This window comes from Marinobacterium litorale DSM 23545 (assembly GCF_000428985.1).
Classification (GTDB): domain Bacteria; phylum Pseudomonadota; class Gammaproteobacteria; order Pseudomonadales; family Balneatricaceae; genus Marinobacterium_D; species Marinobacterium_D litorale.
The window spans coordinates 56,960-112,980 of sequence record NZ_AUAZ01000008.1; the positions used below are offsets into that span (position 1 = coordinate 56,960).

General features: G+C 57.1%; 58 protein-coding genes and 1 pseudogene (2 of these 59 running past the window's edge). 44 read left to right on the forward strand and 15 right to left on the reverse strand.

Annotated features, from left to right (window positions below):
* A protein-coding gene (locus G403_RS22705) for a transglycosylase SLT domain-containing protein (protein ID WP_051298750.1) crosses the window boundary here: on the reverse strand, positions 1–434 show its 5' portion. Its footprint begins 1,519 nt before the window's first position; only the first 434 of its 1,953 coding nucleotides appear in the window; it begins with the start codon at positions 432–434; the stop codon falls past the left edge of the window.
* A gap of 169 nt (positions 435–603) precedes the next feature.
* Between G403_RS22705 and G403_RS0108605 the strand changes: the two genes are divergently transcribed.
* Positions 604–2,508, forward strand: coding sequence for an ATP-binding cassette domain-containing protein (locus G403_RS0108605; RefSeq protein ID WP_027853629.1), 1,905 nt, complete (start codon positions 604–606; stop codon positions 2,506–2,508).
* Positions 2,509–2,537: 29 nt separating this feature from the next.
* On the opposite strand, the gene G403_RS0108610 is transcribed toward G403_RS0108605, so the two are convergent.
* Positions 2,538–2,993, reverse strand: coding sequence for a universal stress protein (locus G403_RS0108610; RefSeq protein ID WP_027853630.1), 456 nt, complete (start codon positions 2,991–2,993; stop codon positions 2,538–2,540).
* A 77-nt stretch (positions 2,994–3,070) separates the two neighbouring features.
* Between G403_RS0108610 and G403_RS0108615 the strand changes: the two genes are divergently transcribed.
* Positions 3,071–3,574 (forward strand): hypothetical protein, encoded by a 504-nt coding sequence (locus G403_RS0108615; RefSeq protein WP_027853631.1) that lies wholly within the window; start codon positions 3,071–3,073, stop codon positions 3,572–3,574.
* A complete protein-coding gene (locus G403_RS0108620) occupies positions 3,571–3,822 on the forward strand; it encodes a DUF1653 domain-containing protein (RefSeq protein ID WP_027853632.1) in 252 nt (83 codons plus the stop codon). The genes G403_RS0108615 and G403_RS0108620 overlap by 4 nt, the downstream gene beginning before the upstream one ends.
* Here G403_RS0108620 and G403_RS0108625 read toward each other — a convergent pair.
* Positions 3,794–4,507 carry a hypothetical protein gene (locus G403_RS0108625; RefSeq protein WP_027853633.1) on the reverse strand — a complete coding sequence of 238 codons (714 nt, stop codon included), beginning with the start codon at positions 4,505–4,507 and terminating at the stop codon, positions 3,794–3,796. The genes G403_RS0108620 and G403_RS0108625 overlap by 29 nt on opposite strands.
* 218 nt (positions 4,508–4,725) lie before the next feature.
* On the opposite strand from G403_RS0108625, the gene topA reads away from it, so the two are divergent.
* Both topA and G403_RS0108635 read left to right on the forward strand, forming a co-directional pair.
* On the forward strand, positions 4,726–7,362 hold the full coding sequence (gene topA, locus G403_RS0108630; protein ID WP_027853634.1) for a type I DNA topoisomerase: 2,637 nt from the start codon (positions 4,726–4,728) through the stop codon (positions 7,360–7,362).
* Between the two features lie 16 nt (positions 7,363–7,378).
* Entirely contained in the window at positions 7,379–7,903 is a 525-nt protein-coding gene (locus tag G403_RS0108635) for a DUF6586 family protein (RefSeq protein ID WP_027853635.1), read from the forward strand.
* 79 nt (positions 7,904–7,982) lie between these two features.
* Here G403_RS0108635 and G403_RS24450 read toward each other — a convergent pair whose 3' ends face one another.
* Positions 7,983–8,393, reverse strand: a complete 411-nt coding sequence (locus tag G403_RS24450; RefSeq protein ID WP_051298752.1) for a SulA-like leucine-rich domain-containing protein — start codon at positions 8,391–8,393, stop codon at positions 7,983–7,985.
* Between the two features lie 15 nt (positions 8,394–8,408).
* On the reverse strand, positions 8,409–9,023 hold the full coding sequence (lexA, locus tag G403_RS0108645; RefSeq protein ID WP_027853636.1) for a transcriptional repressor LexA: 615 nt from the start codon (positions 9,021–9,023) through the stop codon (positions 8,409–8,411).
* Between the two features lie 124 nt (positions 9,024–9,147).
* On the opposite strand from lexA, the gene dinG reads away from it, so the two are divergent.
* From dinG to G403_RS22725, 8 genes and pseudogenes are all read left to right on the forward strand, one after another.
* Entirely contained in the window at positions 9,148–11,265 is a 2,118-nt protein-coding gene (gene dinG, locus G403_RS0108650) for an ATP-dependent DNA helicase DinG (RefSeq protein WP_027853637.1), read from the forward strand.
* Between the two features lie 29 nt (positions 11,266–11,294).
* Positions 11,295–12,596, forward strand: a pseudogene (rhlB, locus tag G403_RS22715) (ATP-dependent RNA helicase RhlB); the annotation flags it as partial.
* Positions 12,597–13,086: 490 nt separating this feature from the next.
* The gene (locus G403_RS0108660; protein ID WP_027853638.1) at positions 13,087–13,290 is read left to right on the forward strand and encodes a hypothetical protein; all 204 of its coding nucleotides are present in this window, start codon (positions 13,087–13,089) and stop codon (positions 13,288–13,290) included.
* Between the two features lie 27 nt (positions 13,291–13,317).
* On the forward strand, positions 13,318–14,340 hold the full coding sequence (locus G403_RS0108665; RefSeq protein WP_027853639.1) for an NAD(P)H-dependent glycerol-3-phosphate dehydrogenase: 1,023 nt from the start codon (positions 13,318–13,320) through the stop codon (positions 14,338–14,340).
* A gap of 4 nt (positions 14,341–14,344) precedes the next feature.
* Positions 14,345–14,803 carry a SixA phosphatase family protein gene (locus tag G403_RS0108670; RefSeq protein ID WP_027853640.1) on the forward strand — a complete coding sequence of 153 codons (459 nt, stop codon included), beginning with the start codon at positions 14,345–14,347 and terminating at the stop codon, positions 14,801–14,803.
* Positions 14,804–14,900: 97 nt separating this feature from the next.
* Positions 14,901–15,773 (forward strand): alpha/beta fold hydrolase, encoded by an 873-nt coding sequence (locus G403_RS0108675; protein ID WP_051298756.1) that lies wholly within the window; start codon positions 14,901–14,903, stop codon positions 15,771–15,773.
* Positions 15,774–15,790: 17 nt separating this feature from the next.
* The gene (locus G403_RS22720) at positions 15,791–16,648 is read left to right on the forward strand and encodes a DUF4892 domain-containing protein (RefSeq protein ID WP_051298758.1); all 858 of its coding nucleotides are present in this window, start codon (positions 15,791–15,793) and stop codon (positions 16,646–16,648) included.
* Entirely contained in the window at positions 16,648–17,496 is an 849-nt protein-coding gene (locus G403_RS22725) for a patatin-like phospholipase family protein (RefSeq protein WP_036233119.1), read from the forward strand. The genes G403_RS22720 and G403_RS22725 overlap by 1 nt, the downstream gene beginning before the upstream one ends.
* On the opposite strand, the gene folE is transcribed toward G403_RS22725, so the two are convergent.
* Positions 17,482–18,021, reverse strand: a complete 540-nt coding sequence (gene folE / locus G403_RS0108690) for a GTP cyclohydrolase I FolE (protein ID WP_027853642.1) — start codon at positions 18,019–18,021, stop codon at positions 17,482–17,484. The genes G403_RS22725 and folE overlap by 15 nt on opposite strands.
* A 115-nt stretch (positions 18,022–18,136) precedes the next feature.
* Entirely contained in the window at positions 18,137–18,697 is a 561-nt protein-coding gene (locus G403_RS0108695; protein WP_027853643.1) for a Smr/MutS family protein, read from the reverse strand.
* 65 nt (positions 18,698–18,762) lie between these two features.
* Here G403_RS0108695 and prmB point away from each other — a divergent pair, with 65 nt between their 5' ends.
* From prmB to phaR, 7 genes are all read left to right on the forward strand, one after another.
* The gene (gene prmB, locus G403_RS0108700; protein ID WP_027853644.1) at positions 18,763–19,683 is read left to right on the forward strand and encodes a 50S ribosomal protein L3 N(5)-glutamine methyltransferase; all 921 of its coding nucleotides are present in this window, start codon (positions 18,763–18,765) and stop codon (positions 19,681–19,683) included.
* Positions 19,684–19,729: 46 nt separating this feature from the next.
* Positions 19,730–20,818 carry a chorismate synthase gene (aroC, locus tag G403_RS0108705; protein WP_027853645.1) on the forward strand — a complete coding sequence of 363 codons (1,089 nt, stop codon included), beginning with the start codon at positions 19,730–19,732 and terminating at the stop codon, positions 20,816–20,818.
* Positions 20,819–20,846: 28 nt separating this feature from the next.
* Positions 20,847–21,326 (forward strand): adenosylmethionine decarboxylase, encoded by a 480-nt coding sequence (gene speD / locus G403_RS0108710; RefSeq protein WP_051298760.1) that lies wholly within the window; start codon positions 20,847–20,849, stop codon positions 21,324–21,326.
* Positions 21,304–22,161, forward strand: coding sequence for a polyamine aminopropyltransferase (speE, locus tag G403_RS0108715; protein WP_027853647.1), 858 nt, complete (start codon positions 21,304–21,306; stop codon positions 22,159–22,161). The genes speD and speE overlap by 23 nt, the downstream gene beginning before the upstream one ends.
* On the forward strand, positions 22,151–23,338 hold the full coding sequence (locus G403_RS0108720) for an MFS transporter (RefSeq protein WP_051298762.1): 1,188 nt from the start codon (positions 22,151–22,153) through the stop codon (positions 23,336–23,338). The genes speE and G403_RS0108720 overlap by 11 nt, the downstream gene beginning before the upstream one ends.
* A 109-nt stretch (positions 23,339–23,447) precedes the next feature.
* Positions 23,448–23,705, forward strand: a complete 258-nt coding sequence (locus G403_RS0108725) for a DUF6489 family protein (protein WP_027853649.1) — start codon at positions 23,448–23,450, stop codon at positions 23,703–23,705.
* A 42-nt stretch (positions 23,706–23,747) separates the two neighbouring features.
* Positions 23,748–24,257, forward strand: a complete 510-nt coding sequence (gene phaR, locus G403_RS0108730) for a polyhydroxyalkanoate synthesis repressor PhaR (protein WP_027853650.1) — start codon at positions 23,748–23,750, stop codon at positions 24,255–24,257.
* Positions 24,258–24,277: 20 nt separating this feature from the next.
* Here the strand turns inward: phaR and phaC are convergent, their stop codons facing one another.
* From phaC to G403_RS0108745, 3 genes are all read right to left on the reverse strand, one after another.
* A complete protein-coding gene (gene phaC / locus G403_RS0108735) occupies positions 24,278–25,345 on the reverse strand; it encodes a class III poly(R)-hydroxyalkanoic acid synthase subunit PhaC (protein WP_027853651.1) in 1,068 nt (355 codons plus the stop codon).
* On the reverse strand, positions 25,342–26,277 hold the full coding sequence (locus G403_RS0108740) for a poly(R)-hydroxyalkanoic acid synthase subunit PhaE (RefSeq protein WP_169719894.1): 936 nt from the start codon (positions 26,275–26,277) through the stop codon (positions 25,342–25,344). The genes phaC and G403_RS0108740 overlap by 4 nt, the downstream gene beginning before the upstream one ends.
* 64 nt (positions 26,278–26,341) lie before the next feature.
* Positions 26,342–27,229: a LysR family transcriptional regulator gene (locus G403_RS0108745; protein WP_036233123.1), complete on the reverse strand. Its 888-nt coding sequence runs from the start codon at positions 27,227–27,229 to the stop codon at positions 26,342–26,344.
* Between the two features lie 111 nt (positions 27,230–27,340).
* Between G403_RS0108745 and leuC the strand changes: the two genes are divergently transcribed.
* From leuC to G403_RS0108815, 14 genes are all read left to right on the forward strand, one after another.
* Positions 27,341–28,762, forward strand: coding sequence for a 3-isopropylmalate dehydratase large subunit (gene leuC / locus G403_RS0108750; RefSeq protein WP_027853654.1), 1,422 nt, complete (start codon positions 27,341–27,343; stop codon positions 28,760–28,762).
* 14 nt (positions 28,763–28,776) lie between these two features.
* A complete protein-coding gene (gene leuD / locus G403_RS0108755; RefSeq protein ID WP_027853655.1) occupies positions 28,777–29,427 on the forward strand; it encodes a 3-isopropylmalate dehydratase small subunit in 651 nt (216 codons plus the stop codon).
* Positions 29,428–29,463: 36 nt separating this feature from the next.
* Positions 29,464–30,543, forward strand: coding sequence for a 3-isopropylmalate dehydrogenase (gene leuB / locus G403_RS0108760; RefSeq protein WP_027853656.1), 1,080 nt, complete (start codon positions 29,464–29,466; stop codon positions 30,541–30,543).
* Positions 30,544–30,672: 129 nt separating this feature from the next.
* The gene (gene asd / locus G403_RS0108765) at positions 30,673–31,788 is read left to right on the forward strand and encodes an aspartate-semialdehyde dehydrogenase (RefSeq protein ID WP_027853657.1); all 1,116 of its coding nucleotides are present in this window, start codon (positions 30,673–30,675) and stop codon (positions 31,786–31,788) included.
* A 136-nt stretch (positions 31,789–31,924) separates the two neighbouring features.
* Positions 31,925–32,926: an Asd/ArgC dimerization domain-containing protein gene (locus tag G403_RS0108770; RefSeq protein WP_027853658.1), complete on the forward strand. Its 1,002-nt coding sequence runs from the start codon at positions 31,925–31,927 to the stop codon at positions 32,924–32,926.
* Positions 32,927–33,090: 164 nt separating this feature from the next.
* A complete protein-coding gene (locus G403_RS0108775) occupies positions 33,091–36,024 on the forward strand; it encodes a FimV/HubP family polar landmark protein (protein ID WP_027853659.1) in 2,934 nt (977 codons plus the stop codon).
* Positions 36,025–36,028: 4 nt separating this feature from the next.
* A complete protein-coding gene (truA, locus tag G403_RS0108780; RefSeq protein ID WP_027853660.1) occupies positions 36,029–36,892 on the forward strand; it encodes a tRNA pseudouridine(38-40) synthase TruA in 864 nt (287 codons plus the stop codon).
* A gap of 39 nt (positions 36,893–36,931) precedes the next feature.
* Positions 36,932–37,561, forward strand: coding sequence for a phosphoribosylanthranilate isomerase (locus G403_RS0108785; protein WP_027853661.1), 630 nt, complete (start codon positions 36,932–36,934; stop codon positions 37,559–37,561).
* Positions 37,562–37,635: 74 nt separating this feature from the next.
* Positions 37,636–38,496 carry an acetyl-CoA carboxylase, carboxyltransferase subunit beta gene (gene accD / locus G403_RS0108790; protein WP_027853662.1) on the forward strand — a complete coding sequence of 287 codons (861 nt, stop codon included), beginning with the start codon at positions 37,636–37,638 and terminating at the stop codon, positions 38,494–38,496.
* Positions 38,497–38,553: 57 nt separating this feature from the next.
* Complete coding sequence (folC, locus tag G403_RS0108795; protein ID WP_027853663.1) at positions 38,554–39,831, forward strand: bifunctional tetrahydrofolate synthase/dihydrofolate synthase; 1,278 nt, start codon at positions 38,554–38,556, stop codon at positions 39,829–39,831.
* A gap of 15 nt (positions 39,832–39,846) precedes the next feature.
* Positions 39,847–40,386: an SPOR domain-containing protein gene (locus G403_RS0108800; RefSeq protein ID WP_245578224.1), complete on the forward strand. Its 540-nt coding sequence runs from the start codon at positions 39,847–39,849 to the stop codon at positions 40,384–40,386.
* 70 nt (positions 40,387–40,456) lie between these two features.
* Positions 40,457–40,951: a CvpA family protein gene (locus G403_RS0108805; RefSeq protein ID WP_027853665.1), complete on the forward strand. Its 495-nt coding sequence runs from the start codon at positions 40,457–40,459 to the stop codon at positions 40,949–40,951.
* Positions 40,952–40,992: 41 nt separating this feature from the next.
* Entirely contained in the window at positions 40,993–42,516 is a 1,524-nt protein-coding gene (gene purF, locus G403_RS0108810; RefSeq protein WP_027853666.1) for an amidophosphoribosyltransferase, read from the forward strand.
* Positions 42,517–42,527: 11 nt separating this feature from the next.
* Complete coding sequence (locus tag G403_RS0108815; RefSeq protein ID WP_027853667.1) at positions 42,528–43,742, forward strand: O-succinylhomoserine sulfhydrylase; 1,215 nt, start codon at positions 42,528–42,530, stop codon at positions 43,740–43,742.
* Here G403_RS0108815 and thpR read toward each other — a convergent pair.
* A complete protein-coding gene (gene thpR / locus G403_RS0108820; RefSeq protein ID WP_027853668.1) occupies positions 43,733–44,281 on the reverse strand; it encodes an RNA 2',3'-cyclic phosphodiesterase in 549 nt (182 codons plus the stop codon). The genes G403_RS0108815 and thpR overlap by 10 nt on opposite strands.
* Positions 44,282–44,307: 26 nt before the next feature.
* On the opposite strand from thpR, the gene G403_RS22730 reads away from it, so the two are divergent.
* Positions 44,308–45,300 (forward strand): tRNA dihydrouridine synthase, encoded by a 993-nt coding sequence (locus tag G403_RS22730; RefSeq protein WP_051298764.1) that lies wholly within the window; start codon positions 44,308–44,310, stop codon positions 45,298–45,300.
* A gap of 84 nt (positions 45,301–45,384) precedes the next feature.
* Here G403_RS22730 and amrS read toward each other — a convergent pair whose 3' ends face one another.
* Entirely contained in the window at positions 45,385–46,470 is a 1,086-nt protein-coding gene (gene amrS / locus G403_RS0108830) for an AmmeMemoRadiSam system radical SAM enzyme (RefSeq protein WP_027853669.1), read from the reverse strand.
* 107 nt (positions 46,471–46,577) lie between these two features.
* On the opposite strand from amrS, the gene amrB reads away from it, so the two are divergent.
* Together amrB and amrA are read left to right on the forward strand one after the other, a co-directional pair.
* Entirely contained in the window at positions 46,578–47,378 is an 801-nt protein-coding gene (amrB, locus tag G403_RS0108835; protein WP_027853670.1) for an AmmeMemoRadiSam system protein B, read from the forward strand.
* Positions 47,356–47,922 carry an AmmeMemoRadiSam system protein A gene (gene amrA / locus G403_RS22735; RefSeq protein WP_051298766.1) on the forward strand — a complete coding sequence of 189 codons (567 nt, stop codon included), beginning with the start codon at positions 47,356–47,358 and terminating at the stop codon, positions 47,920–47,922. The genes amrB and amrA overlap by 23 nt, the downstream gene beginning before the upstream one ends.
* A gap of 32 nt (positions 47,923–47,954) precedes the next feature.
* Here amrA and G403_RS0108845 read toward each other — a convergent pair whose 3' ends face one another.
* The 3 genes from G403_RS0108845 to acnB all read right to left on the reverse strand — a co-directional run bounded on the left by G403_RS0108845 (position 47,955) and on the right by acnB (position 51,660).
* Entirely contained in the window at positions 47,955–48,377 is a 423-nt protein-coding gene (locus G403_RS0108845) for an Hsp20 family protein (RefSeq protein WP_027853672.1), read from the reverse strand.
* Between the two features lie 139 nt (positions 48,378–48,516).
* On the reverse strand, positions 48,517–48,939 hold the full coding sequence (locus tag G403_RS0108850; RefSeq protein ID WP_027853673.1) for an immunity protein Imm33 domain-containing protein: 423 nt from the start codon (positions 48,937–48,939) through the stop codon (positions 48,517–48,519).
* Positions 48,940–49,062: 123 nt separating this feature from the next.
* Positions 49,063–51,660, reverse strand: coding sequence for a bifunctional aconitate hydratase 2/2-methylisocitrate dehydratase (gene acnB / locus G403_RS0108855; protein WP_027853674.1), 2,598 nt, complete (start codon positions 51,658–51,660; stop codon positions 49,063–49,065).
* A gap of 305 nt (positions 51,661–51,965) precedes the next feature.
* Between acnB and G403_RS0108860 the strand changes: the two genes are divergently transcribed.
* From G403_RS0108860 to G403_RS0108890, 7 genes are all read left to right on the forward strand, one after another.
* Positions 51,966–52,427: a hypothetical protein gene (locus G403_RS0108860; protein WP_027853675.1), complete on the forward strand. Its 462-nt coding sequence runs from the start codon at positions 51,966–51,968 to the stop codon at positions 52,425–52,427.
* Positions 52,424–53,536, forward strand: a complete 1,113-nt coding sequence (locus tag G403_RS0108865; protein ID WP_027853676.1) for a hypothetical protein — start codon at positions 52,424–52,426, stop codon at positions 53,534–53,536. Before G403_RS0108860 ends, G403_RS0108865 begins: the two co-directional genes overlap by 4 nt.
* An 11-nt stretch (positions 53,537–53,547) precedes the next feature.
* Positions 53,548–54,198 (forward strand): hypothetical protein, encoded by a 651-nt coding sequence (locus G403_RS0108870; RefSeq protein ID WP_245578226.1) that lies wholly within the window; start codon positions 53,548–53,550, stop codon positions 54,196–54,198.
* A 26-nt stretch (positions 54,199–54,224) separates the two neighbouring features.
* Positions 54,225–54,587, forward strand: a complete 363-nt coding sequence (locus tag G403_RS0108875) for a roadblock/LC7 domain-containing protein (RefSeq protein WP_027853678.1) — start codon at positions 54,225–54,227, stop codon at positions 54,585–54,587.
* Positions 54,588–54,632: 45 nt separating this feature from the next.
* Entirely contained in the window at positions 54,633–55,094 is a 462-nt protein-coding gene (locus G403_RS0108880) for a PAS domain-containing protein (protein WP_027853679.1), read from the forward strand.
* Between the two features lie 11 nt (positions 55,095–55,105).
* Complete coding sequence (locus G403_RS0108885; protein ID WP_027853680.1) at positions 55,106–55,852, forward strand: phosphate/phosphite/phosphonate ABC transporter substrate-binding protein; 747 nt, start codon at positions 55,106–55,108, stop codon at positions 55,850–55,852.
* A 70-nt stretch (positions 55,853–55,922) separates the two neighbouring features.
* A protein-coding gene (locus G403_RS0108890) for a MiaE family protein (RefSeq protein WP_027853681.1) crosses the window boundary here: on the forward strand, positions 55,923–56,021 show its start. It continues 522 nt past the right edge of the window; the window shows 99 of its 621 coding nt (coding positions 1–99); its start codon is at positions 55,923–55,925; its stop codon lies beyond the right edge, outside the window.

Genomic DNA, 56,021 nt, shown 5'->3' on the forward strand with positions numbered 1-56,021 from the left:
AAGGCGGTTTTGCGATTGCCTTGTGCCAGTTGGCTAAGGGCGGCGTAACATTCGTGTTCGGTGCTCGGGCGGTCGAGCGTCGCATATAGCTGATCAAACTGCGTCCATTGGCCTCGCTTGCCCAGCACTTCAGTAAATGCCCAGCGCAGACGGCCTTCCAGCGGAATGTCGGGATAGGTGTTGGAGAACTGCTGCACGTCGGACAGACTCAAAGTGTCCAGCTTGCTGCGCAGTTCGGCGTATTCAATGTAGGGACGCAGCGGGTAATCCCCCAGTTTTTCCAGGCCTTCATCGACTGCACTTTGATCGCCGTTTTCGGCGGCGGTCAGCGTTGCCTTGAACAGGGTTTGCTGTTCATTCAGGGCCGCATTGACGGAGGTGGCGGGGGTAAGCATCAGGAGGGTGATGAAAGCGCGGTGCAGGTGCTGTCTCATCGCTCTATATCCTTTGGTTGGGACACCGACGCATCGGCCGGAAAAGTCTGTGACTAAGTTCAGTCTACTCTGCTTGAGGCCGGTTTTTTAGTGCTTCTTTTCATCTTATTGGGGTGGTTGAGGTAGACTAGCGCGTTTTCGCAAATATCGATTACTCAGATGGTGGCGGATGTCTCTAATCAAGTTTGATCAGCTCAGTTTAAGCTTCGGCAGTCGTGCGTTGCTGGATGAGGTCAATCTGCAGATTGAACCGGGCGAGCGGGTGGCACTGGTGGGGTTGAATGGAACCGGGAAGTCGACCCTGCTTAAAGTGGTCGCGGGTCATCAGCAGGCTGATTCCGGGCTTTATTGGAAAGATCCGGCGATTCGGATCGCGGAACTGCCCCAGATGCTGCCGGCGGCGGATGACCGTCTGGTCCGTGATGTGGTCATGTCCGGGCTGAGTGACGTGGTCGCGCTTCGTGAGCGATACGATGAGCTGGTTCATCAACACGCATCCATGCAGGAGCTGGAAAGGCTTCAGCATGAACTGGAAGCGCGTGATGGCTGGCATCTGGAACAGAGCGTGGAAGCGGTATTGGATCGCCTGAGCCTGCCTGGAGAGCGCCGGATGGCCGAGCTTTCCGGTGGCTGGCGCAGGCGTGCCGCACTGGGCGCTGCGCTGGTTCAGAAGCCTGACCTGTTGCTGCTTGATGAGCCCACCAACCACCTCGATATCGAAACCATCGAATGGCTGGAGGAGCAGATTCTGGCGTTCCGCGGTGGCGTGCTCTTTATTTCCCATGACCGGGCTCTGGTAGATCGGCTGGCGACGCGTATCGTCGAGCTGGATCGAGGGCGCCTGGTCTCTTTTCCGGGAAATTACAGTCGCTACCTGGAGCAGAAAGAGGCGCTTCTTCAGGAGGAGGAGCGAGCCAACGCCGAGTTCGACAAAAAGCTGGCCCAGGAGGAGCGCTGGATTCGACAGGGAATCAAGGCGCGCCGCACCCGTAACGAAGGTCGGGTCAGGGCACTTAAAAAGATGCGTGTGGAGCGTAGCGAGCGACGTGAACGCCAAGGCTCTGCCCAGTTCAACCTGGATGACGCGGCGCGCTCGGGCAAGCTGGTGGTGGAACTTGAGCATGTGTCCCAGTCGTATCAGGACAAGGTAGTTATCCGAGACCTGACGCTGACCATTCAGCGTGGCGATCGCGTCGGGCTGATCGGTCCCAATGGTGTGGGGAAAAGTACGCTGTTGAAAATCATGCTCGGCGAGTTAAAGCCGGAGCAGGGGCGGGTGCGTATGGGCACCAAACTTGAGGTTGCCTACTTCGATCAGCTACGCGGCCAGCTCGATCCCGAGAAAACCATTATCGATAATGTGTCCGGCGGTCGTGAAAGTATCACGATCAATGGCCGTGACCGGCACATCATCAGTTACCTTCAGGACTTTCTGTTCAGTCCCGAGCGTGCCCGAACGCCGGTCAAGGCGTTGTCCGGTGGCGAGTGTAACCGCGTGTTGCTGGCGCGGCTTTTTAGCCAGCCTGCCAATATGCTGGTGCTCGATGAGCCCACCAACGACCTGGATATCGAAACCCTCGAGCTACTTGAGGAGATTCTCCTCAACTATGAGGGTACCCTGCTGCTGGTGAGCCATGACCGCCGGTTCCTTGACAACGTGGTGACGTCTACATTGGCGTTCGAAGGTGATGGGCGGGTTGCCGAGTACGTGGGAGGTTATCAGGACTGGCTGCGTCAACGGCCTACCGCTAAACGCGAGCAGGAGGCGGCGATCGCTCAGGAGGGCGCCGGTGCGAGCGATCAGAAAGCGGTGGCGGGGAAAGAGAGCCGCTCCGGCGGTAATAAAAAGCTGAGCTACAAGCTCCAGCGCGAACTCGATGCGCTACCGGCTCAGCTGGAATCCGCCGAGGCTGAACTGGAGACGCTGCAGCAAGAGACGTCAGCACCAGATTTCTATTCTCAGGATCACGCCCACGTGGAACAGCGGCTTGAGGCGCTGCATGCTCAGGAAGCTGTCGTTGAGGGCCTGATGGAGCGTTGGGTTGAGTTGGAGGAGATGCAGGCCGGCGGTTAAGCCGGCCCCGGCAGAGCTGCGAGAGGTGGTTACTCCTCTTCCTCTTTTTTCTCCTTGTGCACGCGAACAGCCAGGACATCGCATGGAGCGCCATGCAGTACGCCGTTAGCCGTTGAGCCGAGCAGAAGGGCGAGGCCGTGGCGGCCATGGCTACCGACGATAATCAGGTCGGTTTCTTCGTTACTGGCGATGCGATGTATCTCAGTCTCGGTATTGCCGGTGACAACAAACTTCTTGTCGACCGGGTAGTCCAGCTGCTGGGCGTAGGTCGACAGTTTGGCACGGGCGTGTTCGTCCAGTTGCTCCTGGATTGTGGACAGGTCCATCGGAACATCGCCGCCATAGGCAAAGCTTAGCGGTTCCACGACATGGATCAGGCTCAGCTGTGCCTGATTCTGACGTGCGATCTCAACGGCGCGGTCGGACAGTTGAACGGACTCGTCTGAAAGGTCTACAGCGAGAAGAATGCGGGTGTAACGGGCCATGATAAAGGCTCCTTTTGACTGGTGCGCCAACGGGTAATGTCGGTCGCGAACAGATTTTCCACTTACAGGATAACACCATGAAATGGTTAATTATTAGTGTAGTCATGATGTCATTGATTGGCTCCGTGATGTGGGTCATGCCGACACCACGTCAGCGCTTCCAGGCTCAGCTCCGTCTGCGGGCCCGCCAGCTTGGATTTCAGGTCCAGTTGGTGAAGCTGGAACTGCCGCGAGCTACCGGTGAGATGGAGGGGGAATCCATCAGCGTTCCGGTTTATCGTCTGCCGCGCCATAATCTGAGTCGGGAGCAGAAAGAGCACTGGGTGCCCTGGACTATTTGCCGGGTTGCCACACTGGCAACGGCCGGTTTACCCGAGGGGTGGAGCTGGATTAGAGGAGAGGGGCGACTGAGTCCGGCAGCGCTCGAATCGATCGCGAAAGCGATCTCGGAGCTGCCTGACGATGTGGTTGCAATGGAGTCCACGCCGATTCACCTGAGTGTCTTCTGGAACGAGGGCGAAGGTCAGGCGTTGGAGCAGATAAAACGCGCATCGGAACCCTTGCTGGAGGCACGAGTATGACCGTTTCAGAGATGCCGGAGCTCACCATCGGGCGATATCGTCATTACAAAGGTGGAGAGTACGAAGTGCTGATGCTGGGGCGTCATTCCGAAACGGAAGAGTGGATGGTCATCTATCGCCCGCTGTACGGTGATCGTGGTGTGTGGGTCAGACCCTATGCCATGTTTGTCGAACAGGTTACGCTTGCCGATGGTCGCTCTGTGGCACGTTTTGAGGCGATTACTGGCCACCCAGATAATCATCAATAGAGTCGGCCAGGGCACCGGCGCCGTAATCGCGGCGCGGTTGTAGCTTGTCGATCTCGGCTTGCAGGCGATCCTGCAGCGGTTTTTTCTGCTGCTGCGGAACGGTCGCTCTCACCAGTACGGCTTTGGCATGTTTGTAGTGAGCCAGGGCGCCGTGTTTTTCGCCGGATTTGAGCAGGCGTTCGGCCTGGGTCATATGCGCTTCGGTAACCATGGAAACATTGAGCCAGTACAGCTCTTGTTGATAACTGCGTGCGAGCTGAGGTGTCAGGCGTCCTTTGTTTCCCATCTCCAGCAGGAGTTTTTCTGCGTAATTGAGATAGATCTGGGCACGGCGCACAGCACGGTCGCTTTCCAGGCCCTGGCTGCGCTTTTGAATACGATCGGTGCTCTCTTTGTTGCGGGCGATTTCGGCCATCAGGTCCGAATCCGGCGCTAATGCGCTAATCTCTTCGATGAGTGACATGGCGTGCTGATTGAGTTTGTCGACGATATCAGCGCGACAGCCGACTTCCTTGAGTATGGCCAAGGCGTTCAGGGTATGCTCCGATTGCTGTCGCAGCCATTTCAGGCGATCACTACGAAACTTGTTGTGCGCTTCCCGTGTGGTGACGACGTAGTTAACGGCCAGCGCCGCCAAACCGACACCGGCGATAAGCAGGACATAGATCAGATTGTCTGACAGCATCAACTTTGGCACTCTGAAAAAAGAGGATCAATCCTCCCAAGTATAAAGTTCCCCGGCCTTTTTTGCTAAGTTCAAGGTGGCAAACCTGTGCCGGAGATGCTCGCCGACAGTGGCTAAAGGTGGGTTGATTGCCAGCACCCTTGCTTGACCCGGGTACCGGCAACCCTTATATATGCTCGCAGATTCTGGGATGCCACCAGCAGTGAAGGAAACGCTTGATGGGTAAAACGCTCGTAATTGTGGAATCGCCGGCCAAGGCGAAAACGATCAACAAATATCTCGGCAGTCAGTACGTGGTGAAGTCGAGTGTTGGTCATATTCGCGATCTGCCGACCAGCGGTAGTGCCACTAAGAGCGATCCGAAGGAGAGGGCCAAACAGGCGGCGCGTACACGAAAAATGTCGCCGGAAGAAAAGGCCGAATACAAGAAAAACAAAGCTCGGGAGCAGTTGATTGCGCGCATGGGCGTTAATCCCGAGCAGGGCTGGGAGGCGCACTATGAGATCCTGCCCGGCAAGGAAAAGGTGGTGGATGAGCTGAGAAAGCTGGCCCGCTCCGCCGATGAAATCTATCTCGCAACGGATTTGGACCGTGAGGGGGAGGCGATCGCCTGGCACCTGCGTGAATCGATTGGTGGTGATGACAGTCGCTTTCGTCGCGTGGTGTTTAACGAAATTACCAAAAAGGCGATCAAGGATGCATTCGAAGAGCCGGGCACGCTCGACCTGAACCGGGTTAACGCCCAGCAGGCACGCCGGTTTCTTGATCGGATCGTCGGTTACATGCTTTCGCCCTTGCTCTGGGAGAAAGTGGCCCGTGGGCTCTCGGCCGGTCGCGTGCAATCCGTTGCGGTGCGTCTGATCGTAGAGCGTGAACGTGAAATCCGTGCATTTATTCCCGAGGAATACTGGGAGGTGCATGCCGACGCGCTGACTCCGGCTCAGGAAGCTCTGCGTCTCCAGGTGGTCAAGCAGGCCGGTGCAAACTTCCGTCCGAACGACGAAGCGCAGACCAAGGCGGCGCTGGCCCTGCTTGAGAAGGCAAGCTACACGGTGGTGAGCCGGGAAGATCGGCCTACGAGCAGCAAGCCATCAGCACCCTTTATCACCTCTACGCTGCAGCAGGCGGCGAGTACGCGCCTAGGGTTTGGTGTTAAGAAAACCATGACACTGGCGCAGCGGTTGTATGAGGCCGGTTATATTACCTACATGCGAACCGACTCAACCAATCTCAGTGCGGAAGCGGTGGAGTCCTGCCGCGACCATATCCTCTCGTCTTACGGCGAGGAATATCTGCCCAAGGACCCGGTTCGCTACTCCTCGAAAGAGGGCGCTCAGGAAGCGCACGAGGCGATTCGTCCCTCCGATGTGACAATGGAGAGCCAGAACCTGGTCGGGATGGACCCGGATGCGGTACGCCTTTACGATCTGATTCGACGCCAGTTTCTCGCCTGCCAGATGATGCCTGCGCGCTATCTGAGCACCCGTTTGCAGGTGGAGGCGGGGGATTTCGAGCTGACCACCAAAGGGCGTATTTTGAAGTTTGACGGCTACACGCGAGTGCTGCCGAGCAAATCCAAGAACGATGAAGACCAGGTTCTGCCTGATGTGAACAAGGGTGATAGCCTGAATCTCAAGGCTCTGGACCCCAAACAGCATTTCACCAAGCCGGCGCCACGTTATTCCGAAGCGAGCCTGGTAAAAGAGCTTGAAAAACGCGGAATCGGGCGGCCTTCGACCTACGCATCAATTATCTCCACGATTCAGGATCGCGGTTATGTTGAGGTACAGGGGCGGCGTTTTTATGCCCGTAAAATGGGCGATATCGTCACCGAACGTTTGAACGAAAACTTTTCCGACCTGATGGATTACAGCTTCACCGCACGGATGGAGGAGCAACTCGATGAAGTCGCCCAGGGCGATGTGGACTGGCACAAGCTGCTGGATCGCTTCTATGCCGACTTTGTAGACAAGTTGGAGCAGGCGCAGAGCCCCGAAGACGGTATGCGTCCCAATACGCCCACCGAAACCGATATCGACTGCCCCGAGTGTGGCCGCAAGATGATGATACGCACCGGCAGTACGGGCGTTTTTCTGGGTTGCTCCGGTTATAACCTGCCGCCTAAGGAGCGCTGTAAGGCGACCATTAACCTGATCCCGGGTGATGAAGTGGTCAGTGTCGATGGCGATGACGAGGAGGAGTCCCGAATTCTGCGCAGCAAACATCGTTGCCAGCTCTGCGAAGCGGCGATGGATTCTTACCTGGTGGATGCACAGCGTAAGTTGCACGTCTGTGGTAATAACCCGGATTGTCCGGGCTATGAAGTGGAGAAGGGTAGCTTCAAGATCAAAGGGTACGATGGCCCTGTGATCGAGTGCGACAAGTGCGGTTCCGAGATGCAGCTAAAAACCGGGCGTTTCGGCAAGTTCTTCGGCTGTACCAACAGCGAATGTAAGAATACCCGCAAACTGCTGAAAAATGGCGAAGTCGCACCGCCCAAGATCGACCCTGTACCCATGCCTGAATTGCAGTGTCAGAAAGTGGATGACACCTATGTGTTGCGTGATGGTGCCAGTGGCTTGTTCCTGGCTGCCAGTCAGTTTCCCAAGAATCGGGAAACCCGTGCACCTTTGGTCTCGGAGTTGATTCCGCATCGCGATGAGATTGATCCTAAATATCACTATCTCCTTGACGCACCTCAACAGGATGGAGAGGGTAATCCGGCGATCATACGCTACAGTCGCAAGACCAAAGAGCAGTACGTGATGTCCGAGGTGGAAGGAAAAGCCACCGGCTGGCGCGCCTATTTTGCCGACGGCAAATGGCGTGAGGAACACGCGCGGAAAAAGAAGTGAGCCCGGGAGGGGCAGTATGAGCGATATCTATCTGGCACGCACGAATCAGAAGCTTAGCTTCGTCCGGCTGCATCTCGATGCCCTGTCCCAGGCGCACAACTCCAACAGCTGGAATAAGCATGGGCTGATAGAATCCTACAACGAGTCGGTGCTGTTTCATTTGAAAGGTGCGTTAGAGGCGTTCATCCGCGAGGTCGGCGAGCGGTATGACCTGGCGTTGGAAGCGATCCATACGCCAGTTGAGCTTCAGTCCCAGCTGGAGGCAACCGGTCAGGAATCGCCAGAACTCAATGAACTGGTGTTGCTTGCCGGCCAACCAAACGGATGGCTGGCTAAGCTGGAGCGTGCTTATGCGGCTTGTTGGCAAGCCAGCGACAAGCAGGCCGGGCCTCAGCAGGGTCAGAGTGTATCCGAAATTCACGTGGTGCAGATCAATCCGGACCACGCTCAGGATGCCGATTTGCTGGCCGAGTATCGCGATTGGTTTGCCGAGCTTAACCGGCTGATTGAACGACTGCGTGCCGGGATGCAGGAGTGGTAGCTATTCAGGGAGCGTTGTCGCACCCGGATTGCACTTCGTCACATCCGGGCTGCGATCGATAATGTAGCCCGGTAACAGGCTAGCGTCCCCGCAATAAAATGCATTGCCCGGTGCTCTGGCTGGCGAGAGTGTATAAGCTTTCCAGTGCCCGGTCCTCGCCGGCGCGATGCCAGCAGATTACCGTTTCACAGGTGGTGCTTAGCATCGCGCGTGCCGTTAAATCCACCGCATCATGCTCTCGGTTCGGACGCAGAACCCAGACCTTCTCCAGATCGACCCCTGCGGCCTGCAGGGTTACGCGGTCCAGCTCGCCGGGCGGTGCCACCAGCGCAACCCAGTTCTGCCCACGGCTCAGGTGGGCGAGCATCGGTAACAACAGCGGAGTCAGAGGGGTCTCAGCACTGTGCTGAATGATCTCAGTAATCCCCCCTTGTGGCGTTCCGGTATTCTCCAGCGGACCTGCATTCATCGATTCTGCGGTGGAAAGCATGATGGTAGCCTCTACTTACAAATCTGCTCTTTGTCGGATGACTCCAACACCGAGACCCTCTATCTGAAGTTCCTGTTCGGAGAGGTCAATTTCAATCGGCGAAAACTCTTCGTTTTCGGCAATCAGATACACCATGCTTCCTTCACGGTGAAAGCGTTTGACCGTGACATCATCGCCAATCCGGGCTACGACGATCTGGCCTTCGCGGGCTTCCGGCGTCTGGTGAACGGCAAGCAGGTCGCCGTCCAGTATGCCTATATTCTTCATGCTCATGCCGCGCACTCTGAGCAGGTAGTCCGCTTTGGGGTGAAAGAACTCCGAGCCAATCGTGCAGTATTCATCAATATGCTGCTGGGCAAGGATAGGTTCACCGGCAGCCACCTGACCGACGATCGGCAGCCCTGAAGGCGCGCTTTCCGGCTCTTCCGGTAGCCTGATACCCCGGGATGTGCCGGGAATGATCTCAATGGCTCCCTTGCGGGCCAGAGCTTTCAGATGCTCTTCGGCTGCATTGGCTGAACGAAAGCCCAGTTCACGGGCTATATCGGCGCGGGTCGGCGGGTAGCCGGTGGCGTCGATATGGTTACGAATGCAGTCAAGTACTTCACTTTGTCGTTTTGTCAGTTTCATGGCGGCATGTCTATTTATACAGTATATGTAGTTTTATACAGTATTCTTGGCCCGTCAAGCAAGCGCTGTTTAACACCTCGCTCTCTTGCTATGATGCGCGCCAATATCGGGCGGAGAGCGAGTTTTGTTGGAGTCGACACTCAAAGAGGGGATACAGGGGGCCTACAGTCAGTTTTTGAAAAGCCGAGGGTTAAAAGCCCGTCCGGCACAGAAGCTGATGATCGCGCAGATTGCGCGTACGCTCGCGGGTATCGGTCTGGGAGAAAAGGGTGAAAGGCTCGGTGAGTCCCATGTGACCGCCGTTGAGGCAGGTACGGGGACCGGCAAAACGATTGCTTATCTGCTCGCGACCCTGCCTATTGCTCAGGCGCGCAAGAAAAAACTGGTTCTGTCCACCGCGACGGTGTCGCTGCAGGAGCAATTAGTCAATAAAGACCTGCCTGAAGTCGTTAAACACGCCCAGCTGCCGGTGCGCTATCAACTGGCGAAAGGCCGGGGGCGCTACCTCTGTGTCAATAAGATTGAACAGCGTATGGAGCGCCAGGGCGAGCTTGGCCAGATGGCGCTGTACGAGGATGAGGTTGCAGAAGTAATCGATCCGCGAACGCTGGATCTCTACCGGACCCTGATCGATAAGTTCGCCTCCGGACGCTGGGATGGCGACCGAGACAATCTGGCGGAACCGCTGGATGATGAGGTCTGGCGGCCTTTGACCAGTGATCATATGCAATGCAGTAATCGACGCTGCCTGAATTTTTCCAGCTGTCCGTTTTATCGGGCCCGGGAGCAGCTGGAGTCGGTTGATCTTGTTGTTGCCAACCATGATCTGGTGCTGGCGGATCTTGCGCTGGGCGGGGGAGCGATCCTGCCGGAGCCCGGCGATACGATCTACGTATTTGATGAAGGACATCATCTCGCCGATAAGGCCAACGGTCATTTTGCGTTCGCCATGCGTTTGGGTAGCAGTCAGAAGATGGCGGCGGGCTTGACCAAGCGCCTGAACGGCTTGTTGGATGACGCGGCGGGCGCATTGGTTCTCAAGGATCCTGTCGAGCGGATGGCCGGTCCCATTCGCGACTTGGAGTTGATACTGGAGCAGCTGGGTCCGGCAGTCGAGGGGCTGATGAGCGGCGATTCGCCGCCTGAGCGTTTGCGTTTTCCCGGCGGTCGGGTGCCGGAGGTGTTGATCCCGCTGTGTCTCGACCTGACCCGGGCCTGCGAACGGTTGCAGATGCAGCTGGAACAGCTGGTTGCGGTGTTACGCGAAGCGATGGAAGGTGAACAGTCCGAGATCGAACGAGCCGTAGCCGAGCGCTGGTATCCACAGATAGGATCGCTGTGGGGGCGTGTGCAGCAGATGAGTTGGCTGGCGCGCAGCTATGCCACCCCAGATGAGGAGGGCCGCAGTCCGACTGCGCGCTGGATCAATCGCATCGAGCTTGACCTGTCGCGTGACCTGGAACTGCGCAGTACACCGGTATCGGCGGCGGATACGCTGCGTGAGCACCTCTGGGAGGTCTGCTTCGGTGCAGTGGTCACTTCCGCAACGCTGACCGCCCTGGGCCGATTCGATCAGCTGCTCGAACAGCTGGGGCTGCCTGCTGAAACCGCCTGTGTCCGCCTGGAAAGCCCTTTTGATCACTATAACCATGGGGTGCTGGCTGTTCCGGCCATGCGCACCGATCCCAGCGATCCTCAGTCTCATACTGAAGAGGTCGCCGACTATCTGGCGCAGAATCTGCCCGCTATGGAGGCGGTGCTGGTACTCTTTACGAGTTGGCGTCAGATGCTGGCAACTCTTGAACGCCAGACTGAATCCATTAAGAATAGTGTGCTGGCCCAGGGGGCTTACAGTCGCCAGGAGATATTGAAGCGTCACCGGGCACGGATTGATGCCGGGGAGCGCAGTATTATTTTCGGTCTGGCCTCCTTTGCCGAAGGGGTGGACTTGCCCGGTGGCTACCTGACCGACGTGGTGATCACCAAGTTGCCATTCAGTGTACCTGACGATCCGGTGGACGCCACGATGGCGGAGTGGATTGAGCAGCGCGGCGGCAATGCATTTTCCGACTGGGCGGTACCGGCGGCATCAATGCGGCTGACACAGGCGGTGGGTAGACTGCTGCGTACAGAACAGGACTCGGGGCAGGTCACCTTGCTTGATCGACGGGTCGTAACCCGGCGCTACGGGCGGCAATTGCTGGATGCGCTGCCGCCGTTTCGGCGTCAGATCGCTAGCTGAACGTTTAGATAATTCAAAAGGTTAATCAGTTGAGTACAGAAGAGAACGCCAAGGCTACAGACACACAGCAGTCCGATCAGAATCGTAAACCACGCCGTCGCCGCCGTTCACGCCGGCCGCGCAACGATGCGCCCAAGCGTTGGACGCCGGCTCAGTTTCAGGTGCCGGTGGTGGAGGGTAAGAAGCGTTTCCACGATTTTAATCTGCCGGACGTGCTGATGCATGCCATCGCTGACCAAGGGTTTGAGTACTGTACTCCGATTCAGGCGGAAACCATCGAGCCTGCGCTGGCCGGTAAGGATATTATCGGCAAGGCGCAGACCGGGACTGGAAAAACCGCAGCCTTCCTGGTCGGTATTATTACCGACCTGCTCGACTTCCCGCTCGAGGGTGAGCGTAAACTGGCGGAGCCGCGTGCTTTGATCATCGCGCCAACCCGTGAATTGGCAATGCAGATCGCCTCCGATGCGGAAAACCTGTCTCGCTTTGCACGGTTGAACGTGGTTACGCTGGTTGGCGGCATGGACTACGACCGTCAGCGCAAGGAGCTGGCACGGGGGCCGGTCGATATTCTGGTGGCAACGCCGGGGCGCTTGATCGACTTTGTACGCGGTAAAGAGGTCGACCTCTTCCATGTTGAGGTGTTGGTGCTTGATGAAGCGGATCGCATGCTGAGCATGGGCTTCATCCCTGATGTTCGTACGATTATCCGCCAGACGCCGCGCAAGGGGCCGGAACGCCAGACGCTGCTGTACAGTGCCACCTTTACCGAGGATATCCTGCGTCTGGCCGAGCAGTGGACCGTGGATCCGGTGCGCATCGAGATTGAGTCCGAACACAAGACCACTGATAACGTGGCGCAAAAGGTCTTCCTCGTTTCCAGTAACGAAAAATACAACCTGCTGCGAAACTACCTGCGCGTTAACAATATTGATCGGGCGATCGTGTTCTGTAACCGCCGTCATGAGACACGTTCGCTGGCCGAGCGCCTGCGCAAGGATGGTATGCGTGCCGCACTGATGTCGGGCGAGATTCCGCAGAACAAGCGTGTAAAAACGCTGGAGGATTTCCGCAGCGGTAAGATACAGGTGCTGGTGGCGACAGATGTGGCCGGGCGAGGCATCCATATCGATGGCGTGACCCATGTTATCAACTACCAGCTGCCGGATGATCCGGACGATTATGTCCACCGCATCGGCCGTACCGGGCGCGCCGGAGCAACCGGCACCTCGATCTGTTTTGCCTGTGAAAATGACTCCTTCATGATACCGCAGGTCGAGGAGGAGACGGGCGTCAAACTGGAGTGTATTCATCCCGATGCGGAGCTGCTGGTTGAGCCAGACGCTGCCAACGATTCTTCAGCCAAGGATAGCCCGGATGCGGCGGAATACGGCGATAGTGCTTCAGAAGTACAGGGTTCAGATGTCGATAATGCCGACTCCACAGAATCGGTCACCGATGCGCCTGCCGAGAACGTGGCAGCACAGAGTGGCGAAGAGTCTCCGGTCAGTGAAGCCCCGGCCAAACAGGTAAACGTTGAATCCGCAGATCAAACCGATACCGAGAGCACGACGGGCGAAAGCGCTGAGGCGTCCGCGCCTGAGGCCGGTGCCGAGCCGGTAGCAGAGCCGGTTGACTCTCAGGCGACAGCAGAAACGTCTGACGAAGCAGCCGTCGAGCAGCAGGACGAGGAACCGACTGATAAGGCTGCTCCGGATGATCAGCAGGCGGTTGAATCAGATTCCGATCATGCACCGAAGGAGCGGATCGCACAGTCGCAGGACGCGCCTGCCGGCCGTCCGGAGTGACGGGGGGATAGAGTTGGATAAACATCGCACGCGTCGCATCAGTAATCTGCTGGCGATTATTATCAGTGCCTTCTTTGCGGCTGTGGGTGTGGCCGGCTTCCAGCGCACGGGCGATATGCGCCAGCTTCTCTTGTTCATCGCGCTGGCGGCAGTGGCGTTTGGTATTGTCAAACTGGCCTTTTTCGGTATCAACCGGCTGCTCGACAAGATCGAGTAGCCGGGTTGCACCTAATTGGAGGGAATCATGACCCATTCGACGCCGGTGGCGGTACTTGGCGGAGGTAGCTTCGGAACTGTGATCGCCAATATGGTGGCGGAAAAAGGGCTGGAGGTCCGGCTTTGGATGCGTAATGCCGAGGCCGCTCGGACGATTAACGCTGATCGTGAGAATAAGCGCTATGTGCCGGGTTATCATCTGGCGCCTACATTGACCGCTACCGCCGATCTGGCGGAGGCGTTGGCGGATGTCTCGATTGTCTTTGTGTCGGTGCCCAGTAGTGCGGTGAGATCCGTGGTCGAGCAGGCTCGGCCTTACCTGCACGAAAAGCAGATGGTGGTCAGCACCACGAAGGGGATTGAAGCCGGCACGTTCAGCTTGATGAGCGAGATTATTCGCGGTCTGCTGCCGGAGCTGCGCGTTGGTGTACTCAGTGGCCCCAACCTGGCCAAGGAGGTGGCGCGTCGCGAGTTGACCGGTACCGTTATTGCCAGTCCGGATGAGGCGCTGCGGGAGCGGATTCAGGGCCTGTTGCACAGCGCCTATTTTCGCGTATACGCCAGCAGCGATACCTTCGGTGTTGAGCTTGGCGGCACGCTGAAGAACATCTATGCCATTGCAGCCGGGCTTAGCGCTGCATTTGGCATGGGTGAAAATACCAAAAGCATGTTGTTAACCCGCAGTCTGGCCGAGATGAGCCGTTTTGCCGTTAGCATGGGCGCCAATCCGCTGACCTTCCTGGGTTTGGCCGGGGTCGGAGATTTGATTGTGACCTGTACGTCACCCTTGAGCCGAAATTACCGCGTTGGTTATGCGTTGGGTGAAGGGCGTACTCTGGCGCAGGCAGTTGAAGCGCTGGGCGAGGTCGCCGAAGGGGTCAATACCTTGAAACTGGTGCGTGAAAAAGCCGAGGAGATGGGAGTTTACATGCCCCTGGTTGCCGGTCTCTATGAGGTGGTTTTCAACAATGCGCCGGTCGAGGAGGTAGCGCGTCGTATGATGCTCAATGAGCAGGCGAGCGACGTGGAATTTGTGTTACCTCGGGATTGAACGCATGCAGGTGTTGGTGATGCGTCATGCGCCTGCTCAGCCGGGTGCTGATGATGATCCGCAGCGCATGTTGCTGGAGCGCTCCCGGACGCGTTTACAGCAGGTTTCAATAGAATTTGAGGCCAGGCTGTCCTCGGTTACCTATGTCGTTAGCAGCCCCTGGCGTCGGGCCCGTGACACGGCTGAGCTGCTGCGGCCGTTTACTCAGGCGGCCGCTGTTGAAACCACCGACTTGCTGCTGCCCGGCGGTGGTATTGATCCCCTTATGGCCCTGCTTGAATCTTATTTCGATCACTCTGTGCTTCTGGTTGGGCATCAGCCGTTAATCGGGCGCTTTATTTCTCAGCTCCTGGATGGACCATCCGCCGTCGCTTTGTCGCCTTCGCCCGGTGAAGCGGCGGACCTGGAGCTGGAGTGGCCCGCCGCCGGTCTCGCCCGGCTGCGACGTTGGTATCAAATTTAGCCATTTTCCGTCATTCTGAGTGAGTCGCGATTCGTTACTTGCTCACGCGCGCTGTGTGCGAAGCCGGGCGGGATGTCGTGAACTTTAAGGAATAACAATGGATGGAATGAATGCCAGGGAGCGCTCATTTATGGTGGGCGGTCGCCGTCTGGCGGCGCTGCAGTTCGGAGCGTGCAATGATGATCGTGGCCTGGTGGTGGCGCTTCACGGCTGGCTTGATAATGCGGCCAGCTTTCATCGCTTGGGTCCGGTTTTATCTGAAAAAAGGCCGTTACTGGCGCTCGATTTTGCCGGGCATGGGTTGTCGGACTGGCGCCCCGATGGAGAATGGTACGCGATCTGGGACTACGTGCGTGATGTGGTGCGTGTACTGGATCAGCTTGGAGCCGCGCCGATTCATCTGTTGGGTCACTCGCTTGGTGCCGCTGTCGCCTCGTTGGTAGCGGCAGTGATGCCGGAGCGTGTTCACTCGCTGGTCATGCTCGATGGCCTGGGCCCACTCACGTTTGAGGCCGAAGAATCCGTGGCGCGGTTTCGCAGCGCCCTGGCATGGGAGCGCGAGCCCAGGCCGGAGGCCGTGGCCTATGAGGAGCGCGAACGAATGGCGCAGGCGCGTGCCCGTGGACGTTTCCCCATACCGCTTGAATCCGCCCGGGTGTTGGTAGAACGGGCGGCGATGAAAGTGGAAGATGGATGGCTTTGGCGTCACGATCCACGCTTGCTGGCACCCTCGGTGGTACGCATGACCGAATCCCACGTCAGCTCTTTTTTTCAGGCTGTTGAGGCACCAACGTTGGTTTGTCTGGCTGAGCAGGGTATCGCCACTGAGTCCGGTCGTGAGCGGGTAAAACAGCTCCCCAATGCAACTGTGGTGAGTATTCCAGGCGGTCACCATCCGCACCTTGAGGTCGAAAATCTACCGGCTGTCGTACACTGTATAGAGAGGTTTTACTCAGGACTGGCAATTTGACCAGAGGGATAGAAGCGATGGAAACCTATACGCGTATTCGGCTCGGGGTACTGCTGTGCTGTTTGTTGCCGTTGTCGGTGCAGGCGGCGTTGCCGGAGTGGCTGGAGTCGTTTCCCCGCAGTCGGCAGATCCAGGAAGAGGTGCAGGCGGCACCCGATTATCGGGTGATGCTGGGACGGGTGCTGAAAATTAATGGCCTGATTCGCTCCGATCGGGAGTTGCGCCTTTCGGGTGAGTTGCAGCGTACTACCTGGCAACTGCCTGTCGGGCAGGGGCCGGAAGAGGGGTACCGTTTTATCAGAGATCAACTGCAGCGCGCCGGGGCCGATATCCTGTTTGAGTGCAGTGGTCGCCAGTGCGGTGCCAGTAATATCTGGGCCAACGATCTCTTCGAAACTGCCCGCCTTTATGGCGTGGACGAGAGTCAGTTTTACCTGGCTGCGCGGCGTGCTGACAGTTATTTGATGGTGTACACCATTCGTCGCGGCAATGGCCGTGTGTTCCTGAATGTGGACTGGGTCAGGGACTCCTCGTCTGGGGCCGGCGGGGATGACTGGCAGGCACGCCTGCTCCAGCAAGGGTATGCGGTTCTTCCGGAGTGGCCCGAGTCGCCTGACCGCACGGTACAGAGAATATTGGGGGTGCTTGAGCAGGACCCTGCCAGCCGGGTGTTACTGGTGATGCATCAGGCTGATCGTGATGTGGAGCTCAGCATACGTCAGACGCGTGAGCTGGCGAAGCGTCTGCGCGACTTGGTCATTGCGGAAGGTGTCGCGCCGTCTCGGGTTGAGGCCCATGGTGTGGGGGCTTTGGTGCCGAGCGTGTTGGGGGATCGTGATCAACTGGGCGTTCTGATTTTGAACCGGGAGGAGTAATGCCGACAGTCTCGCTGGTGTTGGGGGCGGGTGGTGCCCGGGGCTACGCCCATATCGGAGTGATTGAGGAGCTGGAGCAGCGCGGCTACGAGGTGATCTGCGTCGCGGGAAGCTCTATGGGGGCTCTGGTTGGTGGTTTATATGCGGCTGATGCGCTGCAACGCTATCGTGAATGGGTCGAGACGCTGGGTTGGGTAAACGTCGTTCGTTTGCTCGATTTGAGCTTTGGTAAAGGCACATTTCGTGGCGACAAGGTGTTTGCCAAGCTGCGAGAGATTGCCGGTGACCCGCTGATCGAATCGCTTCGCATCCCTTATACGGCGGTGGCCACTGATCTGCAGTCCAACAAGGAGGTGTGGTTTCAACGGGGCAGTCTGATGGATGCCATCAGGGCCTCGATCGCCGTTCCTGGCGTTGTAGAGCCGTTTATCACCGGGCAGCGCATGCTGGTGGATGGCGGTGTTCTCAATCCGTTACCGATTATTCCGACCGTGGCTGCCCATGCAGATTACATTATAGCGGTGGATGTGAACTGTCCGCGCTCGGCTGTTGAATTACACTTGGAGCGCGATGAGTATCGTTACAGCGCCTCTGCCGATATCGAGAAGTTGGGCCGGTTGGGGTTGTTGCTAACGTCGATGGAGGTGATGCAGACGGCGCTGACCAAGTACAAGATCGCGGGTTACAGTCCCGATTTAGTGGTTCGTGTGCCCAAAGGGGTGGGTGGGTTTCATGAGTTTCATCGTGCCACTGAGCTCATTGCAGCGGGTCGGGAACTGGCGCGCCGGCAGCTGGATGCCTTCGAGGGGCGGCTGCGGCTGCGCCAGGCAGAGTCAACCGACCAGTGACAGAAATTCATTGCGGGTGGCGGGATTGGAGCGGAAAGTGCCCAGCATCATCGATGTTTTCATCTCGGCATTCTGCTTCTCCACGCCGCGCATCATCATGCACATGTGTTGAGCTTCAATGATCACGCCCACACCCTGAGCGCCGGTCACCTGTTGGATAGCCTCAGCGATCTCTTTGGTCATGTTTTCCTGGATCTGCAGTCGGCGTGCAAACATATCGACAATGCGAGCGATCTTGGACAGGCCTACCACGCGTCCGGAAGGGATGTACGCAACGTGCGCTTTGCCGATAAAGGGTAGCAGGTGGTGCTCACACATGGAGTAGAGCTCGATATTCTTGACCAGTACCATCTCGCTGTTGTCGGATGGGAAGAGGGCACCATTAACCACCTCCTCCAGGGACTGGTGGTATCCACGGGTCAGAAACTGCATCGCTTTGGCGGCGCGTTTCGGGGTGTCTTTAAGGCCTTCCCGTGTCAGGTCTTCACCAAGAGATTCGATAATGGTGGCGTAGGCTTTTTCCATCTGCGGCTCCATCAGCACATGCTCAGTCTGGGTCTGTGGTTGGCGCAGATCGGAGTGCGCCGCCAAAAAGCGCGTAAGTTACGTGATTGCGTCAAGTACGTAAAGAGAGTCCGGGTCAGCGACTGGGTTTTTGTCGCAACAGAACATACAGTGCACCGGTTCCGCCATCCTGAGGCGCACAGGAACAGAAAGCGAGTACCTGGGGCAACTGTCGCAGCCAGTCGTTAACATGGGACTTGATCAGCGCCGGACTACCTGCATCGCTGCCGCTGGCTTTACCGTGCACCACAAGCACGCAGCGTAGTTTCCCATTGGCGGAGTCATTAATAAAGCGATACAGCTCCTCCCGTGCCTGATCCAGTGTGTAGCCGTGCAGATCCAGCCCCGCCTGCCAGGGGATATGGCCTCGGCGCAGCTTCTGCATCTGGCGTATCTGTACCCCGGGGCTGGCAAACAGCAGCTCTTGTTCGGATTCAATGATCTCCACCGCCGCCGTGGACAGTCCATCGACCACCCGCTCATGTTCCTTCTCGGCCGCTTCGCGACGATATTGCACGCTGTCGCGGGCCGGTCGTGGTGCTTTTTTGGTTAATCGGGCGCGATCCTGGCGCAGGCGCTTGACGCCGGCCATCGCCTCCAGGAACTGGCTGCGCTCCGATTTGCTGTCATCTGTCATGGCGTTTGTAACACGATTTCATTAACATGTGCGGCCTGAGAAATCCTTCCATTATCGGACGTGCAATGAATCTGGATCAAGCATCACTGCTCGATGAACTCGAAACTATTCGTGACTTCGTGCGCTTTGCCATGAGCGCTTTCCATGAGCAGCGTCTCTATTTCGGTCATGGAACTGACAACGCCTGGGATGAGGCGGTGCAGCTCGTGCTTAATGCGGTCCATCTGCCCTGGGATGCGCGCCCGGAGGTGCTTGATGCGCGACTGACGCGCAGTGAAAAGCGCCGGGTTCTTGAATATCTGCGTCAGCGGGTGGCAGATCGAAAACCACTGCCATATATCACCGGCGAAGCTTGGTTTATGGGGTTGGCTTTTTCCGTTGATGAGCGGGTGATCATCCCGCGCTCACCGATTGCGCAGCTAATAGAACAAGATTTTGAGCCCTGGCTGAGGCCGGGGCCCGTTCACCGGGTGCTGGATCTCTGTACAGGCAGCGGTTGCATCGGAATTGCCACCGCGCTGACCTTTGTCGAGGCCGAGGTGGATCTGGTTGATATTTCGCCGGATGCCGTGGAAGTGGCGCGCACCAACGTGGCTCGCTACGAGCTTACCGACCGCGTGCATGCAATCGAAAGTGATCTTTTTGCGGCTCTGGATCCCTCCCAGCCCTACGATCTGATTGTCAGTAACCCGCCGTATGTGGATGCATCGGATCTGGCGGGCATGCCGGATGAGTACCGGCACGAACCTGCGCTTGCCCTGGGTTCGGGGCAGGATGGGCTGGATGTGACCCGGCAGATTCTGCGCAAAGCGGGGCGCTACCTGGCTGATGACGGCCTGCTGGTGGTCGAGGTTGGCAACTCTGAGGTTCACTTGATGGAGCAGTACCCCGAGCTGCCCTTGGTATGGGTCGAGCTGGAGGCGGGTGGCAACGGCGTGTTTGTGATTACCGCCCAGGATTTGCGCGCCCACGCTGACAGTATCTGAAAGTCCCGCGTATGGGGCGCTTATGAGACAGGTTTGAGAATAGATTATGTCCGGAAACACTATCGGCAAACTTTTTACCCTGACCACCTTTGGCGAAAGTCATGGCCCGGCGTTGGGCTGCATTATTGACGGCTGCCCGCCGGGGATCGAAATCAGTGAGGCGGACCTGCAGCTCGAGCTGGACCGTCGTAAGCCCGGTACGTCACGTCATACAACCCAGCGGCGAGAACCCGATCAGGTTAGGATTTTGTCTGGCGTGTTCGAGGGTAAGACGACGGGGACCTCGATCGGAATGTTGATCGAGAATACCGATCAGCGCTCCAAGGACTACGGCGATATCAAGGATACATTCCGTCCCGCGCATGCCGACTACACCTACACCCAGAAATATGGCCTGCGCGATTATCGCGGGGGCGGCCGCTCTTCGGCGCGGGAGACTGCGATGCGAGTCGCTGCCGGTGCCGTGGCGAAAAAAGTGCTGGCTGGCTTTGGTGTCCAGGTGCGTGGTTATCTCTCCCAGTTGGGGCCGATCCGTATTGATGCGAGCCGCTTCGACTGGGCCGTGGTCGATCAGAATCCATTCTTCTCCCCGGATGCGGAAGCCGTAGCCGATATGGAAGCCTACATGGATACGTTGCGCAAAGAGGGCAATTCGGTTGGAGCGCGCATCGAGGTCGTTGCTGAAGGTGTGCCCGTTGGTTTGGGTGAGCCGATCTTTGACCGGCTGGACGCAGACCTGGCACATGCGCTGATGAGCATTAATGCCGTAAAAGGCGTTGAGATCGGTGATGGCTTTGCCGTGGTCGAGCAAAAGGGTACTGAGCATCGTGACGAGATGACGCCGGAAGGCTTTCTCTCCAATCATGCCGGTGGCATCCTCGGTGGAATCTCCACGGGGCAGACGATTACGGCCAGTATCGCGCTCAAGCCCACCTCAAGTCTTAGGCTGCCCGGGCGCAGCATCAACATTCAGGGCGAGGCGATTGAGGTGGTCACCAAGGGACGTCACGACCCCTGCGTCGGTATTCGGGCAACGCCTATCGCCGAGGCGATGATGGCGCTTGTGCTGTTGGATCATCTGATGCGTCATCGCGCCCAGAATGCCGAGGTAACACCGCCCGTACCGATGCTCTGATTACGCCAATGTGGTGCAGGAGGGCTTAATGTCCGAAAGCAAAAGCGACACGCTGAGTGCTGTATCGGCCCGTGGTGACTGGCCGGCCTATGGCGATCCCTCCCAGGCGCGCAAGGATTATTTTGTCCAGCGCGATGGCTATCGGTTTGCCGGAACGCATCTGATTATTGACCTCTACGGTGCCGCGGATCTCGATGACATCGACCGCATGGAGCTGGCGCTGCGCGAGGCGGTCGAGGCTGCCGGCGCCACACTATTGCACCTGCACCTCCATCATTTCACCCCCAACGGAGGGATCTCCGGTGTAGCGGTTCTGGCAGAGTCCCACATCAGTGTGCATACCTGGCCGGAGCGCGATTACGCAGCGTTCGATGTGTTTATGTGTGGCGCTGCCAATCCGGATATGACCGTACCGGTGCTGGAAGATCGCTTTCAGCCACGGGAGGTGCACGTTCAAGAGCTATTAAGAGGGAAGGTCGCGATTGATGAAGACACCCTGGTTCGTTGAAAAGCTGCACGCCGGTTACAGTCAGTCGTTGAGTATCGATGAGCTGCTGTTTGAGTCAAAAACGGCTCATCAGGAGCTGATGATTTTCCGTAATGCCACCTTCGGACGCGTGCTGACGCTGGATGGTATCGTCCAGACCACCGAGCGCGACGAATTTATCTACCACGAGATGCTGGCCCACGTGCCGATATTCGCCCATGGTTCAGTGCGCCGTGTGCTGATCATCGGTGGTGGTGATGGCGGTATGCTGCGTGAAGTGTTGCGTCATTCCGGAGTGGAACAGGTTGTTCAGGTTGAGATTGATCAGGCGGTGATCGATCTCTGTACCACCTATTTACCAAACCACTCTGCCGGTGCATTTGATGATCCGCGCGTTCAGATAGAGATTGCTGATGGTGTGGAGTTTGTTCAGGCGACTGGTGAGCGGTTCGACCTTGTGATCTCTGATTGCACTGACCCGGTTGGTCCCGGTGAGGTTTTATTTTCCTCGCCGTTTTATCAGGGTTGTAAGCGGTGTTTGAATCCCGGGGGCGTATTTGTCGCCCAGAACGGGGTTGGTTTTATGCAACCGGATGAACTGGTGGATACCCGGGGGCGTTTGGGGCCACTGTTTGCTGATCAAAGCTTTTACACGGCTGCTGTACCCAGTTACGCCGGTGGTTCCATGGCATTTGCCTGGGCCAGTGATGATGTCCGTTTGCGGACGGTACCTTTGGATCAGTTGACCCGTCGCTTTGCGCAAGCCGCGATTAAGACCCGCTATTACACGCCTGCTGTTCATCAAGCCAGCTTCGCGCTGCCGGCTTATCTGCTCGACTTGCTTGATGGTCTCTGAGGTCCCTCCGCGTCCGATTCCCCGGGTTCGGTTGTCAGGCTTCTACCTGTTCTATTTTGCGTTTCTGGGCGCGTTGGTGCCTTACTGGAGTCTGTATCTTCAGTCGTTCGGCTTTGGTCCGGAGGTGATCGGGCTGTTGATGGGGCTGCTTCATGCTACGAGAATTTTCGCGCCGTCCCTTTGGGGTTGGATAGCTGACCGTACCGGGCGGCGGATCTGGATTGTTCGCCTGGGCTCGTGCTGCGCCTGGCTGATCTTTGGGCTTATTTTCTGGGCCGAAACACCTCTCTACATTGCGCTGGTTACTGTCGGTTTCAGCTTTTTCTGGAACGCCATCCTGCCTCAATTTGAAGTGGTGACCCTGCGCTATCTGGGCGAGCAAAAGCATCGCTACAGTCGCATACGGGTCTGGGGCTCGGTGGGATTTATCGCCGCCGTCGGCGTTATCGGGTATCTGCTGGATTCTCTATCGATTCGGGCCTTACCGTTCATGCTGCTGGGGCTTCTGGTGCTGATCTGGATAAATACGCTGCTGGTTAATCAGCACGAGGGCTCGGTTGAACATGAGCCGGTCGGTAAGACAGCCTCCCTGAAAGAAGTGCTGATGCAGGGGCAGGTGGTCGCCTTTTTCCTGATCTGCTTTCTGGTTCAGTTTGGGCACGGTCCCTATTACAGCTTCTTCAGTCCGATGATGGAATCGCTTGGCTATAGCCGAAGTATGATTGGTCTGATGTGGTCGCTGGGTGTTCTGGCCGAGGTGGTGCTGTTTATCTGGATGCACCGTGTACTTGAGCGCTGGTCATTAAGAACGATTATGCTGGCGAGCTTATGGTTGAGCGTGCTGCGTTGGGTTGTGACTGCGTATCTTCCCGAGTACCCGGTGCCCATGCTGCTGGCACAGCTTCTCCATGCTGCAACATTTGGCAGCCTGCATATCGTTGGGATCACGCTGGTGCAGCACTATTTTCCGCCATCCACCCAGGGGCGGGGGCAGGCGTTGTTTTCCAGTCTTGGGTTCGGGGCCGGCGGTATGGCCGGTGCATTTGCGGCCGGTCTGATCTGGAATGTGGCAGGTAGCGAGGCTGCGTTTCTGGCGGCGGCGGTCGGGTGTCTGCTGGCAATAGTGTTGACATCAGTCTGGATTTACCCGGAAAAAGCGCAGCAAAATCAGTCATAACATTGTTTTGTGCTGGTGGTTATATACTATAGGTTGATAGTTGCTGTTAACGCTGCCGCAGCAACCGGGCGGTCCGTGTGGTTTGGCAGGTAGGCGAGGGGAGTCCGGTATGAAGTTTACGATCAATATCGACATGACACCCGAGGAGCTGCGACGCACTCTGGGATTGCCGGATGTCAGTGCACTGCAAGATGATATGGTGCGCCGCATTCATGAGCGAATGGATGCCGGTGCCGAAGGGTACGATCCGATGACGCTGCTCAAGCCCTATATGAGCTCCGGTCTGGGCTCTATGGAAGCGTTTCAGAAAATGTTATTCACGATGATGAGTCAGTACGGTCGCAATGACGATGACAGTAAAGGCTGATCCAGATCCGAGGGTGATAGTGAGTCAATGAAGGAGACAGACGTGCGTATTCTCAGGAAGTACACTAATCGTCGGCTGTACGATACCTCCCGCAGTTGCTATGTCACTCTGGAGGACGTCAAGCAGCTGGTACTCAATGGCGAGCAGTTTCAGGTGCAGGACTCCAAAACCGGCAATGACCTGACTCGCAACATCCTGCTTCAGATTATCAGTGAGCAGGAGGCGGAGGGGCATGGGACGCTCCTGACTAACCAGGTATTACAGCAGCTGATCCGCTTCTATGGGGATAGTATGCAGGGCATGATGAGTCAGTATCTGGAGCAGAGTATCGCGGCTTTTCTTGAGCACCAGGATCGGATTCGTGAGCAGATGCAAACGATGATGGGGGCGGCTAACCCGCTGACCATGATGAACCGCTTTGCCGACCAGAATATGGCGGTGTGGAATATGTTTGCGCCGCGTGGAGAAGAGAGTGAGGGCGCGGATCCTGGCGCGGCTTCTGCTGAGAAAAACGAAGAAAGTGAAACCAAGGACGGGTCGGACAAGGCGTGATGGTGGCTATCGCTGTCGGTTTATGCGTCACGCTCTTGCAACCAGTCATGGATCGTCAGCGGCACCTGCTTTAACGCTTTGCTGCTGACGAAGACACCGATGTGTCCTGCGCTTACGCTTAGCTCGCGATAATCGCTGCTAGCTGTCGCGTGCTCCAGTGCCCGTGAAGAAGACGGGGGCACCAGATGATCGTGTCGGCCCAGAATATTAAGAATGGGCTGCTGGATCTGGTTCAGGTCAACTCTTTTTTGGCCGATTAACACTGTTCCGTTGACTAGCCGGTTCTCGTGAAAGAACTGACGAATAAAGTTTCGGAACGCCTCTCCTGCCTGATCTGGCCCATCATTGATCCATTGCTCCATGCGTAAAAAGTTAAGCGCTCTGTCGCGGTCGCTCAATTGAGTGGGCAGGCCCAGATTTTTTTGCACGCCCAGTCGCATCGGCATCAGTGAATTGTAGGTATCGTTCAGCAGCTCGCCCGGGATGTTGCCGTAGGTATTCACGGCCAGGTCCACGTCAACATCTCTGGCCAGATGGCTGAGGGTGAAGTCGGGCGTGTGAAAATCCACCGGAGTAACCATGGTGATCAGGTTTTGAATACGTTCGGGATGCAGGGCTGTATAGCAAAGGCTGAACGTGCCGCCCTGACAGATACCCAGCAGGGTTATCCGGCCGCTGGGCGACTCCGCGCACACCTTTCGGACGCAGCTGTCCAGGTAGTCCTCGATATAGTCATCCAGGTCCAGGAAGCAATCCGCATCTTCGGGATAGCCCCAGTCGATCAGATAGACGGGTACACCCAGTGCAATCAGGGCGGCGATCAGGGAGCGGTCCGGCTGCAGGTCGGCGATATAAGGGCGGTTGACCAGCGCATAGCAGATTAATACCGGGGTTTGTACTGACGGTGCAGTGGCAGGCTGGTAGCGGTAGAGGCGTACCCTGTCGTAGTGTCCAATCTCCTCGCGGGGCGTCGTGCCCACATCAACGCCTTCAATGGCGCGCAGCGTTTGATAGCTCTGCTCAAGTCGGTCGTTGAATGTGGCCAGTTCCTCGCGAATCCGGCCCGGGTCGAGGTTCAGTCCTTTCATGACTTCTTGGTCCCGGCAGCCGATATTTGATCGCGCAGTGTGGCCCTGAGGTGCTCAACCTCTTCGCGCAAAGCCTGTATGTCGCCCATGTCCCTGCGCAGCTGGCGTATCTGGCGGCGTTGCTCATTCAGGCGCTGATAGATCAGTGTCATCTGATCTTCACTGGGGATCCCGAACTGACGTAGCTGTGCGTTACGGAATTGCTGCAGAGCTTGACGCAGTCCCATAACAGCGTTGCTGATTCTTCCGTGAGCCTGGCGATACTCGGTGGTCACGATGGTTTTGCTGTACGCATGCTCATAGGTGTCTACCCAAAGATCATGCAGCGACCCGAGCGTGTTGACGGGTGGATCGCAGTGCTCGATCTGCTCAAGAAAACGCGATGTGGCCTGCTGGTTTATGCCACTGTAGAGCGTGTTGTAGTCTCTCAGCGCCTGTTCATATTCGAGGAGGAGTTCTACGCCCTGACGTAACTGGGTCTGGAGCTGGTGACTGAGGCCGATTTGGGAGGGGGCGCTGAGCAGGCTTTTGAGTCCATGGATAAACGGGTTGTCCAGGAGCAGGTCATCCTGAAAACTGTGGGTCTTGAACAGGGCCCCGAGCTGTTCCGGAAGCTGCCAGCGATTAAGAATCCACTCCTGAGTCAGGCGGCGCAGGTGATCGTGGAAGACATTAATGAGCGCGCTGAGCTCTGCCTGCCGGCCGTGAAGCTCCAGGTAACCGATAACCTGTTGGGCAAAACGGGTGAACTCCACCGACTGTTCAGTGAGCAGTGCGACCAGTGATGCATGCTGATCGCTGACCGGTATTTCCGGCCCGGAGGTGAATGCTGAAAAAGAACCGTATCCGGCGCTTTCTGCGCTACCGGTTTCTTTATCCTTTTCAATGTGTTGCATCCACTGCTGCATGAATTTCAGCAGGTCCTCGGCCACCATCAGCTCCGTTAATGTGGGATTACCCGCGATCTTACAGTGCCAAACGGAGGCAAGCCAGTTTTCATTCGCCGCCAGCGATACGCAGCATGCGTACCAGCTCGCTTGCGGCGTTAGACAGGGTTCGGTCGCGGTGATAGATCAGCCCCAGCGGGCGCAAAATCGGCTCCCGGCTAAGCGGTATTCGGGCCAGTCCTTCATCGATCATGGTTTCGGGAAGCAGGCTCCAGCCCAGTCCTACCCGGACCATCATTCGTATCGTATCCAGGTAGTTGGTGCTGAGGCCCAGATTAGGCTTCAGACCAAGCTGCGACAACTGCTCCAGCACTAGTTGATGGGTAAAGGTGTTGGGAGCGGGTAAGAGGGCGGGATAGCGGTTAAGCAGCTCCAGGCTGGGATCCGGCTCTCTGGCTAGCGGATGGTCGTTACCCACCACATATTGCAGGGCGTCGACCCAGAGCGTTTCGGCATGGATCCTTGGATCGGCTTCCGGAGCCAGCGTGATGAGCGCGAGCTCCAGTTCGCCCTGAATTACATTTTCGTAGGCAACTTCCGATTCATCGAAGCGCAGGTCCAGCGCGACGCCCGGGTAACGACGGGCGTACTCGCGCAATATAGGCGGCAGCCGGTGCAGACTAATATGGTGACTTGCGGCCAGGGAGAGGCGTCCGCTTACCTCCCCAGACAGGTTTTGCAGGCTGCGAGCTGCATCCTGCAGCGCGTGCAAAATCTCCCTGGCCTGAGGAAGGAGGGTCTTGCCTGCTTCGGTGAGGCTTATGCTGCGACCGATCCGGTCGAACAGCCTGCAATCGACCTGTTGCTCGAGGTGCGCTATGCGTTTGCTGATTGCAGACTGAGTCAGAAAGAGTTTTTCGGCGGCCACCGAGAACGAGCCGCTGTCGGCGACCTGGACAAATGCGTGTAGTGTCGCGCTGTCGAGTTGAGGATTCATTGCTATTCCTGTTTGGAATGATTAAAAGGAAAATAATGAATTTGTCTACAGCAGGCAACTGCAATAGCATGGCCCCACTGTCAAAGCATACTGAACATGGGGACACAGCTGATGGCCGGTAAAACCCTTTACGATAAACTCTGGGACGCGCATTTGGTGCGCGAAAATGAAGATGGCAGCGCGCTGATCTATATCGATCGCCAGATTCTGCACGAAGTGACTTCACCCCAGGCGTTTGAAGGTCTGCGTCTGGCCGGACGCAAGCCCTGGCGGATCGATGCCAACCTGGCAACGCCCGATCACAACGTGCCCACCACTGAGCGCGCCGGTGGCGTCGATAAAATCGTGGATCCGGTGTCCCGTATTCAGGTTAAGACCCTGGATTCCAACTGTGATGATTTCGGCATTGTCGAGTTCAAGATGAACGATGCTCGCCAGGGGATTGTTCATGTGGTCGGTCCCGAGCAGGGGATGACGCTGCCGGGTTCCACCGTGGTCTGCGGTGACTCGCACACCTCCACTCATGGCGCGTTTGGCGCCCTGGCTCATGGTATCGGCACCTCTGAGGTGGAGCATGTGCTGGCGACTCAGTGTCTGATCGCCAAAAAGATGAAAAACATGCTGGTACGGGTTGATGGTGAACTCGGCGCGGGTGTGACCGCCAAGGATGTTGTGCTCCATATCATTGGCGTGATCGGCACGGCTGGCGGTACGGGCTGTGCGATCGAATTTGGTGGCAGCGGCATTCAAAGCTTGTCGGTAGAGGGCCGCATGACCGTCTGTAATATGGCGATCGAGGCGGGTGCCCGAGTGGGGCTGGTGGCGGTGGATGACAAGACCATCGAGTACTTTAAAGGCCGGCCGTTCTCACCCAAAGGTGAGCAGTGGACTCGTGCAGTAGAGGCCTGGAAAGACCTGGTCTCCGATGCCGATGCTCAGTTCGATCATGTGGTCGAGATTCGCGCCGAAGAGATCAAACCGCAGGTGACCTGGGGAACGTCACCGGAGATGGTTTTGCCGGTGGATGCGAACGTGCCCAACCCGGAGGCGGAGTCTGATTCGGTCAAGGCCGATGGCATTCGTCGCGCACTTCAGTATATGGGCTTGCGTGCTGATCAGAAGATCACCGATATCCAGCTGGATCGTGTTTTTATCGGTTCCTGCACCAATTCTCGCATTGAGGACCTGCGCGCAGCCGCAGAAGTGGTTAAGGGCCGCAAGGTCGCCACGACGCTGAAACAGGCGCTGGTGGTGCCTGGGTCCGGTCTGGTGAAAGAGCAGGCGCAAAAAGAGGGGCTCGACAAGATCTTTATCGAAGCCGGCCTTGAATGGCGTGAGCCAGGTTGTTCCATGTGCCTGGCTATGAACCCTGACAAGCTGGGACAGGGCGAGCATTGCGCCTCTACTTCCAACCGTAATTTTGAAGGCCGGCAGGGCTTTGGTGGGCGTACCCATCTGGTGAGCCCTGCCATGGCAGCGGCGGCCGCAATTGCCGGTCACTTTGTCGATGTGCGTGAGATGATGAACCAGTAACAGGAGCCCTGCAGATGAGAAAATTTACCAAGCACACCGGTATTGTCGCTCCGCTGGATCGCGCCAATGTCGATACCGATATGATTATCCCGAAGCAGTTTTTGAAATCGATCAAGCGGGCCGGCTTCGGACCGAACCTGTTCGATGAACTGCGCTACCTGGATGAAGGCCAACCGGATCAGGATTGCAGTGGTCGTCCGCTGAACCCCGATTTTGTGCTCAATCAGGCGCGCTATGCTGGCTCCAGCGTGCTGCTGGCCCGTAAAAATTTCGGTTGTGGCTCCAGCCGTGAGCACGCGCCCTGGGCGTTGGATGACTACGGATTTCGTGCGGTTATTGCGCCGAGTTTTGCCGATATTTTCTACAACAACTGCTTCAAGAATGGTTTGCTGCCGATTGTGTTGAGCGATGCTCAGGTAGATCAGCTGTTCCGCGAAGTTGAGTCCGTTGAGGGTTACCAGTTGACGGTCGATCTCGAGCGCCAGGTGGTGATTACGCCCAGTGGTGAAGAGTTCGCTTTTGAGGTGGATGGTTTCCGTAAGCACTGTCTGTTGGAGGGGCTCGATGATATCGGCCTCACACTTCAGCACGCGGATTCGATCAAGGCCTACGAAGAGCGCCGCCGTCAGGACGCTCCCTGGCTGTTCGATGCCATTCACAACTAAACGTGTCACAACGAATTACGCATTCAGGATTGGATTATGAGTAAAAATGTTCTGCTGTTCCCGGGTGATGGTATTGGCCCGGAAATCGTCGCCGAAGCGCGCAAAGTGCTCGAAACCGTCAATACGAAATTCAGCCTGGGTCTCGAGATGAGCGAGGCGCTCCTGGGGGGGGCTGCGATCGATGCGACCGGTAAGCCGCTGCCCGAAGACTCGCTGGCCGCAGCGAAAGCCGCCGACGCGATCCTGCTTGGTGCCGTAGGTGGCCCCAAGTGGGACACTATCCCCGATTTTCAGATCCGTCCGGAAAAGGGTCTGCTGGGTATTCGTACCGAGCTTGAGCTGTTCGGTAACCTGCGCCCGGCAATTCTTTACCCGCAGCTGGCACATGCCTCCACGCTTAAAGAGGAAGTGGTCTCGGGGCTGGATATTCTGATCGTGCGTGAGCTGACCGGCGGTATCTACTTCGGTAAGCCCCGTGGTGTGCGTGAGAAAGAGGGTGGTATCCGCGAAGGCTTCAACACGTACGTTTACGATGAAAACGAGATTCGCCGAATCGGTCGGGTGGCGTTCGAAGCAGCGCGCGCACGCAACAAAAAACTCTGCTCGGTGGACAAGGCTAACGTACTGGAAGTGACTGTACTCTGGCGCGAGGTCATGGAAGAGCTCAAGAGCGAATACCCGGATGTCGAGTTGAGCCATATGTACGTGGATAACGCCGCGATGCAGCTGGTGCGTGCGCCGAAGCAGTTTGACGTTATTGTAACGGGCAATATGTTCGGCGATATCCTGTCCGACGCGGCCGCCATGCTGACCGGTTCCATCGGTATGTTGCCGTCCGCTTCGCTGGATAAAAATGGCAAGGGTATGTATGAACCCTGTCACGGATCTGCGCCTGATATCGCAGGGCAGGGTAAGGCCAACCCGTTGGCAACGATCCTCTCAGCCGCTATGATGTTACGTTACTCGCTCGATCAGGGCGAAGCGGCCGATGCGATTGAGCAGGCCGTCAGCAAGGTGCTGGATCAGGGGCTGCGAACCCCTGATATTCTGTCCGAAGGCATGCGTGAGGTCAGCACATCCGAAATGGGTGATGCAGTGGTCGCGGCGCTTGGTTAAACACTAAGCCGTTGATCCCTTGCGCGGCTTCAGGCCCACACGGGTCAGGCTGAGGTCTGGCCCGTTTGCGTATCTGGCTTTTGGTCGCGGGTAATCAAGCTTAAAGCAACTCAATATTTGGGGGCACGAATGAAACGTGTAGGTTTTGTAGGCTGGCGTGGCATGGTCGGTTCGGTTCTTATGCAGCGAATGCTGGAAGAGAAGGACTTTGATCATATTGCTGAGCCGGTGTTTTTTACCACCTCTCAGGTCGGCGCGGCTGGCCCGGATATCGGCAAGGATATCCCGGCGCTCAAGGACGCACGCGACATTGAAGAGCTCAAGCAGATGGACGCAATCGTCTCCTGCCAGGGTGGTGACTACACAACTGAGGTGTTCGCCAAGCTGCGCGAGTCCGGCTGGGATGGCTACTGGATCGATGCAGCCTCCACGCTGCGTATGGCTGATGACAGCCTGATCGTGCTGGATCCGGTTAACCTGGATGTGATCAAAGACGGTCTGAGCAAGGGTATCAAGAACTACGTGGGCGGTAACTGCACCGTCTCTCTGATGCTGATGGGGCTTGGTGGTCTGTTTAAGGCGGATCTGGTGGAATGGATCAGCTCCATGACCTACCAGGCGGCATCCGGTGCCGGCGCGCAGAATATGCGTGAATTGATCAAACAGATGGGTCAGATCCATGCAGGCTCCGAAGCACTGCTGGCGGACCCCTCTTCAGCGATTCTCGATATCGATCGTCAAGTTGCTGAAACCATGCGCTCTGGCGAATTTGCCACCGATAACTTCGGTGTGCCACTGGCCGGTTCTCTGATCCCGTGGATCGATAAGGCCGTAGACCTGGGGCAAAGCAAGGAGGAGTGGAAAGGTTACGTGGAAACCAACAAGATCCTCGGTCTTTCCGATAACCCGGTTCCGATCGATGGCACCTGTGTGCGCATCGGTGCTATGCGCTGTCACAGCCAGGCGTTTACCGTCAAGCTCAAGCGTGATGTGCCGATGGATGAGATCGAGTCGATGATCGCCGAAGCGAATGACTGGGTCAGCGTCGTGCCCAACGAGCGCGATGTCACCATGACCGACCTGTCACCGGCCAAGATCACCGGTACACTGGGTATTCCTGTTGGTCGTCTGCGTAAGATGCGCATGGGGCCGGACTACCTGAATGCGTTCAGCGTCGGAGATCAGCTCCTGTGGGGGGCTGCTGAGCCGCTACGCCGTATGCTGCGCATTTTGATCGAAGGCTGATCACCTCGTTTGATCTGATATTCAGCCCGGCCCGGTTATAAACCGGCCGGGCTGTTTTTGTTTTTGTAGAGCGTATTTGACGAGCCGCGGAGATTTGTTTTCTCTAGCGGCGAGTTTAGCGAGAAGGTTAAAAACTGTGAATGTAACAATTATCGGTGTCAGTACCCTCAGTGGTGAAAATCTTCTGCAGATTCTGGATGAGCGTGATCTCACTGTAGATCGCCTGCGTTTGTTCGATAAGACCGATGAGGCCGGTCGGACTCTGATGTTCCGGGGTAAGTCGACGAAGGTCGCCTCCTATGAGGAGACTGAGCTTGGGCAGGATGCAGATATTCTATTCCTCGCAGACTTGGAGCTGCCTGAGGCGGTTCTCAAGGCAGCACAGGGCAGTGGTGCACTGGTTATTGATCTGTTTCCGGCGCGGCAGTCTGGTGCCGTACTGGTCGTCCCCGAGGTTAACGGCGCTGTGCTGGCGGATGTGGGACGCGGTGAGGTTGTCGGTTCGCCGGCACCGGCTTCTGTAGCAGCAGCGCTGGCGCTGGCTCCGTTGCAGGCCGAGTACCAGGTGTTACGTCTCAACGCCTTTGTAGTTCAGTCTGCGACAGCGCTTGAGCATGCAGGCGTGGAAGCATTGGCCGGAGAAACGGCCCGTCTGCTGAATGGCCGGGATGCCGAGGCGAAGCTGTTCCAGGATCAGTATGCGTTTAACCTGGTGCCGCAACCGGGGGATAAGGATCTGGGGGGGGGCAGTGCGGCTGAAGCGCGGTTCGTTATCGAGCTACGGGAGCTGCTTTGTGATGAGCAGATTGAGATCGTAGTCAATGTTATTCAGGCGCCAATCTTCTATGGTGTAATGGTGACACTGCAGGCTGAAACTCAGCAGGATGTGGATCTGGAAGCCGCTGGACGATTGCTGACCCGTGCGGACGGGCTAAGGCTGATACCCGCCGGTAAGGTGGCGACCCCTGTCGGTACCGCCGTTGGTAATGACTGGGTTCATCTCAGTGGATTGCGTCTGGATCCGGAGAATGCAAGCGGATTTGGCGTGTATGCCATGACCGATAATCTGCGTAAGGGGAGCGCCCTGAATGCGGTGCAGATCGCCGAACAGTGGCAAAAAGCGCAGGTTGGTCAATAAAACCGTAAAGAGTGTCCGTGTTATGCCGTAAACATACGTTTAGTGTGTTCTTGACCCGTGCCAAGGTTATCAATAATACTTGGCATTGACGCTGGAAAACGCAACTCTCTGATTTTTGTGGCATATTCATCGGAGGGCGCGGGCCATTAAGAGGGAATTAATCGATGCTGCGCAAACTTGCCTTAAGCCTCGCTGTCGCTGGGGCTATCAGCGCTACCCAGGCTCATGCCCTGGGGCTTGGCGAAATCCGAGTAAACTCGGCGCTGAACGAACCCCTGGACGCCGAAATCAGGCTGCTTCAGGTCCGGGATCTGTCACCACTGCAGATTCAGCCGCGAATGGCGGATATAGACGAGTTTTCGCTGGCGGGTATCAGTAAATCGCGTTTTTTGACTGACGTTAAATTTGATGTTCAGGTCCAACCGGATGGAACGGGAACGATTCAGTTACGCTCCTCCACGCCGATCAAAGAGCCGTTTCTTAACTTCCTGGTAGAGGTAAACTGGCCAAGTGGTCGCCTGGTTCGGGAGTATACGCTGCTTCTTGATCCGCCCATGTTTGATCCCTCTCCGGTTCCCTCCCGTATTCAAACCGCCCAGTCGACATCTGCTTCCGAGTCCGCGCCGTCGCCACAGCCTGCTGAGCAGGCAAGATTTGATACCGGCGCCAGGCCCGAGAATGTGTCCAATATCCGTACTCGGGTAGAGCCGGGCAGTGAAGTGTATGTGGACGTCGATGACACCCTGTACGAACTGGCCGTGGCCAACCGTCCCAACCGCTCGGTGACGCCGGAACAGATGATGCTGGCGCTGGTGCGTACGAACCCCGGCTCTTTCCCCACCGCAAACATTAATGTCATGCGTGCCGGTACGGTCATGCGCTTGCCGTCCCTTGAGGAAATTAATCGTTTGACGCCGGCTCAGGCTCGTCAGGAAGCGGCTCGTCAGACACGTGCCTGGCGTGAAGGGCGTACAACACCCAGTCAGGCACCGGCTGCTGATACTGCAGCGGCCCCGGATAGCGGCGAGGCGGGCGGTGATGCCGCCACGCCTGAAACGACTGAGCCGGATAGTCAGCTTAAAGTTGTGACCGCGGACGCTGAGGCTGCGGGTGATAAAGCGGCTCAAGAGGACGGCGAACAGCAGGCTCAACCCGCTGATGGAGCAGAGGCAGGCACACAGGCTGATGCCGAAGCTACAGCCGATTCAGCCGAGGGAGCCCAGATGGCTTCAGAGGAAGATCGGGCTGCGCTGGCTGCGCGCAACGAAGAGCTGGAAAACCGGTTGTTGCTGACCCAGGAATCGGTTGCCAAGATCGAGCAGGAAAACACCGAGCTTAACGGCAAAATCGATTCAATCAGCTCACAGCTCGACAAGCTTCAGCGTCTGATCGAACTCAAGGATCAGGAGCTGGCGATGATGCAGCAGCGCCTGAACCAGGAGAGTGAGCCGGAAAAAGGAAGCCTGCTTGAAGGCCTGATGAAATCGCCCGGATATTTATACGGTGCAGGTGGCGCGGTTCTTGGTCTTCTGGTTGGGTTATTGTTCGCCCTGCGTCGTCGCAAGAAAGGGGATGATGCTCCCGTCGCGGAGGCCGCGCCTGCGCCCAAGGAGAGCAAAGACTCTGACGCCATTCCGGACGTTGCCGTAGCCGCTGCGGCAACGGCTGCCGCGGGTGTGGCCGCTGCCGAGGCTGAGCAGGAGAAGGACGCCGAAGAAATCGAACAACCGGCTCCGGTTCCCGAAGCGGAAGCGCAAGTCGCAGATGATCTGGCAGACGATGAACTCGATGACCTGGATCTGGACATGGATATGGACCTGGATCTGGATGAGAGTGCGGCAACTGGCGAGCCGGGGCCTGAAGAGGTAGATGATTCGTTAGCCGAGGATGAGGATATCCCTCGAATCGAAGATGATGAATTCGATCTGGGAGTCGACGACGATCTGACTTCGGGCCATATGCCGTTGTCACAGATGGCTGCCAATCGCGCTGGAGCGACTGCAGAGCCTGCACTGGATGAGCAGCCCGGGGAAGAAGACTTGGATTCCGGGTTGGATGATATCCTGGGCGAGGAGACCGGGCAGGACTCCGAGGATGTGGATTCCGGGCTGGATGACCTGCTGGCTGAAACTGACTCTGCTGATGAAACGGGTGAGCAAGAGACAGCGGAAGGAGATGATCTGGAGTTTGCTGTCGATAGCTTTGGCGAAGAAGATGACGCCGAAGAGGATCGCCTGGATCTTCCCGATGACCTTGAGTTTGCAGTCAATAAGCCTGAAGCCGAGACTCCGGCACAGGACATTGCCGACCAATCGGACGAGTCTGAGGATGATGAACTGGCGGGTCTGGATTTTGCGGTCGATGAACCGAAAGAGGAGATCAAGCAGGTCCAGGAAGCCGAAGATGATGGCATGCTCGATGACTTTTTCGCCGAAGAGGCAGTGGATACCGAAGATGAATTCGCGCCGCTTGATGAAGTCAGTGACGAAGAGGTGGAGCCGCTGACCGAGGAGAGCGTTGAGGTCGATACGGACGACAAATACACCGGTCTGGATCAGGTTTCTACCAGCGAAGATGACAGCTTTGAAATGGATGACGATCTGGAAGCGATGCTCCAGAGCGCACCGGATGAGGATGAAGAGGAGCCCGAGGAGGCGGCACAGCAGTCAGAGGAAGTGGGTGATCAAGATGATCTCGATGCGCTGTTAGCTTCGTTTCAGCCGGACGATGATGAGGCTCCAGTGGAGCGTAAGCCTTCGCCGGGTGAGCGTGTCGAAGAGGAGCTTACAGCCAACATCGCCCACGATCTGGAATCGGATCTGGATTCCGAGATCGACGATCTGCTAGGCTCCACGGACGATGATATCGCTCTCGAGGAAGAGAGTTCAGAGGAATCCAGTGACAAGGAAGACGACCCGATGGATGCACTTAACCTGCTGGAAGGCGCTGACGAGATTGAGACCAAACTTGATCTGGCCCGTGCATACATTGAAATGGATGACACTGATGGGGCTAAAGATATCCTCAATGAAATCATGGAGGAGGGCAATCACTTCCAGCGCCGGGAAGCGCAGCGGTTACTAGAGGATATGAACTGAATCGATGATCAGTCATGAGTCAGACCAGAGGGCGACAGAGGTCGCCCTCTTTCGTTATGCGGCCGCGGTTGAGTATGCCGGCGCCAATTATAATGGATGGCAGGCGCAAAGCGGCGATAATGTGCGTTGTGTTCAGCTTGAAGTCGAGCGAGCGCTATCCCGGGTGGCTAACCATCCGGTAACGGTCATCTGTGCGGGGCGCACCGATGCGGGGGTTAGCGCCAGTCATCAGGTTATTCATTTTGACGCCCGGGTCGAACGTCCGGATCGGGCCTGGTTGATGGGCGGTAACACCTATTTGCCGGATGATATCGCCTTGCTTTGGATTCGCAGGGTGGATGACCAGTTTCACGCGCGGTTTTCGGCACGGGAGCGGCGCTATCGGTATTTGATTTATAGCGCCCCGGTGAAGCCTGCGCTTTTATCCCGCGGTGTAACCTGGACCTACAAGCGTCTGGAGTTGGAGCGGATGCAGGCCGCTGCAAATCATCTGGTAGGCGAGCATGATTTTACCTCCTACCGGGCGGTTGCCTGTCAGGCTCACAGTCCGGTGCGAGAGGTGAAAGAGCTGAATGTGTATGCGAGCGGTGCGCTTATCGTGATCGACATCCGTGCCAACGCATTTTTGCACCACATGGTGCGTAATATTGCGGGCGTACTGATGAAAATTGGCTGCGGTGAAGCGGATCCCGATTGGGCGCGTGAAGTGCTGGAGGCCCGGGATCGCCGAAAAGGCGGTGTGACTGCGCCGCCCTGGGGGCTCTACTTTGTGGATGTGGGCTACCCGGAAGTATTTGACCTGCCGCGATCGTCATTGGGGCCCTATTTTTTATCTGCCGGTCAGACTGACGCTTCCACCATGCTTTGATAGAATTGAATCCTTTCTACCTAAGGCTGGAGAGCGTTTGTGACGCGGGTTAAGATCTGTGGCATTAGCCGTCTGGAAGACGCCCAGGTGGCTGTTGAGGCGGGCGCTGATGCGATCGGCTTTGTCTTTTACGAGGCGAGTCCACGCGCAGTCACGCCAGAGCAGGCGCGGGACATAATTGCACGCTTGCCGGCGTTTGTAACGACCACCGGGTTATTCGTGAACCCGGAGCCGGAGCTGGTTGAGCACGCGTTGACGGCCGGGATCGATCTTATTCAGTTCCATGGGGATGAGCAGGCCGGGTTTTGCGAAAGTTTTGGCCGCCCCTGGATCAAGGCTCTACGGATGAAAGAGGGTGTCGATATTGCCGGTCTAGCGGCGCAGTATGCGCTGGGCCGGGGCATCCTGCTTGATGCCTATCGTCCGGGTGTGCCGGGGGGGACCGGAGAAACCTTTGATTGGGAACGGATCCCGGCGCATATGCGGTCGAAGATAATCCTCGCCGGAGGCCTGACGCCGGACAATGTGGCTCAGGCTGTCAAACAGGTACAGCCCTACGCGGTTGACGTCAGTGGTGGGGTGGAGCAGTCAAAGGGTATTAAGGATGCAGAGTGTATCAGTGCCTTTATGAGTGGTGTGCGTCTGGGTGATAGCGAACGTCACCGATAATACCCGGTGATAACGACCAGAGATCTATTTCCGGTTGCGGCCGGTGAGAATGAAAGAATCAGGAAAGGGTAGCAATGAGCAACTGGCTTGAAAAAATCGTACCGTCTCTCGTGCGCAGTGAAAAGAAGCGTAGCAGTATTCCCGAGGGATTGTGGGATAAGTGCCCCAAATGTGAGGCCGTGCTTTACCGTCCGGAGCTTGAGAAAAACCTGAACGTTTGCCCTAAATGCGATCATCACATGAGGCTGATGGCGCGTCGCCGTCTTGAGCTTTTTCTGGATGAGGGAACCGGACAGGAACTCGCAGCTGATGTGGAACCGGTCGATCGGTTGAAATTTCGCGATAGTAAAAAATATAAGGATCGCCTGGCCGCCGCGCAACGTGATACCGGTGAGAAGGATGCGCTGATCGCCATGCGCGGTGAGCTCGAGGGGATGCCTGTAGCTGCGGTCGCGTTCGAATTTCGCTTCATGGGTGGTTCTATGGGCGCGGTGGTAGGAGAGCGTTTTGTGCGTGCCGCCACTCTGGCGCTGGAGGAGCGGAGGCCTCTGATCTGCTTTTCCGCATCCGGCGGTGCTCGTATGCAGGAGGCACTGATCTCATTAATGCAGATGGCGAAAACCAGTGCAGCGCTCGAACGTTTGCGTCGTGAAGGTATCCCGTTTATCTCCGTTTTGACTGACCCGGTTTACGGTGGTGTATCCGCCAGTCTTGCCATGCTGGGCGATCTGAACGTGGCTGAGCCGGCGGCGTTGGTTGGCTTTGCCGGTCCCCGTGTTATCGAGCAGACGGTGCGTGAAAAACTGCCGGAAGGCTTCCAGCGCAGCGAATTTCTGCTTGAACACGGCCAGGTCGATATGATCATCACCCGCCGTGAAATGAAGCCGCGTCTGGCGTCGATCCTGCGCAAGCTGATGCATGAGCCCGCCGCCTGAGTGCCCACCGATATTTGCACCGGCTCCTGGCCGGTGCAACAAGCCCCTGGAAAACAGATGTTGAGTGATTATCCGAAAAGTCTGGCCCAATGGCTGGAGCGGATCGAAGCCTGTCATCCTGAAGAGATTGAGCTTGGGCTGGATCGCGTTAAAGCTGTCTATGATCGGTTGGGGATCGAGCTTGCCAACAGTCGCCGCGTGGTTGTGGCCGGCACTAATGGGAAGGGATCCACACTGACGATGATGGAGTCGATTGCTCGTTGTGCCGGGGTGACCACCGGAGTTTATACCTCGCCTCATTTTTTGCGTTACAACGAGCGCGTACGTATCAACGGTGAGGAAGTGGATGATGCGCTTCTGTGTCGTCAGTTTGAAAAGATAGAACAGGCGCGGGGCGATATTGAGCTCACCTATTTTGAGTACGGTACGCTGGCGGCGTTGCTCTGTTTCGAAGAGGCGCAGCCGGAGCTGCTTTTGCTGGAGGTTGGGCTTGGCGGTCGTCTGGATGCGGTCAATATCGTTGATGGCGACTTGGCGATTATCACCACGATCGCACTGGACCATACCGACTGGTTGGGGCCGGATCGCGATTCCATAGCCAGGGAGAAGGCGGGCATCATGCGTGCCGGTAAACCGGCGCTTATCAGCGACTCCGATCCGCCCCAGGCACTGTTTGATATTGCCGATAAGACCGGCGCCAAAGTCCTCTGTCGTGGGCGTGATTACCTGGGTAAATCGTTACCGGATAGCTGGGACTGGGAGGGTGTCGATCAGCTGGGTGAACGTTTCGCTATCCGTGGGCTGCCCAAACCCTCTTTGCCCCTGGTCAATGCCGTTACTGCGTTGCAGGCGCTGCAACTGCTGGGATTTACCATAGGTTCTCAGGCGATTCATTCCGGTTTGCGCCGCGCTCAGATGACGGGGCGGATGCAAAGGATTACGCTGCCTGAAGGGGCGGCAATACTCGATGTCGCGCACAATCCTGAAGCGGCGGCTTACCTTGCGGGTTATCTGGAGGCGAACCCGGCCGAGGGGCAGACGCATATGGTTTTGGGAATGCTCAAGGACAAGGATATGGCGTCGGTCATAGCAGCACTGTCAGCGCAGATATCGAGCTGGTATTTCGCCTCGCTTCCGGGTGCCCGGGGGACTGAGGGGGCAGCTCTGGCTGAGATCGCCCGGCGCGAAGCATCGGTTATCGGTGAGGCCCATGACTCGGTTGCTCAGGCGCTCGCGCACGCCCGCGCATCAATGCAAAAAGGGGATCGGGTTGTCGTCGCTGGGTCATTCTTTACTGTTAGCGAGGCGCTCGATGCGCTTGAGTTGAGAGGCTGAGCCATGCAGCCGGAGATGAAGAAACGTTTGCTGGGTGCCTTTGCGCTTTTGGTTATCGGTGCAGCCGTGCTGCCGCTGGTGTTCGACGGAGCGGGGTACCGGGAGCGTCATCTTGAGAGCCGTATTCCGCCTGGACCCGATACGGCCGAATGGGTCGATGTCGAGCCGACCAGTCGTGAGCTGCCTGATACCCGGATGCCGGCGGAGCCAGCAGGCGCACCGGTGGTGTCAGTGCCGGTGGAGCCGGTTCAGGAGGTTGTCGAGCGAGCCAAGCCAGATATCGAGCCAACCGAGGACACTCCCCAGCTGGATCAGGAAAACGTTCCTGTGGCCTGGACGCTTCAGCTGGCAAGCTTTCGTGACGAAGCTAACGCCAAGGCGTTGCGCACCGAACTGCTGGATGCCGGCTATAAGGTTTACATCCGTCATATCTCCGGGCTGGTTAAAGTTTTTGTAGGTCCTGAGCTGCAGCGTACCCGTCTCGAAAGCCTGCAGGCGGCGCTGAAAGAGGAGTATTCCCTGGACGGCATAGTCGTGCGTTTTACCACGCAATGATGCCGCTGTCGTTGGGTTCTGTCTGGCGCTCTGCTAGAATGCGCGCTGTTTCAAAGGGTAGTTACGACAGATGAACTGGGCCGACTGGGTCATTATTGCGATTATCGCTATCTCGAGTCTTCTGAGCTTGAAGCGCGGTTTTGTCAAAGAAGCCGTGTCTCTGGCCTCCTGGGTGGCCGCCTTCATTGTCGCCCGGCTGTTCTCCGCCTCCCTGGCGGTGATTCTCGAGCCCTATATCGAAACAGTCTCGCTCCGGCTGCTGGCCGCCTTTGCTATCCTGTTTGTTATTACGCTGATAGTGGGGGCGCTGGTCGGTATGCTGTTCAGCGCTCTGGTTTCCGCAACCGGCCTCAGTGCCACCGACCGCGTTCTGGGCATGGGCTTTGGCGCGGTCCGGGGCGGTTTGGTTGTCGTTGTTATCGTTGCACTGTTGGGCATGACTCCGGCCGTGCAGGATCACTGGTGGTTGGATTCCAGCCTGATCCCCCACTTTGTTCTGCTTGAGGGCTGGACTCGCGCCGTGGCATCGGACGTCGGTCAGATGATCTGGAATGTCGGGCGCTAATCTCTTCGCAAAACCACAATGTTCCTTCTGAGGTGAACTGAATGTGCGGTATCGTCGGCATCGTTGCCAAATCCTATGTTAATCAGACCATCTTCGATGCGCTGACGGTGCTTCAGCACCGGGGGCAGGATGCGGCGGGTATGGTCACCTGCGAGGGGAATCGCTTTTTTCTGCGTAAGGATAATGGCCTGGTCAACGAGGTGTTTCGCACCCGTCACATGAAGCGGCTCGAAGGCAACATGGGGATCGGGCATGTCCGTTACCCGACGGCCGGGAGTTCGAGTTCTGCTGAAGCTCAGCCGTTCTATGTGAATTCACCCTACGGAATCGCACTGGCCCATAACGGCAACCTGACCAACACCGAACAGTTGGCCGATGAAATCTTCCGTTCCGATTTGCGTCATATCAACACCACGTCCGATTCTGAGGTGCTGTTGAATATCTTTGCCCACGAGCTGCAGGCCATGGGCAAGCTGCGCCCGAGTCCGGAGGATATTTTCAAGGCGGTGAAGCGGGTGCATGAGCGTTGCCAGGGTGGCTACGCTGTTGTTGCTATCATTACCGGCTACGGCATTGTCGCGTTCCGCGACCCCTGCGGTATTCGTCCGCTGGTGTATGGCAAGCGTGAGACTGAGGCCGGTGTTGAGTATATGGTCGCCTCCGAGAGCGTTGCGCTGGATACCTCGGGGTTCCTGCTGGAGCGTGATATCGAGCCGGGCGAGGCGATTTTTATCGATACGCACGGTCAGGTTTTCACACAGAACTGTGCTGAAAAGACCAAGCTGGCACCCTGTCTGTTTGAATATGTTTACCTGGCACGCCCCGACTCGATTATCGACGGTATTTCAGTGCATGAGGCGCGGATGGAGATGGGGATTAAGCTGGCGGACAAAGTGCGTCGGGAGATGCCCGAGCATGATATCGACGTGATTATTCCGATTCCCGATACCAGCCGTACCGCCGCGTTGGAGATGGCTAACAGCCTCGGTGTGAAGTTCCGCGAAGGGTTTATCAAGAACCGCTATATTGGCCGTACGTTTATTATGCCGGGACAGACCCAGCGGAAGAAGTCGGTGCGCCAGAAACTAAACCCGATTCAGGGCGAGTTCAAGGACAAGGTTGTGATGCTGGTGGACGACTCCATTGTGCGGGGGACTACGTCCAAGCAGATCGTCCAGATGGCGCGGGAAGCCGGTGCGCGTAAGGTCTACTTTGCCTCGGCAGCGCCTGAAGTGCGTTATCCCAATGTGTATGGTATCGATATGCCCTCGGCCAGCGAGCTGGTAGCCCATGGCCGCACCGCCGACGAAATTGGCAAATATATCGGGTGTGACTGGATGCTGTACCAGGATCTGGATGACCTGAAAGACTCTGTCACCAAGTACAATCCGGTGATCACCGAGTTTGATACCTGTGTATTTGACGGCCTCTACGTGACCGGAACGGTCTCGCCAGGCTATCTGCGCCGCCTTGAAGAGAAGCGCAACGACGGCGCGAAGTCAGCGGCAGATGGCAAGCAGGTTGGCGATAATGAGTCGGCTGATCTGCTCAGCCGCATAGAGTAAAGGATCCTCGGATGAGCAAAGGCTTTGAAAACCCCTCCCGCGTGCAATTTGACCCCGATGGGTATGCCACTGATACGCTGGCGTTGAGAGCGGGGCAGTCGCGCACGCCGGAAGGTGAGCATTCGGATCCGATCTATCCGACATCCAGTTTCGTTTTTTCGTCAGCGCGGGAAGCTGCAGCGCGTTTCGGGGGAGAAGAGGCGGGTAATATCTACTCTCGCTTTACCAATCCAACGGTGCGCGCCTTCGAGGAGAGAATCGCGGCAATGGAGGGCGGTGAGCGTGCGGTTGCGACGTCCTCAGGTATGGCCGCGATTTTAAGCCTGGGCCTGGCCCTGCTGAAGCAGGGCGATCATGTGGTGTGCTCGCGCAGTGTTTTTGGCTCTACAGTCTCGCTGTTCGACAAGTACCTCAGCCGGGCCGGGATCACCACAACCTATGTGGACCCGACAGACCTTGATGATTGGCGAGCGGCGATAGGGCCGGCAACCAGGATGTTGTTTCTGGAAACTCCGTCTAACCCCCTGGGCGAGCTCACCGATATCGCTGCCGTGGCGGAGATCGCCCATGCCAACGATGCATTGCTTGTGGTCGATAACTGCTTCCTGACGCCGGTACTTCAGAAGCCGCTGGCGTTGGGGGCGGATATTGTGATGCATTCGGCGACCAAATATATCGACGGTCAGGGCCGCTGTGTGGGCGGTGTTGTGGTGGGTCGTCAGGCTGAAATGGAAGAGGTGTTCGGCTTCATCCGTACCGGCGGTACCTGCATGAGTCCGTTCAATGCCTGGGTATTCCTGAAAGGGTTGGAAACGCTCCCACTGCGGATGCGCGGACACAGTGAGAGTGCGCAGATTCTTGCGCAATGGCTGGAGCAGCAGGCGGGTGTTGAACGTGTCTTTTATACCGGTCTGGAAAGTCATCCCCAGCATTCACTGGCATGCCGCCAGCAAAACGGATTTGGCGGTGTTCTCTCGTTTGAGGTCAAAGGTGGTCGGGATGCCGCGTGGCGGTTTATAGATGCGACCCGGATGATCTCCATTACGGGGAATCTGGGTGATGCGAAAACCACGATTACCCATCCGGCAACTACGACCCACGGTCGGATGACGCCGGAGGATCGTGCTCGTGCCGGTATTCGTGACAACCTGATTCGTGTTTCAGTCGGGTTGGAAGACCTGGATGATCTAAAACAGGATCTGTCACTGGGACTGGCTCAACTCTGAGCATCATACAGCCGCACAACCTGATGAATCGCTCCGTGAGCGCTTCTCACGCTGTTCTTTAATACCAACTGGTCCACCAGAAGACTCGCTGGTGAGTCCAGTAAGCAGGTTTCCACCTGAGACAGCGTGGTTGCGCTCCATGGCTCCTTGCTTCGTCCTATCGTGACATGGGGCGTGAAGGGATGGGTGTCGTCGTATTCAACCTGAGCCTGCGTCAATGCTTCAACCACTTCTCGCTGCAGGTGTTCTAGAGCCTCGGTGTTGGCGGAACCGATCCAGAGTATGTGGTCGCCGAAGGTACCGATTCGATCCAGTGATAATGTGAAAGGTTCGAACTGAATCAGAGACAGCGCCTGGTCCAGCGCAGGCATTCTGTGTGCCTCCAGCTTGCCAATAAACGCCAGCGTCATATGCAGCTGTTCAGGTGGGCTCCAGCGGACCTCCGGAATATGGGGCAATTGTTCTCCAATCCGGTCTTGCAGGCTTTCCGGTAGATCAATAGCGATAAACAGGCGTAGTGAAGTGGACTGGTCCGACATTTCGAGGCCCTGGAGTAGATAGAGATATGCGAATAGTTCTAGCGCCGATGGAGGGCGTTGTCGACTACCGTTTGAGAGCGCTGCTCAGCGCTGTCGGTGGTATCGACCAATGTGTGACCGAGTTTATTCGGGTCTCGGATCGATTACTGCCCCCATCCGTCTTCTACCGACTGGCGCCTGAACTCAAGACCGGTGGCAAGACCGAATCCGGCATACCGGTGATCGTACAGCTTTTGGGCAGTGATCCCAATGCGATTGCGGAAAACGCCGCGCGAGCCGTTGAGCTGGGCGCGCCGGGTATTGATCTTAATTTCGGCTGCCCGGCCAAAACGGTAAACAAGAGTCGCGGTGGTGCCGTGCTGTTGGATGAGCCGGATACTATCCACCGTATACTCTGTGCAGTTCGTGCCGCGGTTCCCGACTGTGTTCCGGTCAGTGTCAAGATGCGCCTGGGTTTTCGGGATAAATCGCTGGCCCTGGAAAATGCCCGGGCGATTGAAGCTGCAGGGGTGCAGAGTCTCGCTGTCCATGCTCGAACCAAGGTGGAAGGTTATAAACCGCCGGCCCACTGGGAGTGGATTGCCAGGATTCGCGAAGCGGTAGCGCTGCCGGTGATTGCCAATGGTGAGGTCTGGAATGTGTCGGACTATCATCGTTGCCGGGAGGTCAGCGGGTGTGATGATGTCATGATCGGCAGAGGCTTGGTCGCAAACCCTTACCTGGCCCGTGTAATCAAGGATGAAAATTTTGATGTTGCCACTGCCTGGCCCGGTGTCACGCGGATGCTGATCGCCTTTCATGCCGATAATCAGGAGGACCTGGCTTCGCGCTATGTGCATGGACGCTTAAAGCAGTGGCTGCAGATGCTCAGCTGGCATTTTGATGAAGCCAGGGTGCTGTTTCAGAAGATTAGAACCGAACGTGATCCTGAGAAACTAATGGCTGTTCTGAATGATGCGGTGGTGCCTGCTCCAGCTTCTCGGCATACGCCTGTGATTTCCACCGGGCTGGGCCAGTGACCTGTTGTATTTCTCAACTCATCTGTCGCTCCGGTATAGTCCCGGCATCCGTCGTTGGCTCCTGCCGGGCTACGGAAGCGAGTCTTACACCAACCTTATCGGCTTTCTACGTGCGCCCCAGCTTCCGGCTTCGGCTTCGAAAATACCGGGAAGCTTATACCCGCAGTGTGCACAGCAGCCCTGATCATTCAGGCCCCAGTGCCCCAGCTCGTACCAATCCCTTTCGATAAGCCGTGCGGCGCATTCAGGGCACCAAGTGGAACCGCCGGCTTTGTCATGGACGTTGCCGGTATAAACAAACTGCAACCCCTCATCCATGGCAATCTTTCGTGCTCGAGAAAGGGTGGAAGCGGGGGTGGCCGGGATATCACGCATTTTCCAGTCTGGGTGAAACGCACTGAAGTGAAGGGGGACATCCTTGCCCAGATGCTCACGAACCCAGGCCGAAAGCGCGTGAAGTTCGCTGTCGCTGTCGTTCTCGCCGGGAATCAATAGGGTTGTTAGCTCAAGCCAGACATCGGTCTTGTGCCGCAGGTATTTCAGCGTTTCCAGTACCGGCGCCAGCGACCCGCCGCAAATACGTTTGTAAAAGCGCTCTGTGAAGGCTTTGAGGTCGATGTTGGCGGCATCCATATGTTGATAGAACTCGGCGCACGGCTCGGGGCAGACATAGCCCGCGGAGACGGCTACCGAGCGCACACCGTATTCGCGGGCTGCTATTGCTGCATCAATGGCGTATTCGTGGAATATCACCGGGTCGTTATAGGTGAAAGCGATGCTGCGACATCCCTGCTTCCGCGCGCTGCGGGCGATAGTCTCAGGCATGGCGCTCTGGGTCAGGGTATCCATCTCCCTTGATTTACTCATATCCCAGTTCTGGCAAAACCGGCAGGCCAGGTTGCAGCCCGCGGTGCCGAACGAGAGTACTGGCGTTCCCGGCAGGAAGTGGTTGAGCGGTTTCTTTTCAATCGGGTCGATGCAGAACCCGCTGGAACGGCCGTAGCTGTATAGGCGCACTTCGCCCTGTTCCGCCCCCCTGACAAAACAGAGGCCGCGCTGTCCATCGCTCAGGTGGCAAAAACGGGGGCACAGATCGCACTGGATCTTATTCTCCGAGAGCCTGTGCCACCATTGTGTGGGGACGCTGACGGGAGGCCTGTTCGGGTCCATAATTCAACTCCTGAAGCCTGTCTGGATGTCTATAATTGTAGAAAACAAGTGGCGTTACCGGCACTGTCGGGTGGCGCTATCAATGATCGATTCGATGCGAGGTCAACATGAACCAGATTCGACCTGCCGCTGTTGCCGGGCTGTTTTATCCCGGCCAGGCGGCGTCATTGCGCCATATGGTTGATCAGCTGTTGAGTCACAACCCGGTTGCGGAGCCCCATACCGCGCCGCCGCGTGCACTGGTGGTGCCGCATGCGGGGCTGGTGTATTCGGGCGGCACCGCTGCCCGCAGCTACAACCTGCTGAGCGATGCGATTCAGGCGGGGTGTCACTGGCGTCGTATTCTTCTCCTGGGTCCCAATCATCGGGTGCCACTCAGAGGTATCGCAGCCCCTGAGGCGGATATGTTTGCGACCCCGGCGGGATCGATGGCCATTGACCGACAGGCTATTGAAGCGCTTGAGCAGAATTATGATGTCCAGCTCAGACCTGATGTGCACGCCCTGGAGCATTGTCTTGAGGTTCAGCTGCCTTTCTTGATTAAGTTACTTCCCTCGGCCAGGTTGATTCCTCTGGTTGTTGGGCAGGAAAGCCCGGAGCGCGTCGCAGATCTGGTGGATTGGGCGTGGAATCAAGGGGATGTGCTGGTGGTCGTCAGTACCGATCTCAGTCATTATCACGCGTACGACGAGGCTTGCGCCATCGATGCTGAAACCGATGAGTTGATTCGCGCGCTTTCTCCCCGGGTCTTACCGGAACAAGCTTGCGGTGCCTATGCACTTAATGGTCTGTTACTGGCTGCGCAACGTCGCGGTTTGTCTGTCGAGTGTCTGGGGCGATGCAACTCCGGTGATACAGCGGGCAGTCGGGATCAGGTTGTCGGTTATGGTAGCTATGCCGTTTTCTGAGTCGATGCTTACGGAGGCGCTCTCGTTGGCCAGAGCGGTTCTGCTTGCGGCTTTTAATCGCGCTGATGCGCCCCATGTCCCGGCGTCACTCAGTGTGGATGGGGCCTGTTTCGTGACGTTGATGACCGGCGGTACATTGCGAGGCTGTATCGGTTCTTTGGAGCCCCGCCAAAGCCTGGGGGCCGATATCGTTGAAAACGCCCGTCACGCCGCATTTGATGATCCGCGCTTTCCCGCATTGCAGGAGAGGGAGCTGGAGAGCCTTGAGGTTGAAGTATCGCTACTGTCGCCGCAGGAGCCCATGGATGTAAGGTCTCTGGATGATCTTGTGAGGCAGCTGCGCCCGGGAGTCGACGGCCTCGTGATGGCGTGCGAGGGTCGGCGAGCGACTTTTCTTCCTTCGGTTTGGGCGCAACTCCCTGAGGCGGAGAGGTTTGTGGCGGCACTACAACGAAAAGCAGGTTGGAGGCCGGGGTTTTGGTCACCGAATATGCGCTGTTACCGATATGAGACTGCGCACATGCGCGGACCACTGATGGAATGAGGCAGCGCGATGGGCGCTGCCTCGAATTATGGTTAGTGTTCGATGGCGATTTTCCGTGATTTCATCGCCTCTGGAATCTCGCGGATCAGGTCTACATGCAAGAGCCCGTTTTCCATGGACGCCTTGATGACCCGCACGTGATCAGCCAGCTGGAAGCGGCGCTCGAAATTACGCGCAGCGATTCCCTGATACAGGTACTGATGTTCCTGATCGTCCGATTCCTTGCGCCCGGTAATGGTCAGATTGCCGTTCTCTGTTTGAATATCCAGCTCAGACTGGTTGAACCCGGCCACAGCCATGGTGATCCGGTATTCGTTTTCGCCGCGCAGTTCGATGTTGTAGGGCGGGAAGCTGGGCTGCTGTTCGTTACTCCGGTTGGCGGCGTCCAGCATGGACGCAAGACGGTCAAAACCAATAGCAGAGCGGTAGAGCGGAGACAGGTCATAATTACGCATAGTCATATCCTCATCAAGCAATATGGGTTTTAAAGGGCCAGCCCGCAGGCCTGGCGATGACGGGGCCTCCCGGGAGCGCCGCCGTCTAATTGCTTAGATAAGGTCAGCCTGAACGCATTTCAAGAACGGCTGTGCAATTTTATTCATCGCGATAGTTCTTGATGAACGTATCCACGTCGTTGGTAATCTCAACGTCGACTTTGGGTGCCGGGATCTCGAAGTCATAGACCCGCTCCCAGCCCTCGGCATCCGGTGTACGCTCCCAAACGGTACCCGCGTTATAGGTCACCAGCTCGGTCAGTGACGGGTCGAGCTCGACCATTTTCTCTACCGGCATGGGGACCAGGTTGATCTGCTCATTCTCCAGAAACTCTTCGGTTTCGTAGCCGGTGAACATACGCCAGCCGGTATCGTTCAGGTGTTCGGGTACGGTTTTGTACATGAAACGTACCGGCAGGGTTTCTTCAAATACCAGGCGGGAGACCAGCGCGAGAAATCCGTTTTTGGTTTGGTTGGTGTCGGCATCCTCGGGAAGCGGTTGATCAATCTCTGGGCGGCGCATGGGTGACTCCTCGGTTACGGGTTAGCGACGCGTATTGTATCGGTTATCGGTATCGCTTCGAAGGGACCGCTTAAACGAAAAAGCCCCGGCATCAGGCCGGGGCTTTTCAGATCAACTCAGCGATCAGGCTTCGACTGTCGGGATCACAGTAGAGGCCTTCTGCACGTAGTTGTCCATCTGATCGAAGTTCAGGTAACGGTAGATCTCACCGGACATGCTGTCGATCTTGTTGGCGTACTCCATGTACTCCGCCGGAGTCGGCAGCTTGCCTTCCAGAGCCGCAACCGCCGCCAGTTCCGCTGACGCCAGGTAGACGTTTGCGCCGTCGCCAAGACGGTTCGGGAAGTTACGGGTAGAGGTGGAAACCACAGTGGACTTGGCGGCTACACGTGCCTGGTTACCCATGCACAGTGAGCAGCCCGGCATCTCCATGCGAGCGCCGGCCTTGCCGAAGATGCTGTAGTAGCCTTCGTCGGACAGCTGAGCCTGGTCCATCTTGGTCGGCGGAGCGATCCACATGCGAGTCGGAATCGACTTGCCGGAAGACTCAAGCAGTTTACCGGCTGCGCGGAAGTGACCGATGTTGGTCATGCAGGAACCGATAAACACTTCGTCGATCTTTTCGCCAGCCACGTCGGACAGCAGGCGAGCGTCGTCCGGGTCGTTCGGAGCACACAGGATCGGCTCCTTGATTTCGGACAGGTCGATCTCGATCACTTCAGCGTACTCGGCATCAGCGTCCGCACGCATCAGGCTCGGGTTAGCCAGCCACTCTTCCATGGCCTGGATGCGGCGAGAAATGGTGCGAACATCGCCGTAGCCTTCAGAGATCATCCACTTGAGCATGACGATGTTAGAGCGCAGGTACTCGGCAACAGAGTCTTCAGACAGTGTAATGGTGCAGCCCGCCGCGGAGCGTTCAGCGGAGGCGTCAGACAATTCGAACGCCTGCTCGACAGTCAGCTCTTCCAGACCTTCGATCTCCAGTACGCGGCCAGAGAAAGCGTTCTTCTTACCGGCTTTCTCGACGGTCAGCAGGCCCTGCTTGATCGCATACAGCGGAATCGCGTGTACCAGATCACGCAGCGTGATGCCTGGGTTGCGCTTACCCTTGAAGCGAACCAGTACAGATTCCGGCATATCCAGCGGCATAACGCCGGTGGCTGCTGCGAATGCGACCAGACCGGAACCTGCCGGGAAGGAGATACCCAGCGGGAAGCGGGTGTGGGAGTCACCACCGGTACCAACAGTATCCGGCAGCAGCATGCGGTTCAGCCAGGAGTGGATAACACCGTCGCCTGGGCGCAGGGAAACACCGCCGCGGTTCATGATGAAGTCCGGCAGGGTGTGATGGGTATTAACGTCAACCGGTTTCGGGTAAGCCGCGGTGTGACAGAAAGACTGCATTGTCAGATCGGCGGAGAAGCCAAGACATGCCAGGTCTTTCAGTTCGTCGCGGGTCATCGGGCCGGTGGTATCCTGAGAACCGACAGTAGTCATCTTCGGTTCGCAGTACATGCCCGGACGTACGCCGTCCATGCCACAGGCCTTGCCGACCATCTTCTGTGCCAGGGTGTAACCCTTGCCGGTGTCTGCTGGCTGTTCCGGCTTGCGGAACAGGTCGGAACCGTCGAGGCCCAGTGCTTCGCGGGCTTTCTCGGTGAGGCCACGACCGATGATTAGTGGGATACGACCGCCGGCACGGACTTCGTCCAGCAGAACCTGAGTCTTCAGACCGAAGGTGCAGATGACTTCATCGGTACCGTGCTTGCAGACCTTGCCTTCATAGGGGTAAACGTCGATAACGTCGCCCATGTTCAGGTCGTCGACCGGCATTTCGATCGGCAGGGCGCCCGCATCTTCCATGGTGTTGTAGAAGATCGGAGCGATCTTGCCGCCGAAGCAGTAGCCGCCTGCGCGCTTGTTCGGTACATGCGGGATATCGTCGCCGAAGAACCAAAGTACGGAGTTGGTGGCGGACTTACGGGAAGAACCGGTACCCACTACGTCACCCACATAAGCAACCGGGAAGCCTTTGGCTTTAACTTCTTCGATCTGGGCGAGAGGGCCTTTAACACCGGGTTCTTCCGGGTTGATCCCTTCACGCTCCATCTTCAGCATGGCGTTAGCGTGCAGCGGGATGTCAGGGCGTGACCAGGCATCCGGAGCCGGAGATAGGTCATCGGTGTTAGTCTCACCCGGTACCTTGAAGACGGTTACGGTGATCTTTTCTTCCAGTTTCGGCTTGCTGGTGAACCATTCACCGTTGGCCCAGGATTCAACAACCTGCTTGGCAAATGCGTTGCCGGCGTCCATTTTTTCCTTGACGTCATGGAACGCATCGAACATCAGCAGGGTATGGGACAGCGCTTTGGCTGCGGTTGGTGCCAGGGATTCGTCATCCAGCGCCTCAACCAGCGGTGCAATGTTGTATCCGCCGAGCATGGTGCCGAGCAGTTCTACCGCCTTGACCTTGTCGATCAGCGGTGAAGACGCTTCGCCTTTAGCGATGGCAGCCAGGAAACCGGCTTTCACATAAGCGGCCTGGTCAACACCGGCGGGAACACGGTTGCTCAGCAGCTCCATCAGGAACTCTTCTTCACCGGCCGGCGGATTCTTCAGCAGCTCAACCAGTTCAGCAGTCTGTTCCGGTTCCAGCGGTTTCGGCGGCACGCCTTCTGCGGCGCGTTCTTCTACATGTTTACGATAAGCTTCAAGCACGACATGGCCCTCATCTGTTGTCACCGCCGCAAGCTAGCCGTATGCCTTCACGCGCTGGGTGCGGCGGGTTATCGATTAGGTATCGATTGGTGTTTGGCGTCGCGAATTTTATAGGAAGGGCCGGTTAAAGTTAAGTTTGTCGACAATTTCAGGCGTTAGACTTTGGGCATAGCTGCCGGAGTTGACTGCTTGGCCAATGCCGTTGATTCGGGTCAAAGAAAGGCGCTGTCGGGTTTGCGCCGAAGGTGCCAAGCCCGGTATAACTTAGCCGAACACCCGTTTGGCGTATTGAAGGGAGGGAATCCATGAACTTGCCATTGGTCGATTCGGCCGAGCCCGATATGAGCACAGCTGTTCGTCAGTATCAGGTAAACCGACAGCTTGAACTGTTCAGAATTCAGGAAGACCCCCACCTCATTTACCGCGGGGGCGAGCCGGTTATTGTCCTGCGGTATCTGCAGCGTCGCGTGGCGGCCCGGCCTAAACAGCTGCGTAACCATATCCGCCGTGTCTATCTGTCGATTCAAAGCCGAGAGGCAGGCCATCTGACGGGGGCGCTGGTGGATCTGATGCTGGTGCTGCGCGGCAAGGGGCGTCATCTGATCAAGCGCATGCTGGAGCAGTCCGAGCCGCTGCTGACCCCCACGACCCTTGATCTGATGCGACAGGCTAGCGAAACCGGCGATCCGGAGCCCTTGAGAGCTTTATCGCAGGGCGAATCTGTTCTGGGTAACGGTGGTGTGCCTGCCGTGGCGCCGCTGCAATGAGCCACCACGGTCAGGATAGTATCGGCCTGATCGGTTTCGATGAGCGCGAGCGCAATTTGCTTGAGGTGTTTCTGGACAGCTCCGATAACCCGGGGCTTGTGCTGGATTCGCCGGAACGGGCTGATTCGATTCTATTTAACTGTAGTTCCGACACCGAACGGCGCCGCTTCCTGGATTGGCTCTCTTCCCGTCGACGCTGCGCCGTAGTGGCCGTGGTGGCGGATGTCGAACCACCGGAAGGTGCCTACGAATTGCGTCGGCCTCTTTCGATCGCCTCGTTGCGACAATGTTTACGTACGCTGGCGCGTGATTTAAGACGTGATCGTCTGGCGCGCGAAGCGGAGTCTGTGGAAGCGAGAGCCGCGAGCTCCGGTCTCAAGATGGCACCGGGCGCGTTCAAGGAGCTGCTCGCACAATCAGGCGTACCGGCCAGGAGAGAGGCATCGACCACGCCTCCGGCGGCAATTCCCGCCAAAAATGTGGGACCGGCACCGTTGCTGGATTGGAGCGAAGAGCAAAAGCGCCAGCTTGTACGGCAGGCTACCGGTGCTTTGCCGGAACTCGATGTTGAAGATGATGCGCAGCGCAAGCGGCTGATGGTATCGCTGGACGGTCAGTTTCTGGACTGGGTTCGCCGGGCCGTTGATCAGGGGCGAGATCAGTCAGTTCCGGTAAAGTTGACCGGTGTGCCCGGGGTTTTCGTCTACGATCCGGTCAGCGATCAGTTTAGTTACGATTTGGATGCCGATTTTCTGATTCAGATGGCGACCAGCCGATTTGGTCCGGGGGAGCTCGGCTGTGAAGCGCTGGAGCAAGCGCCCGAGGGGGGCGCGGTGGCACCCCGTGATGAGGTGTTGTGGCTGTTAGGGCTGATGAGTACCCGTGGGCGTATACCCGATACCCTAGACCCGCGTGTCTCCCGCCAGTTGAAGCCTGTCAAGGGGATGCCGCACGCTCTGCTGACGCCCCAGGCAGAGCGGATTGCCGATTTCTGGAGCACCGCACGTTATACGCCTACCGAAGTGATGCAGGCACTGAAAGTGCCGCAGAACTATGTGTTTTCATTTATGGTTGCCGCCGATGCGGCTGACCTGTTCGAGCGTACATAAGGAGATTACGCATGAGCGCTCAATCCAATGCGCCTTTTGAAGATGGCGGGGAGACGCTTTATTTCCAGGTATTGCCGGCTGGTGCCTACTACGCGACGTTTAGCCGTGAGCCGGAGGATATGCGAGCTCTGTTATTGCAGCTGCTGAGCTCCGATACGCCGGTTCCCTATATTCCGTCGCTGCTGGAAAAACTGACCGGACTGGATACCGAGGGTGCGCAGCGCCTGCTCGATGAAATGCAGAACCGCAACTTTATTGAGTTAGTGGGGGAGCCTCTGGAAATTGCCAGTGGCGCACTTGAGCAGATCCTGCCGGATCTGATCGCGCCTTTGGGCGAGGGCAAAGTCCTGCTAGCTGATGAACAGGGGTTTTCTCTGGCTCACAAGGGTTTCGAGCGCGATGAGGAGGAAGCTGTTGCCGGTCTCGCCGCCGATGTGATGATGCTGACTGAGCGGCACGAACGCCTGATCAAGGATCAGCTGGAGCTGTTTGGCTGCTCGTGGGCGTTGGTAAATGCGGTAGGGCAGAGTGATTTGGGTTTTTGGGTCCTGACCATCGGTCGGGAAAAGTTCTTGCTGATTATCGAGGGGATGCCGTATCTGAACCGCCAGCCCTTTGTTGATTTGGCTTCCGTACTGATCCGGCGCTATCTGGATCATTAAGACTTGCAGTGGAAAAGGAGATTTTCATGCGCGCCGAAATGTTGAATTCAATTTTGCGTGACCTCAGTGGTACATCGACCGAGATCGAGGCGTGTGCCGTTATTTCAACCGACGGTCTGGTGATCGATGCTCTGCTTCCGGCGGGTATGGATGAGGATCGAGTCGGGGCTATGAGTGCAGCGATCCTGTCGCTGGGTGAGCGTACCGCGCGGGAGCTGGCGCGAGGCGAGCTCGAGCAGGTTCTGATTAAAGGGGCCGAGGGCTACATCCTGATGACGCATGCCAATGATGAGTCTGTGCTGACAGTCGTGGCCAAGCCTAACGCGCGTCTGGGGTTGATCTTCCTCGACGTCAAACGTGCCGCGGAAGCGATTGGCAAGGTACTTTAACTGCACTGATAGCGCCAAATCCTAGTTGCAAACAGGAGGAGTGGTATGTCCGAACAGGATACCGGGTCGGTCTCCGATGTGTTGATCAAGTATTACGACGGCACTGAACGTACGGCCACGATTGTCGATGAGGAAGTACCCTATCCCGACGGCAAACTGATTGTGTCCAGAACCGATCCACAGGGAATTATTACCCATGCCAACCAGGCGTTTGTCGATATGTCGGCTTATACCCGGGAGGAGCTGATCGGCACCAACCACTACATCCTGCGCCATCCGGATATGCCGGCCGTGGCGTTTCAGGGGCTGTGGGAGACGATCGAGAGCGGTAAAAAGTGGCAGGGTTACGTAAAAAACCTGCGTAAGGATGGCAAATATTACTGGGTAAAAGCCACTGTTATTCCCAACATCCGTAATGGCAAGCTGGTGGGCTATACGTCAGTGCGTCGGAAACCGTCTCGCAGCAAAATTCGTGAAAGCGAAGCGCTGTATGAAACGTTGAAATAGGGGAGAGGGGAATGCCATTTAACTTTACCGTCAGCCCTGACTTTGCGCCGGATCATATGTCGGGTTGGTTCTATTTCAACACCTGGCTTCAGCGCAAGCTGGGTACGGATATTCATCTTGAGCTCTACGACGGGTTTGATAGCCAGCGCGCCGATATTCGTGCAGGCAAGATCGACTTGATTTATGCCAATCCCTACGATGCATCCATGCTGGTGCGGGAAATGGGCTTCAAGGCGGTTGCGAGGCCCGCGGGGAAGCGGGATGAGGCGGTGATCGTTGTTCCTGCGGACAGCGCTGTTCAGCAGGTTGAGGATCTGGCTGAGGGGATACGTATAGCCACGACGGCTGATCCCGATGTGCATACGATAGGCATGATCATGCTCGAGCCGGCGGATCTGGACGCCGGGAACACCGAGCAGCGAGAATATGACAGCTACATCCTCATAGCCAAGGCACTGATGCGGGGGCAGGCTGATGCAGGCTTTTTCCTTAAGCAGGGGTACGATGAGCTGTCGGATCTGATCAAAAAGCAGATGCGCGTGATCGTCAGCAGTCAGATTAGCGTTGTTCATCACGCGTTATTGGTCGGGCCGTCCATGCAGGATCGTTTTGGCGAACTCAGTGAGGCCCTGATCAGTATGAAAGAGGATGAAAAAGGCCTCGGCGTGCTTGAGAGCATGGGGCTTCAGGGGTGGGAGTCAATGAGCGTTGAACAGACCGAGTTTATGATCGATCTGATTGATACACTGATTGACTGACGCCATGAATGCCGGGGCGCATGGTGTATACTATGCGCCCCTTTTTTATGGCTGTGGTTCAGGTGGTTTTATGGATGCTCTGACAGAGATTCAACAGTTTTTGGGTTGTGCGACACCTTCGGGTTGGATTGAGCGTGCAGCCAAGTCGGATTCCTTGCCAGTGTTGCTG

Excerpts from the sequence above, each read along its gene's own strand:
- G403_RS22720 (WP_051298758.1), top strand. The coding sequence starts at position 15,791 with ATGGAAACCTATACGCGTATTCGGCTCGGGGTACTGCTGTGCTGTTTG.
- amrS (WP_027853669.1), bottom strand. The coding sequence starts at position 46,470 with ATGGACCCGAACAGGCCTCCCGTCAGCGTCCCCACACAATGGTGGCAC.
- G403_RS0108670 (WP_027853640.1), top strand. The coding sequence starts at position 14,345 with ATGCAGGTGTTGGTGATGCGTCATGCGCCTGCTCAGCCGGGTGCTGAT.
- aroC (WP_027853645.1), top strand. The coding sequence starts at position 19,730 with ATGTCCGGAAACACTATCGGCAAACTTTTTACCCTGACCACCTTTGGC.
- G403_RS0108860 (WP_027853675.1), top strand. The coding sequence starts at position 51,966 with ATGAACTTGCCATTGGTCGATTCGGCCGAGCCCGATATGAGCACAGCT.
- G403_RS0108720 (WP_051298762.1), top strand. The coding sequence starts at position 22,151 with ATGGTCTCTGAGGTCCCTCCGCGTCCGATTCCCCGGGTTCGGTTGTCA.
- G403_RS0108850 (WP_027853673.1), bottom strand. The coding sequence starts at position 48,939 with ATGCGCCGCCCAGAGATTGATCAACCGCTTCCCGAGGATGCCGACACC.
- G403_RS0108805 (WP_027853665.1), top strand. The coding sequence starts at position 40,457 with ATGAACTGGGCCGACTGGGTCATTATTGCGATTATCGCTATCTCGAGT.
- thpR (WP_027853668.1), bottom strand. The coding sequence starts at position 44,281 with ATGTCGGACCAGTCCACTTCACTACGCCTGTTTATCGCTATTGATCTA.
- G403_RS0108610 (WP_027853630.1), bottom strand. The coding sequence starts at position 2,993 with ATGGCCCGTTACACCCGCATTCTTCTCGCTGTAGACCTTTCAGACGAG.
- G403_RS0108625 (WP_027853633.1), bottom strand. The coding sequence starts at position 4,507 with ATGCTGTCAGACAATCTGATCTATGTCCTGCTTATCGCCGGTGTCGGT.
- phaC (WP_027853651.1), bottom strand. The coding sequence starts at position 25,345 with ATGAAAGGACTGAACCTCGACCCGGGCCGGATTCGCGAGGAACTGGCC.
- leuC (WP_027853654.1), top strand. The coding sequence starts at position 27,341 with ATGGCCGGTAAAACCCTTTACGATAAACTCTGGGACGCGCATTTGGTG.
- topA (WP_027853634.1), top strand. The coding sequence starts at position 4,726 with ATGGGTAAAACGCTCGTAATTGTGGAATCGCCGGCCAAGGCGAAAACG.
- G403_RS0108745 (WP_036233123.1), bottom strand. The coding sequence starts at position 27,229 with ATGAATCCTCAACTCGACAGCGCGACACTACACGCATTTGTCCAGGTC.
- leuD (WP_027853655.1), top strand. The coding sequence starts at position 28,777 with ATGAGAAAATTTACCAAGCACACCGGTATTGTCGCTCCGCTGGATCGC.
- G403_RS0108875 (WP_027853678.1), top strand. The coding sequence starts at position 54,225 with ATGCGCGCCGAAATGTTGAATTCAATTTTGCGTGACCTCAGTGGTACA.
- purF (WP_027853666.1), top strand. The coding sequence starts at position 40,993 with ATGTGCGGTATCGTCGGCATCGTTGCCAAATCCTATGTTAATCAGACC.
- G403_RS0108845 (WP_027853672.1), bottom strand. The coding sequence starts at position 48,377 with ATGCGTAATTATGACCTGTCTCCGCTCTACCGCTCTGCTATTGGTTTT.
- G403_RS0108725 (WP_027853649.1), top strand. The coding sequence starts at position 23,448 with ATGAAGTTTACGATCAATATCGACATGACACCCGAGGAGCTGCGACGC.
- G403_RS0108800 (WP_245578224.1), top strand. The coding sequence starts at position 39,847 with ATGAAGAAACGTTTGCTGGGTGCCTTTGCGCTTTTGGTTATCGGTGCA.
- G403_RS0108885 (WP_027853680.1), top strand. The coding sequence starts at position 55,106 with ATGCCATTTAACTTTACCGTCAGCCCTGACTTTGCGCCGGATCATATG.
- G403_RS0108665 (WP_027853639.1), top strand. The coding sequence starts at position 13,318 with ATGACCCATTCGACGCCGGTGGCGGTACTTGGCGGAGGTAGCTTCGGA.
- folE (WP_027853642.1), bottom strand. The coding sequence starts at position 18,021 with ATGGAAAAAGCCTACGCCACCATTATCGAATCTCTTGGTGAAGACCTG.
- prmB (WP_027853644.1), top strand. The coding sequence starts at position 18,763 with ATGAATCTGGATCAAGCATCACTGCTCGATGAACTCGAAACTATTCGT.
- G403_RS0108880 (WP_027853679.1), top strand. The coding sequence starts at position 54,633 with ATGTCCGAACAGGATACCGGGTCGGTCTCCGATGTGTTGATCAAGTAT.
- lexA (WP_027853636.1), bottom strand. The coding sequence starts at position 9,023 with ATGAAACTGACAAAACGACAAAGTGAAGTACTTGACTGCATTCGTAAC.
- accD (WP_027853662.1), top strand. The coding sequence starts at position 37,636 with ATGAGCAACTGGCTTGAAAAAATCGTACCGTCTCTCGTGCGCAGTGAA.
- G403_RS0108815 (WP_027853667.1), top strand. The coding sequence starts at position 42,528 with ATGAGCAAAGGCTTTGAAAACCCCTCCCGCGTGCAATTTGACCCCGAT.
- G403_RS0108775 (WP_027853659.1), top strand. The coding sequence starts at position 33,091 with ATGCTGCGCAAACTTGCCTTAAGCCTCGCTGTCGCTGGGGCTATCAGC.
- speE (WP_027853647.1), top strand. The coding sequence starts at position 21,304 with ATGAAGACACCCTGGTTCGTTGAAAAGCTGCACGCCGGTTACAGTCAG.
- truA (WP_027853660.1), top strand. The coding sequence starts at position 36,029 with ATGATCAGTCATGAGTCAGACCAGAGGGCGACAGAGGTCGCCCTCTTT.
- G403_RS0108620 (WP_027853632.1), top strand. The coding sequence starts at position 3,571 with ATGACCGTTTCAGAGATGCCGGAGCTCACCATCGGGCGATATCGTCAT.
- G403_RS0108615 (WP_027853631.1), top strand. The coding sequence starts at position 3,071 with ATGAAATGGTTAATTATTAGTGTAGTCATGATGTCATTGATTGGCTCC.
- G403_RS0108865 (WP_027853676.1), top strand. The coding sequence starts at position 52,424 with ATGAGCCACCACGGTCAGGATAGTATCGGCCTGATCGGTTTCGATGAG.
- amrA (WP_051298766.1), top strand. The coding sequence starts at position 47,356 with ATGGTAGCTATGCCGTTTTCTGAGTCGATGCTTACGGAGGCGCTCTCG.
- G403_RS22730 (WP_051298764.1), top strand. The coding sequence starts at position 44,308 with ATGCGAATAGTTCTAGCGCCGATGGAGGGCGTTGTCGACTACCGTTTG.
- G403_RS0108695 (WP_027853643.1), bottom strand. The coding sequence starts at position 18,697 with ATGACAGATGACAGCAAATCGGAGCGCAGCCAGTTCCTGGAGGCGATG.
- G403_RS0108605 (WP_027853629.1), top strand. The coding sequence starts at position 604 with ATGTCTCTAATCAAGTTTGATCAGCTCAGTTTAAGCTTCGGCAGTCGT.
- speD (WP_051298760.1), top strand. The coding sequence starts at position 20,847 with ATGTCCGAAAGCAAAAGCGACACGCTGAGTGCTGTATCGGCCCGTGGT.
- G403_RS0108870 (WP_245578226.1), top strand. The coding sequence starts at position 53,548 with ATGAGCGCTCAATCCAATGCGCCTTTTGAAGATGGCGGGGAGACGCTT.
- G403_RS0108675 (WP_051298756.1), top strand. The coding sequence starts at position 14,901 with ATGGATGGAATGAATGCCAGGGAGCGCTCATTTATGGTGGGCGGTCGC.
- folC (WP_027853663.1), top strand. The coding sequence starts at position 38,554 with ATGTTGAGTGATTATCCGAAAAGTCTGGCCCAATGGCTGGAGCGGATC.
- leuB (WP_027853656.1), top strand. The coding sequence starts at position 29,464 with ATGAGTAAAAATGTTCTGCTGTTCCCGGGTGATGGTATTGGCCCGGAA.
- G403_RS24450 (WP_051298752.1), bottom strand. The coding sequence starts at position 8,393 with ATGCTTTCCACCGCAGAATCGATGAATGCAGGTCCGCTGGAGAATACC.
- asd (WP_027853657.1), top strand. The coding sequence starts at position 30,673 with ATGAAACGTGTAGGTTTTGTAGGCTGGCGTGGCATGGTCGGTTCGGTT.
- G403_RS0108635 (WP_027853635.1), top strand. The coding sequence starts at position 7,379 with ATGAGCGATATCTATCTGGCACGCACGAATCAGAAGCTTAGCTTCGTC.
- G403_RS22725 (WP_036233119.1), top strand. The coding sequence starts at position 16,648 with ATGCCGACAGTCTCGCTGGTGTTGGGGGCGGGTGGTGCCCGGGGCTAC.
- amrB (WP_027853670.1), top strand. The coding sequence starts at position 46,578 with ATGAACCAGATTCGACCTGCCGCTGTTGCCGGGCTGTTTTATCCCGGC.